The organism is Aureimonas sp. D3, from assembly GCF_001463805.1.
GTDB lineage: Bacteria > Pseudomonadota > Alphaproteobacteria > Rhizobiales > Rhizobiaceae > Aureimonas > Aureimonas ureilytica_A.
In genome coordinates this window covers 1-50903 of record NZ_BBWM01000017.1, presented here as the reverse complement: position 1 = coordinate 50903, position 50903 = coordinate 1, and the positions used below count along the sequence as shown (strand labels likewise).

General features: G+C 66.3%; 42 protein-coding genes. 23 read left to right on the top strand and 19 right to left on the bottom strand.

Annotated elements, in window-relative coordinates; genetic code table 11:
- A partial coding sequence (hutF, locus tag AUL36_RS05235; protein ID WP_062218706.1) for a formimidoylglutamate deiminase occupies positions 1-1155 on the bottom strand: 1155 nt, incomplete at its 3' end.
- Positions 1156-1266: 111 nt separating this feature from the next.
- On the opposite strand from hutF, the gene hutC reads away from it, so the two are divergent.
- Entirely contained in the window at positions 1267-2019 is a 753-nt protein-coding gene (gene hutC, locus AUL36_RS05230) for a histidine utilization repressor (protein ID WP_082655589.1), read from the top strand.
- Between the two features lie 186 nt (positions 2020-2205).
- Here hutC and AUL36_RS05225 read toward each other — a convergent pair whose 3' ends face one another.
- The gene (locus AUL36_RS05225) at positions 2206-2520 is read right to left on the bottom strand and encodes a WGR domain-containing protein (protein WP_082655588.1); all 315 of its coding nucleotides are present in this window, start codon (positions 2518-2520) and stop codon (positions 2206-2208) included.
- A 161-nt stretch (positions 2521-2681) separates the two neighbouring features.
- Here AUL36_RS05225 and AUL36_RS05220 point away from each other — a divergent pair, with 161 nt between their 5' ends.
- The 5 genes from AUL36_RS05220 to AUL36_RS05200 all read left to right on the top strand — a co-directional run bounded on the left by AUL36_RS05220 (position 2682) and on the right by AUL36_RS05200 (position 6790).
- Positions 2682-3290, top strand: a complete 609-nt coding sequence (locus tag AUL36_RS05220; RefSeq protein WP_062218689.1) for a hypothetical protein — start codon at positions 2682-2684, stop codon at positions 3288-3290.
- Positions 3277-3645 (top strand): winged helix-turn-helix domain-containing protein, encoded by a 369-nt coding sequence (locus AUL36_RS05215; RefSeq protein WP_062218687.1) that lies wholly within the window; start codon positions 3277-3279, stop codon positions 3643-3645. Before AUL36_RS05220 ends, AUL36_RS05215 begins: the two co-directional genes overlap by 14 nt.
- Positions 3646-3679: 34 nt before the next feature.
- The gene (locus AUL36_RS05210) at positions 3680-4378 is read left to right on the top strand and encodes a di-trans,poly-cis-decaprenylcistransferase (RefSeq protein WP_062218685.1); all 699 of its coding nucleotides are present in this window, start codon (positions 3680-3682) and stop codon (positions 4376-4378) included.
- Complete coding sequence (locus AUL36_RS05205) at positions 4375-6288, top strand: linalool dehydratase/isomerase domain-containing protein (protein ID WP_156418268.1); 1914 nt, start codon at positions 4375-4377, stop codon at positions 6286-6288. The genes AUL36_RS05210 and AUL36_RS05205 overlap by 4 nt, the downstream gene beginning before the upstream one ends.
- A 112-nt stretch (positions 6289-6400) precedes the next feature.
- A complete protein-coding gene (locus AUL36_RS05200; RefSeq protein ID WP_156418267.1) occupies positions 6401-6790 on the top strand; it encodes a diacylglycerol kinase family protein in 390 nt (129 codons plus the stop codon).
- A 46-nt stretch (positions 6791-6836) separates the two neighbouring features.
- On the opposite strand, the gene AUL36_RS05195 is transcribed toward AUL36_RS05200, so the two are convergent.
- A complete protein-coding gene (locus AUL36_RS05195) occupies positions 6837-7928 on the bottom strand; it encodes an NADH:flavin oxidoreductase/NADH oxidase (RefSeq protein ID WP_062218700.1) in 1092 nt (363 codons plus the stop codon).
- A gap of 103 nt (positions 7929-8031) precedes the next feature.
- Between AUL36_RS05195 and AUL36_RS05190 the strand changes: the two genes are divergently transcribed.
- Positions 8032-8352, top strand: coding sequence for an ArsR/SmtB family transcription factor (locus AUL36_RS05190; RefSeq protein ID WP_058601425.1), 321 nt, complete (start codon positions 8032-8034; stop codon positions 8350-8352).
- A 3-nt stretch (positions 8353-8355) separates the two neighbouring features.
- Here the strand turns inward: AUL36_RS05190 and AUL36_RS05185 are convergent, their stop codons facing one another.
- The 4 genes from AUL36_RS05185 to AUL36_RS05170 are packed head-to-tail and all read right to left on the bottom strand — an operon-like array spanning position 8356 to position 12132.
- Positions 8356-9420: an ABC transporter ATP-binding protein gene (locus tag AUL36_RS05185; RefSeq protein ID WP_062218681.1), complete on the bottom strand. Its 1065-nt coding sequence runs from the start codon at positions 9418-9420 to the stop codon at positions 8356-8358.
- Complete coding sequence (locus AUL36_RS05180; RefSeq protein ID WP_062218679.1) at positions 9407-10186, bottom strand: ABC transporter permease; 780 nt, start codon at positions 10184-10186, stop codon at positions 9407-9409. The genes AUL36_RS05185 and AUL36_RS05180 overlap by 14 nt, the downstream gene beginning before the upstream one ends.
- A 1-nt stretch (position 10187) precedes the next feature.
- Positions 10188-11102, bottom strand: coding sequence for an ABC transporter permease (locus AUL36_RS05175; protein ID WP_244497040.1), 915 nt, complete (start codon positions 11100-11102; stop codon positions 10188-10190).
- Positions 11092-12132: an ABC transporter substrate-binding protein gene (locus tag AUL36_RS05170; protein ID WP_062218677.1), complete on the bottom strand. Its 1041-nt coding sequence runs from the start codon at positions 12130-12132 to the stop codon at positions 11092-11094. The genes AUL36_RS05175 and AUL36_RS05170 overlap by 11 nt, the downstream gene beginning before the upstream one ends.
- Before the next feature lie 297 nt (positions 12133-12429).
- On the opposite strand from AUL36_RS05170, the gene AUL36_RS05165 reads away from it, so the two are divergent.
- Complete coding sequence (locus tag AUL36_RS05165; protein WP_082655586.1) at positions 12430-14748, top strand: MGH1-like glycoside hydrolase domain-containing protein; 2319 nt, start codon at positions 12430-12432, stop codon at positions 14746-14748.
- Positions 14749-14803: 55 nt separating this feature from the next.
- Here AUL36_RS05165 and AUL36_RS05160 read toward each other — a convergent pair whose 3' ends face one another.
- Entirely contained in the window at positions 14804-15466 is a 663-nt protein-coding gene (locus AUL36_RS05160) for a TetR family transcriptional regulator (RefSeq protein WP_062218675.1), read from the bottom strand.
- 319 nt (positions 15467-15785) lie between these two features.
- Between AUL36_RS05160 and AUL36_RS05155 the strand changes: the two genes are divergently transcribed.
- On the top strand, positions 15786-18020 hold the full coding sequence (locus AUL36_RS05155; protein ID WP_062218673.1) for a putative bifunctional diguanylate cyclase/phosphodiesterase: 2235 nt from the start codon (positions 15786-15788) through the stop codon (positions 18018-18020).
- Between the two features lie 768 nt (positions 18021-18788).
- Here the strand turns inward: AUL36_RS05155 and AUL36_RS05150 are convergent.
- Positions 18789-19790, bottom strand: a complete 1002-nt coding sequence (locus tag AUL36_RS05150; RefSeq protein WP_062218671.1) for an SDR family oxidoreductase — start codon at positions 19788-19790, stop codon at positions 18789-18791.
- A 361-nt stretch (positions 19791-20151) separates the two neighbouring features.
- Between AUL36_RS05150 and repA the strand changes: the two genes are divergently transcribed.
- From repA to AUL36_RS05125, 6 genes are all read left to right on the top strand, one after another.
- A complete protein-coding gene (repA, locus tag AUL36_RS05145) occupies positions 20152-21360 on the top strand; it encodes a plasmid partitioning protein RepA (RefSeq protein ID WP_058633972.1) in 1209 nt (402 codons plus the stop codon).
- Positions 21357-22388, top strand: a complete 1032-nt coding sequence (gene repB, locus AUL36_RS05140) for a plasmid partitioning protein RepB (protein ID WP_062218669.1) — start codon at positions 21357-21359, stop codon at positions 22386-22388. Before repA ends, repB begins: the two co-directional genes overlap by 4 nt.
- A 32-nt stretch (positions 22389-22420) precedes the next feature.
- On the top strand, positions 22421-22552 hold the full coding sequence (locus tag AUL36_RS24810) for a hypothetical protein (protein ID WP_280137976.1): 132 nt from the start codon (positions 22421-22423) through the stop codon (positions 22550-22552).
- A gap of 245 nt (positions 22553-22797) precedes the next feature.
- The gene (locus tag AUL36_RS05135) at positions 22798-23559 is read left to right on the top strand and encodes a helix-turn-helix domain-containing protein (protein WP_156418265.1); all 762 of its coding nucleotides are present in this window, start codon (positions 22798-22800) and stop codon (positions 23557-23559) included.
- Between the two features lie 429 nt (positions 23560-23988).
- Positions 23989-24198, top strand: coding sequence for a hypothetical protein (locus AUL36_RS05130; RefSeq protein ID WP_058601434.1), 210 nt, complete (start codon positions 23989-23991; stop codon positions 24196-24198).
- Positions 24195-24455: a hypothetical protein gene (locus tag AUL36_RS05125; protein WP_062218665.1), complete on the top strand. Its 261-nt coding sequence runs from the start codon at positions 24195-24197 to the stop codon at positions 24453-24455. Before AUL36_RS05130 ends, AUL36_RS05125 begins: the two co-directional genes overlap by 4 nt.
- 471 nt (positions 24456-24926) lie before the next feature.
- On the opposite strand, the gene AUL36_RS05115 is transcribed toward AUL36_RS05125, so the two are convergent.
- The 5 genes from AUL36_RS05115 to AUL36_RS05095 all read right to left on the bottom strand — a co-directional run bounded on the left by AUL36_RS05115 (position 24927) and on the right by AUL36_RS05095 (position 30195).
- Positions 24927-25943, bottom strand: a complete 1017-nt coding sequence (locus AUL36_RS05115) for a carbohydrate kinase family protein (RefSeq protein ID WP_062218661.1) — start codon at positions 25941-25943, stop codon at positions 24927-24929.
- 6 nt (positions 25944-25949) lie between these two features.
- Positions 25950-26954: a hypothetical protein gene (locus AUL36_RS05110; RefSeq protein ID WP_058633978.1), complete on the bottom strand. Its 1005-nt coding sequence runs from the start codon at positions 26952-26954 to the stop codon at positions 25950-25952.
- 39 nt (positions 26955-26993) lie between these two features.
- On the bottom strand, positions 26994-27773 hold the full coding sequence (locus AUL36_RS05105; protein WP_062218659.1) for an ATP-binding cassette domain-containing protein: 780 nt from the start codon (positions 27771-27773) through the stop codon (positions 26994-26996).
- Positions 27770-28828, bottom strand: a complete 1059-nt coding sequence (locus tag AUL36_RS05100; RefSeq protein ID WP_062218657.1) for an ABC transporter permease — start codon at positions 28826-28828, stop codon at positions 27770-27772. The genes AUL36_RS05105 and AUL36_RS05100 overlap by 4 nt, the downstream gene beginning before the upstream one ends.
- 365 nt (positions 28829-29193) lie before the next feature.
- Positions 29194-30195 (bottom strand): sugar ABC transporter substrate-binding protein, encoded by a 1002-nt coding sequence (locus AUL36_RS05095; RefSeq protein ID WP_062218696.1) that lies wholly within the window; start codon positions 30193-30195, stop codon positions 29194-29196.
- Between the two features lie 544 nt (positions 30196-30739).
- Here AUL36_RS05095 and AUL36_RS05090 point away from each other — a divergent pair.
- Positions 30740-31975 carry an ROK family transcriptional regulator gene (locus AUL36_RS05090; protein WP_156418264.1) on the top strand — a complete coding sequence of 412 codons (1236 nt, stop codon included), beginning with the start codon at positions 30740-30742 and terminating at the stop codon, positions 31973-31975.
- A gap of 80 nt (positions 31976-32055) precedes the next feature.
- On the opposite strand, the gene AUL36_RS05085 is transcribed toward AUL36_RS05090, so the two are convergent.
- From AUL36_RS05085 to AUL36_RS05075, 3 genes are all read right to left on the bottom strand, one after another.
- Complete coding sequence (locus tag AUL36_RS05085; RefSeq protein WP_082655582.1) at positions 32056-32847, bottom strand: inositol monophosphatase family protein; 792 nt, start codon at positions 32845-32847, stop codon at positions 32056-32058.
- Positions 32848-32897: 50 nt separating this feature from the next.
- Positions 32898-33797: an ROK family protein gene (locus AUL36_RS05080; RefSeq protein WP_062218655.1), complete on the bottom strand. Its 900-nt coding sequence runs from the start codon at positions 33795-33797 to the stop codon at positions 32898-32900.
- Between the two features lie 261 nt (positions 33798-34058).
- A complete protein-coding gene (locus AUL36_RS05075) occupies positions 34059-35249 on the bottom strand; it encodes a serine hydrolase domain-containing protein (RefSeq protein WP_082655591.1) in 1191 nt (396 codons plus the stop codon).
- Between the two features lie 284 nt (positions 35250-35533).
- Here AUL36_RS05075 and AUL36_RS05070 point away from each other — a divergent pair, with 284 nt between their 5' ends.
- On the top strand, positions 35534-36535 hold the full coding sequence (locus AUL36_RS05070) for an AraC family transcriptional regulator (protein ID WP_062218654.1): 1002 nt from the start codon (positions 35534-35536) through the stop codon (positions 36533-36535).
- An 11-nt stretch (positions 36536-36546) separates the two neighbouring features.
- Here AUL36_RS05070 and AUL36_RS05065 read toward each other — a convergent pair whose 3' ends face one another.
- Positions 36547-37302: a DeoR/GlpR family DNA-binding transcription regulator gene (locus AUL36_RS05065; protein ID WP_062218652.1), complete on the bottom strand. Its 756-nt coding sequence runs from the start codon at positions 37300-37302 to the stop codon at positions 36547-36549.
- A gap of 113 nt (positions 37303-37415) precedes the next feature.
- Here AUL36_RS05065 and AUL36_RS05060 point away from each other — a divergent pair, with 113 nt between their 5' ends.
- Complete coding sequence (locus AUL36_RS05060; RefSeq protein ID WP_062218650.1) at positions 37416-38015, top strand: NUDIX domain-containing protein; 600 nt, start codon at positions 37416-37418, stop codon at positions 38013-38015.
- Positions 38016-38085: 70 nt separating this feature from the next.
- Here AUL36_RS05060 and AUL36_RS05055 read toward each other — a convergent pair whose 3' ends face one another.
- On the bottom strand, positions 38086-39420 hold the full coding sequence (locus AUL36_RS05055) for an NAD(P)/FAD-dependent oxidoreductase (RefSeq protein WP_062218648.1): 1335 nt from the start codon (positions 39418-39420) through the stop codon (positions 38086-38088).
- 479 nt (positions 39421-39899) lie between these two features.
- Here AUL36_RS05055 and AUL36_RS05050 point away from each other — a divergent pair, with 479 nt between their 5' ends.
- The 5 genes from AUL36_RS05050 to AUL36_RS05030 all read left to right on the top strand — a co-directional run bounded on the left by AUL36_RS05050 (position 39900) and on the right by AUL36_RS05030 (position 50833).
- Positions 39900-42242 (top strand): bifunctional diguanylate cyclase/phosphodiesterase, encoded by a 2343-nt coding sequence (locus tag AUL36_RS05050; RefSeq protein ID WP_210168844.1) that lies wholly within the window; start codon positions 39900-39902, stop codon positions 42240-42242.
- 812 nt (positions 42243-43054) lie between these two features.
- Positions 43055-46174 (top strand): flagellin N-terminal helical domain-containing protein, encoded by a 3120-nt coding sequence (locus AUL36_RS24535; protein WP_244497039.1) that lies wholly within the window; start codon positions 43055-43057, stop codon positions 46172-46174.
- Positions 46175-46582: 408 nt separating this feature from the next.
- On the top strand, positions 46583-47488 hold the full coding sequence (locus AUL36_RS05040; RefSeq protein WP_244497038.1) for a helix-turn-helix domain-containing protein: 906 nt from the start codon (positions 46583-46585) through the stop codon (positions 47486-47488).
- Positions 47485-48474: a hypothetical protein gene (locus tag AUL36_RS05035; protein WP_062218639.1), complete on the top strand. Its 990-nt coding sequence runs from the start codon at positions 47485-47487 to the stop codon at positions 48472-48474. Before AUL36_RS05040 ends, AUL36_RS05035 begins: the two co-directional genes overlap by 4 nt.
- Before the next feature lie 256 nt (positions 48475-48730).
- Positions 48731-50833 carry a methyl-accepting chemotaxis protein gene (locus tag AUL36_RS05030; RefSeq protein WP_082655578.1) on the top strand — a complete coding sequence of 701 codons (2103 nt, stop codon included), beginning with the start codon at positions 48731-48733 and terminating at the stop codon, positions 50831-50833.
- Positions 50834-50903 lie beyond the last annotated feature (70 nt).

Sequence of the window (50903 nt, the reverse complement as noted above, 5' to 3'; positions counted from 1 at the left end):
AACGCAGAGCCCGTGTTCGGCCAGACCGCAGGCTTGCGCCCCGCCCGCCAGCGCCGCGTCGAACAAGGTGCGCCCGGCCGAGGAGCCCGGCCCCGCCACGAGGCGGTTGCGGCGTCGATCGCGCAGGCGCTGTCCATATTCCAGAAGGCGAAGTTCTTCCGCGACGCTGGTGGCCACATGGCTGTCGGTGCCGATGCCGAGCCGGCCGCCGGCGGCCCGGAAGGCGGTCGCGGGAAAAATGCCGTCGCCGAGATTGGCTTCGGTCGCCGGGCACAGGCCCGCCACCGCGCCGGAGGCGGCCAAGCGCTGCGTCTCATCCGGTGTCATATGCGTGGCGTGGATGGCGCACCAGCGCTCGTTCACGTCCACCTCATCCAGCAGCCATTCCACCGGCCGCCGACCGCTCCAGGCGAGGCAATCCTCGACCTCGCGCTCCTGTTCAGCGACGTGAATGTGGATCGGCCCGCCCGTCGTCTCCGCCGCCAGGATCGCGGCGATCTCGCCGGGGGCTGCGGCGCGCAGCGAATGGAGCGCCAGCCCCAATGTCGCGCCCGCCTCGCGGCAGGCCGGGGCGAGCCGGTCGAGAAGCGCCAGAAACCCGTCGACATCATGCAGAAACGGCCGTTGCCCCTCGCCCGGCTCCGCGCCGCCGAAATTCGAATGGGCGTAGAAGACCGGCAGATGTGTGAGGCCGATGCCGGCCGTGGCCGCCGCAGCGAGGATGCGATGCGAGGTTTCGGCGGGGTCGGCATAGGCCACGCCGCCCGCGCCATGGTGGAGGTAATGGAACTCCGCGACACGCGAGAAGCCGCCCTTCAGCATCTCGACATAGAGCTTGGCCGCGATCGCCTCGATATCCTCCGGGCGCATCAGCGCGACCGTGCGATACATCTGCGTGCGCCAAGTCCAGAAGCTGTCGTCGCCCGGCCCCGCCCGCTCGGCCAGCCCCGCCATGGCGCGCTGGAAGGCGTGCGAATGAAGGTTCGACAGCGTGGGCACCACCGGCCCGGCCAGTCGCTCGCCCGTCGCCGACACCGACCCGGACGTCACCGCCGCGATGCGTCCGTCGGCCCCGATATCGATCGCGACGTTGCGCGCCCAGCCATCGGACAGAAGCGCCATCGGACAAAGGAAACGCGAGGTGGGTGATCGCATGACAGGTCCAAGATCGGGTAGGTTGCCTATACAAGATTGCCGATTTTTGGGTCGGCTGCAAGTCGGCTCTGGCGAAACGGTGCGAACTTGTCTTTATATTCGAGGGACGTGATGCCAAGGGAGGGTTCGAGCCTGTCGATCGAAGACGCCAGCGAGGGCCGGTCGGAGCCGCAGCGCCCGCTCTACGAGACGCTGAAGGACCATGTGCGCGGCCGGGTGGAGTCGGGCGAATGGCCGGCGGGCCACCGCGTGCCCTCGGAAAACGAGTTCGTGGAGATGCTGGGCGTCAGCCGGATGACGGTGAACCGCGCCCTTCGGGAACTCGCGACCGAGGGTCTCCTGCTGCGCATCCAGGGCAAGGGCTCCTTCGTCGCGCCCAAGAAGCGCAGCTCGCTGTTTCAGGGCGTTCCCAATATCGCGGACGAGATCGGCGCGCGGGGCGGCGCGCATTCGGCTCAGATCATCCTCCTGCAGGAGGAAGTCTGCGGACCGGAACTGGCCGAAACGCTGGAGGTCGAGACCGGAACGCGGGTGGCGCATTCGGTGATCGTCCACCGCGAGGACGAATTGCCGATCCAGATCGAGGACCGCTTCGTTCATCTGCGCTTTGCGCCGGATTATGGCGCGCAGGATTTCACCCTCGTCACGCCCAACAGCTATCTCTCGGCCGTCGCGCCCATCGTGCGGGCCGAGCAGGTCATCGAGGCGATCAGCGCCACGCCTTGGGAGTGCAAGCTTCTCGCCATCGCCAAGTCGGAGCCCTGCCTTCTCGTGCGCCGTCGCACCTGGTGCGAGTCCGGCGTCGTCTCCACCGTGCGCCTTCTCTATCCCGGCAGCCGCTACCGGCTGGAAACGGGAGGATAGCGGTCTTCGGTCCAAGCCGGACGCGGCCTCCCACTGGAAATCCGCAAGACGACACGAGTGCGACAGCCCTCCACATCGTCCAAAGATAAGCCCAGGGCAGTTGCACCCAACCTACCAAACCGGGCCGCAGTTCGAGGTCAGTGCCAAAAGCTCCACCGAAGCTCGTCCCTCCGGGCGACGATCCGTTTATCTTATGGCGGACGCGCATTGCGTCCCGCCCGGCATCCGCTCAGGCGCCGCGCAACGCATCGACGGGCTGCCCAAGGTGGCATAGCCGCGCTGACGCTTCTGGCGCAGGAGGTCGAGGAACAGGAGCACGGCGGCACCTTCGGTTTCGCAAGGATGCGTCATGGAGCGCCCGTGCGTGCCGATCCGCCCCCATCGGCGCACGAGGCAGATTTCCCCGAACAGGCTCGGCTCGATCGACAGGCTGTAGAAGCGGGCCATGTTCCGGTCCGCATCCCTGCGTTCGATATAGAGGCGGTAGCGATGCGTGATCATGCGGGCGATTCTCCCGCACGGCGCGCCGGCCGGCCAATTCATTTTCGGAATCGATGGCGTCTGAGGGATTCACGGCTCTGATGGGGTTTTCCCGCGCGAGCCGGCTTGCAATTTCTCGGCATCACAGTATACTTTGCGATGTAAAGTTCCTGGAGTTTGGGATGCGCGAGCTGAACGAGGCCCTGGCCGACATCGAGGCGATCCGCCGCCGCATGGCGGCTGGAACCGAGTTCCGGGGCTTCGGCCCGACAGCACTGGCCGCCACGGCCGGGATCGCGCTCGCGACGGCCGGGCTTCAGCTCCTGGTTCCGCCTGCCACCGCCCTTGCCTTCTTTGTCGGGTGGATCCTCGCCGCCGTTCTTTGCGTGGTGCTGATCGCGGTGGAGATGGTGCTGCGCACCGGCCGCGCCCATGGCGGCCTGGCCGACGCGATGCTGCATCAGGCGATCCAGCACTTTCTGCCGGCCGGCTTTGCGGGGGCGGCCTTCGCCGCCATCATCGCCCGCTTCTCGCCCGATCAAGCTTGGCTGATCCCCGGTCTGTGGCAGGTTCTGGTCGGGCTCGGCCTGTTTGCCGCCGCTCCGTCCCTGCCGAGGGGCGCGATGCTGGCAGCGGCTTGGTACTTCGTCTGCGGCTTTGCGGTGATGATGATGCTGGCCGGCCAATCCACGATCTCGCCCTGGGCCATGGCCCTGCCCTTCGCCATCGGCCAGACCATTCTGGCCCTCGTCATCCATCGCGCTTCGGGGTCTGGCCATGCCGGGCTCTGAGACGTCCGCCCCCTTCGCCTATGACGGGCTCGACCGCGTGATTCATGAAAAGGCGCGCCTCGGCGTCATGACCTCGCTCGCCGGGCAGCCCAAGGGTCTCGGCTTTGCCGATCTCAAGCGCCTCTGCGGCCTGACGGACGGCAATCTCAGCCGCCATCTCCAGGTTCTGGAAGAGGCCGGCTTCGTGCGCATCGACAAGAGCTTCAGCGGCAAGCGGCCGGTGACGACTTGCTTTCTGACCGAGAAGGGCCGCGAAAGCTTTCTCGACTATCTCGCCATTCTGGAACAGGTGGTGCGCGACGCCGCCAGCGCGTCGAAGCGCGGCCAGACAGACCTCTCCCCCAAACCCGCCTGAACCCTCCCCTTTTTATTTAACCGGAGACTTTGCAATGCAAAGCGCTTTTCATCACGGAATGCACCTCGGTCTGATCATGGACGGCAACGGGCGCTGGGCCACGCAGCGCGGCCTGTCGCGCAGCCAGGGTCACCGCGCCGGCGTGCGCGCGATCCGGCCGATCGCGGAAGCGGCAAAGGACATGGGCGTCGGCACGCTGACGCTCTACGCCTTTTCGGGCGACAATTGGCAGCGCCCGGCGCCAGAAGTCGCAGTTCTCATGTCGCTCATGAAATCCTATCTCGCGGAGGAGATCGAGGCGCTCGCCGCGTCCGGCGTGCGGCTCTCGGTGATCGGCCGGCGCGACCGCCTCTCCGCCTCGCTGCGCCGCGCGATCGCAACCGCCGAAGCCCGCTCCGCCAAAGCCAGCGCACTGCATCTTCGCATCGCCTTCGATTATTCGGCGCGCGACGCCATCCTCCAGGCGGCGCGACAGGCGACGTCCGAGACGACGCGCGAGGATTTTGCGGCGCTGGTGTCATCGGGTGCGCCGGATGTCGATTTGATCGTGCGCACGGGCGGCGACCAGCGGCTCAGCGACTTTCTCCTGTTCGAGAGCGCCTATGCCGAACTCCTCTTCACGCCCCGGCTCTGGCCGGACTTCCAGCCGGAGCATCTGAAGGAGGCGCTGCGCGACTTCGCCACCCGCCAACGCCGCTTCGGCGCGCTGCCCGCCGAGGCCGTGGCGGCGTGAGCCAGGTGTCGATCGCAAGGCGGGTCGGCCTTTTAGGGACTCTGCCTCGGCTGGGTCCACGCGGGCCGGTGTCGCGCCGCCGCATCGGGCGCTCGCTTCTGGTGATCGGCGCGCTGTGGGTGGGCGCGGGCCTTCTCTCGGCGACAGATGCGCAGGCGCTGCAAGCCTTCGGGCTCGGTCTGGCGTTTCCGGGCGGCGGCTTCAGCCTGTGCGGCGGGCTCGGCTCGCAGATCGACACCACGGCGCTCGGGATAGGCGGTGCGGTCGCGGCGGCCTTCGGTCTCGCCATGTTTCTCTGGTTCGCCACCGGGAATCTCATGGCCCCGCCCCTGGTCTGGCTCGCCTCGGCGATCGGCGCGGCCGCCTATGCCGTTACGCATGGATGCCTGTCGGCGGAGAGCGCATGGCTTCCGGCGCTCGGTCTGGCGTCAGGGATCGCTCTGGCGGGGCTGGGCTTCTCGTATCGCCGCCCATATGCGGTCCCGCCCGCGCCGATTCCGCCGGCGAAGCGCTGGCACGCCACGCCCGCCGCGCCCGAACCCGCGCTCCCACCGGATCTGTCCGACAGCGATCTCGCCCGGCTGCGCTTCCTGCTCGACCGCGCCTTGCAGCCTTTGGCGCGCTTCGACGGGTTCGAGCGGCTCGACCCGTTTCAGTCCGCCGCCCTGCGCTATCAACTGCAGTTCGCCGGCTATGCGCTCGCCATGGTCCAGCGGCACCGGCTGCCGGCGCTCGGGGCCTATCTCACACAGGCGCAGGTGAACCTGATCGAAAAGGCGCGCGATCACCGCGTTTGGCGCTATTGGGCGCTCGAGAGCCTCTGGGGGCGCGGGCGGCCCGACCCCAACCCGTTCTCGTCGGACAATGTCATGTATACGGGCTTTTGCGGCGCGCAGATCGCGCTGTTTCAGGCGGCATCCGGCGATCGGCGCTATAGGGTGCCGGGGGCCTTTTCGCTCCGGCACCCGTCCGGTGCGGTCTTCGAGGCGGACCTGCCCGCGCTGGCGGGACGTCTCGCCCGGCAACATCAGGCCTCGCCCTTCGGCCTCATCGCCTGCGAACCGAACTGGCTCTTTCCGGTCTGCAACAGCCTGTCCTATCTGGCGCTCGCCGCGCAGGACGCGCAGGCTGGAACAGGCGTCTGGCAGGGCATGGCGGAGCGTCAGCGGGCTCTGCTCCTCGATGAGTTCCGCGATGCGTCCGGGCGCTTCGTCACCTGCCGCTCCCGCCTGACGGGCTTTGCCATGCCGCCGATCGGCGGGGTGCTGACGCAGCTTCTGCCGAGCTTTTTCCTCAACGCCACGCTGCCCGATGTCGCGCGGGAGAACTGGAGCCGCCTGCGCGGCGATCTCCTGCACGCCGATGGGCGCGCGCGGCTGGATCGCCTCTGGCCCATCGATGTCGGCAATTATCGCTTCACACGGATTGCGGGCCTCTGCGGCGCGGCCGCGACCGCTGTGGAGATGGGCGATGGAGAGGTGGCGGCGGCGATGCTGGATGCGCTGGAGGTCGGCCATCCCATGCGGATCGTGGGCGGCGTCGGGCATCGACCGCACGCCTCGATCTGGTCCCACGCCTTCGAGATCATGGCGCGGTGCGGCCGGTCCGATGGCCTGCACGATCTGGCGCTCCACCCGGCCGCGCCTGATACCGCGCCCCATATCGCGTCCTGCCCCTATCCGGCCGCGATGGTCGCGAAGGCCGTGGCGCGGGACGGCGGGCTGGACATGGTGCTGGTTCGCTCTGGCGGACGCGATCCGGTGTCGATCGGCTTGGGCGGTCTTCGCCCGTCGCGCGCCTACCGCCGCTCGGACAACTGTTCCATTTTCATGAGCGCGCCGGACGGAACGGCGCGGCTCGACCTCACACTCGAAGCGCGCCAGCGCATCGCCATACGCGAGGCCGTGTGATGACCTGCTGCATCCTCGCCGGCCTGCTTCTCGGCAGTGCGCTCAGCCTGGCGCGCGCCCTTCGCGGCCTCTTCTCGCACCGCGCCGACCCTCTGGACTGGAGACTGGACCCATGACGCCTGCCATCGATGCGCCCTTCCCCTCGCCCTCCTATCTCATGCGGCGGCTGCGAAGCTTCGGCCATGCGCTTTCGGGCATCGGCCATATGCTGGCGACGCAGCCCCACGCGCGGATCCATCTCGCGGCCGTCGCCGGTGTGATCGCCGCCGGCTGGGCGCTGCGGATCGACGCGGGAGACTGGATGGCGCTCGCGCTCGCCTGCGGCCTGGTTCTGGCGCTGGAGGCGGTGAACACGGCGATGGAGCATCTCTGCGATGTCGTCTGCCCCACATGGAGCGAGGACGTGCGCCGGGCGAAGGATGTCGCGGCGGGCGCGGTGCTGCTGGCGGCCGGAGCGGCCTTGATCGTCGGGTTTCTGGTCGTGTTCAAACACCTCAGTTGAGGCGGAACGGCCGGGCGGGCTTTAAGCGCCGCCCGGCCGAAGATCCTCAAGCCGCGCGGTAGCGCTCCAGCCAATGGGCGTAGGGTGCGGGCAGCGTCCAGGCGCCCTTCTCGACACCGAGCTCCAGCGCGGCGCGGTAGGGCCAGTGCGGGTCGGCCAGAAGCGGGCGGCCGAGCGAGACGAGATCGACCTTCTCCTCCGCCACCAGCGCCTCGGCCTGCGCCGCGCCGCTGACGAACCAGCTCGTGGTGACCGGCAGGTCGGCTTCGCGGCGCACGCGCGCGGCGATATCGGTCATGAAAGCCGGGCCCCAGGGCACGTTCGCCGTCGGCGTCGAGAAGCCGATGCTGACATCGATCAGATCCAGCCCGCCCGCCTTGAAGCGGCGGATCATCTCGATGCCCTCTTCCAGATCGTTCGAACCGTCGAATTCGGTGACGCCGAAGCGTGCGGTCAGCGGCAGGTTCTCCGGCCAGACCTCGCGCACGGCGGCGAGCGTTTCCAGAAGAAAGCGCGCCCGGCCCTCGAAGTCGCCGCCATAGGCGTCCTCGCGCTGGTTCGACCATGTGGAGAAGAAGCTCTGCGCGAGATAGCCATGGGCGAAATGCAGCTCCAGCCATTCGAAGCCGGCGGCCAGCGCCCGGCGAGCCGTGGCGACGAAGTCGGCCTTGACGCGCTCGATGTCGGACAGCGCCATCGCGCGCGGCACCTTCGGAAGGTTCGCGCCGAAGGCAACGGCCGAGGGCGCGATCGTCTCCCAACCGCGCGGGTCGCCCGCCGCGATGTGATCGTCGCCCTCCCACGGGCGGTTGGCGCTCGCCTTGCGGCCGGCATGGGCGATCTGGATGCCCGGCACCGCGCCCGCCGCCTTGATGGAAGCGACGGCCTTGGCCCAGGCCTCGCCCTGCTCGTCGGTCCACAGGCCGGCGCAGCCCGGCGTGATGCGCCCTTCCGGCGCGACGGCGGTGGCTTCCGCGATCACCAGACCCGAGCCGCCGCGCGCCAGACCCGCCAGATGGACATGGTGCCAGTCGTTGATGAGGCCTTCATCGGCCGAATATTGGCACATGGGCGAGACGACGATGCGGTTGCGAAGCTCCACGTCTTTGAGGCGGAAGGGCGTGAACAATGACGACATGCTGATGTCCTTGAGCGGGCGCGGCGAGATCACCGCGCGTCCATTCGATAGTTCGAAAATAGTCGAACGTTGAGCCTTCGGCAAGGGCGTGCTAGGATCGGGCGTGCGTGCCATCCATCATCCCGACATCAAGGACGTCGTTCTGAGCCGAGTGCTGTATGCGCTGAGCGATCCCGTGCGGCTCGGCGTCGTGCGCCAGCTGGCGCAGGAGGGCGAGGCGACGTGCTCGGCGCTCGATGGCGGCCGGCCAAAATCCAGCATGTCGCATCATTTCCGCGTCCTGCGGGAGGCTGGCCTCGTGCGCACCCGCACGGACGGGCCGGCCCATATGAACGAGTTGCGCCGCCAGGACATCGAGGCGCGCTTTCCCGGCCTTCTCCAGGCCGTGCTCTCGGCTCCGCCGGAAGCCGGCGAAGAGGGCTGACCGTCAGCCCTCGGCCAAGGGCACGCTATGGCGGGGCGACCAGGAGAGCGTAACGGCATCGCCCGGTGCGTGCGGACGCGCGTCGCGGTTCTGTGCGAAGATGCGGAACCGCAGACCGCCGTCGGCTTCCGCCTCATAGGTCAGCGCCGTGCCGGCATAGATCGCCGAGGTGATCGTGCCGCGAAGCTGGTTGAGAACTTCGCCGTCCGCCTCGATCTTGTCGATCAGATCAATCTTTTCCGGCCGGATCGCGAGCGTCACGGGCTGGCCGGGCGCGGGCAGCGGCAAGGCGCTGGCGAGGGGCACGCCGTTCGCCAGCACCACGCCGCCCTCGGCGACCGTGCCCTGCACGATGTTCGTGTCCCCCAGAAACTCGGCGGCAAAGCGCGTGGTCGGGCGCTCGTACACGTCCGCTGGCGCGCCCATCTGCACGATCCGGCCGCAATCGAGGATCGCCACCTTGTCGGACAGGCTCAGCGCCTCTTCCTGATCATGCGTGACGAAGATCGTCGTCAGCCCGCTTTCGCGCTGGATGCGCAGAAGCTCGACCTGCATTTCCTGTCGCAGGCGACGGTCGAGCGCGGAGAGCGGCTCGTCGAGCAAGAGAACGCTCGGCCGGGTGACGATGGCGCGGGCGAGCGCCACGCGCTGCTGCTGGCCGCCCGAAAGCTGCTTGGGCTTGCGATCGCCGAAGCCTGCAAGGCGCACCATCTCCAGCGCCCGCGCGACTTCGCGTCGCGCCTGATCGCCCCTGACGCCGCGCTGCGCCAAGCCGAAGCCGACATTGCCCGCGACGCTCATATGCGGAAACAGGGCGTAGGATTGAAACACCATGCCGATATGGCGCGCCCAGACGGGCACATCCGTCACATCCCGCCCGCCGATCGCGACCGTGCCGCGATCGGGCGCGACGAAGCCGGCGATGATGCGCAGAAGCGTCGTCTTGCCCGAGCCGGACGGGCCGAGCAGGCTGGTGAAGGAGCCCTCGGTGAAATGCGTGGTGATATCGGACAGGACGTTGGCCGCCCCGAAGCTCTTCGCCACATGGGAGACGTCAACGGCTGTCACGGCGGGCTCCAGGTCTGGCGAAGAGGGCAAAGAGAAGGAAGAGCGTGATCGAACCGCCGAGAAGGATGGTGCAGATCGCGTTGATCTCGGGCGTGAAGCCCTTGCGGATCGCCGAATAGATCTCGACCGGCAGGGTCGAGAAGCCGGGCGTCGCCAGGAAATAGGACACGACGAACTGATCCAGCGAGACGGCGAAGGCGAAGAGCGCCGCGCCCAGAATGCTCGGCAGAAGCAGCGGCAGCGTCACGCGCAGGAAGGCCGAGACCGGGCGCGCGCCCAAGCTCATGGCCGCCTCCTCCAGATCGGTGCGGATCGTGGCGAGGCCGGTGCCGACCACCAGCACGACATAGGGAATGGCGAGCGCGACATGGCCGATCAGGATGGCATGGAAGCCGCGCCCGATGCCGGTCCAGAAGAAGAAGACTAACATGGCCGTGCCCGTGATCAGCCAGGGAATGGCGATCGGCGGCAGAAGCAGGAGGCGCAGCCAAGTCTTGGCCCGGAACTCGCGCCGCGACAGGGCGACGGCGGCGAGCGTGCCGAGGCTGGTGGCGATAAGGGAGGTGATCAGCGCGATAAAGACGCTGTTCCAGCTGGAGCGCAGGAGCTTGGCGTTCTCGCCGAGCGCCTCGTACCAATGGGTCGTGAAGCGGAAGGGCAAGGCGTAGAGCGGGGACTCGTTGAAGCCCATCGCCACCAGAACCGCGATGGGCAGATAGAGAAACACGAGCACGGCGACGAGATAGGTGCGGGCGGCGAACTTCATGTCAAAGGGCCGCGTTGCGCTTGAGGACGCCGGAGAAGGTCGCGAAAATGCCCAGCACCACGGCGAGAATGGTGAAGGACAAAGCCGCGCCGAGCGGCCAGTTGAAGGCCTGCGTGAACTGCTCCTCGATCACCGTGCCGAGCGTCACGCCCTTGGTGCCCCCCAGGATGCGCGGCTCCATGAAGGCGCCGATGACGGGTACGAAGATCAGGATGGAGCCTGAAATCAGGCCGGGCGCGGCCAGCGGCACCAGGATCTTGAACAGCACTGTCCACCAGCGCGCGCCCAGGCTTTCGGCCGCTTCCAGAAGCGCGTCGTCGATCGAGACCAGCGCGACGTAGCAGGTCAGCACCATATAGGGCAGATAGCCGTGGACGAGGCCGAGCACGATGGCCGGCAGCGAATAGAGAAAACCGACCGAGGGCGCGTCCGCCCAGAGCGCGCGGATGGCCGTGTCGAGAAAGCCGCCCTCCCGGATCACCATGGTCCAGGAGAAGACGCGCACGAGCCCGTTGGTCCAGAAGGGCAGGATCACGAGGATCAGTAGCACCTCCCGTACGCGGCCGGCGGTCGCGCGCACGAGGGCCAGCGCGGCGAGAAAGCCCAGAATCGCGCAGATCGCCGTCGTCCAGAGCCCGATCAGGAGCGATGTCCAGGCAACGCCCAGGAGATAGGGCTGATCGATGAAGGCGCGGTAGTTCTTGAGCGTGAAGACCACTTGCCTTTTGCCCATCGGCGTGCCGCTCAGAAAACTGAACACCAGCATGGCGCCGAGCGGCAGCAGCACGGCGAGCGTCAGCCAGGCATAGGTCGGCAGGAGAAGGGCGACCGTCGCCACCCAATCCGGCCAGCGCCCCCCGGCGCGCCGAGCCGCGCCATCGACGCGGTTCGGCACGGCGCTGGCCTCATCGGGCATAGGACGCCTTCACCTCCTGCCAGAGATTGTTGAAGGCCTCGCGCCGCTCGTCCGGCTGCGGCGCCATGATCGTCATGGTCTCCAGATATTTCGGATCGTGAACCCGGGGGTTGAGATCGTCCGCCGGCAGCTTGTCCATCGCCGCCGCATTGGCCGAAGCGGGCGCGCCGACCTTGGTCGCCCATTCGAAATAGAATTCGGGGTCGATCATGTAGTTGATGAAGGCCCGGGCATTCTCCTTGTTCTCGCTGGTGGTGGGGATCGCCAGCGTGTCGAGCCAGCCGACCGCCCCCTCCTTGGGCACCACGAAATCCACCGGCAGCTTGAAATTGCGGCGCGAGCGGACCGACGCGCCGGACCAGTAAACCGACAGGTCGAACTCGCCCGCCGCAAAGGTCTTGTTCCACTGGTCCTCGCTGGTCCAGATCGTCTTGACGTTGGGCTTCAGACTTTTGAGCCAGTCGGTGACGGCTTTCAAATCCTTGGGGTCGTTCATGTCCTGGCCGGTCATGAAAGCCCCGACCGCCACGTTGGTGACCGCATCGTCGAACAGCGCGACCTTGCCGGCATAGGCGGGGTCGGCCAGCGCGCCGTAGCTATCCGGCTTCGGGCGGCCCTCGCGCACCGCCAGCGCGTTCATGCCCCAGACCCAGGGAACGCCGTAATGCTTCCCGTCGACCGTGAAATTCGGGTGGTCGGCGAGCTTGGCCGGCACGCCCGCGACATTCGGAATGGTGGCATAATCGATCGCGTCCAAGAGATCGTCCGCCACGGCCTGGCGCGTGCGCGCCGTGTTGACCACGACCACATCATAGGCACCGGGATTGGTCCTGAGCTTGGTCAGCATCTCGGACTCGGCGTTGTAATAGTCGTGGACGACCTCGATGCCGGTCTTCTGCTTGAAGGCCTCGACCGCCCATTTCTCGTCCGTGCCGTAGCCCTGCCAGTTGAGAACGGTCACGGTTCCCGCCGCGCGCGCGGGGCGCAGGCCGAGGCCCAGCCCGGTGGCGGCCACTGCGCCAGCGCCCATCAGGGTCAGAACATCGCGTCTGTTAGGCTGCATATGTGTCACTCCCGGTTGGTGGCAGGCGAGATACGAGGCAAGCGACGGAGCGCTCGGGCGACGAATCTCCCTCGCCGCGACCGGCCCCCAAGCCGCTGCGTCAGAAGTGGGAGCAGTCTCGCGCCCCGATGTCCAGATGGCACAGCGCATCGCGAGCCCCGCCGCGCATGTCATTTCCCATTTGCGCGAAGCGGCCTTGCATGGGACGAGAGCGCGGATGCCCTTGCGGCATCCTCCTGATCGACCGAGTTCGGACCGCCGCCCATGTTCCTCGACAAGAATGCTCCCATCGCCAGCGCCTGGAACACCTGGTCGGATCGGCCGGGCGAGTTCACCTTTCTGCCGCTCGGCGTGCGCCTCGCGCCGGTTCTCTATTCGGGCAAGGCGGAGCGCGCGACGACGATCCGCGCGCCGGATGAAATCCGCTTCGGCCATCATGGGCTCGCCGGAGAGCGCGTGGACTTCGAAACGCGCTTTGCCGAGACACGCCTCGCCTTCACCTACGAGAAGCCCGACCCCTTCACCCTTCGCGGCGAATGGGCGGTGCGCGAGGCCGGCGAATGGGGCCTGCGCCATTGGGTGACGCTCTGCCTCTCGGCCGAGAATGGTAGCCCGGTCCAGTACGACGCGCGCACCGGCATCGCGGTGGTGGAGGTCGATTTCCGCTTCGTGGCGCTGGCGGCCAGCGACCTTCCGGTGCTCGGCACGGGCCACGAAAGCGTCGCCGCGCTGGTGGAAGATTTCGACCGCAACGGCTATTTCGACAAATCGAGCCGGGCGGACAAGGCCCCGCTCATGGCGCTGCGCTTCAACCTCGAAATGACGCCGCGCCTTCGCTTCGCGGTCGCCGTCGCCGACAGCCGCGACCTCGCCATCGCCCACGCACAAGCGGCGCTAGCGCAAGAGATAGGCCAAGCGCCGGCGCTCCACACCGGCCGCCATGCCGGCGCGCTGGATGCGGTGCGCGACGTGATCGGCTGGAACACGGTCTATGATCCGCTGAACCGCCGGCCCGTGACGGCCGCCAGCCGCATCTGGGGCCTTGGCGACGCGGTCTGGTTCAACGACCAGTGCTTTGCCGGGCTGATGGCCGGGCTGATCGACCCCGCGCTGGGTCGGCACAATTTCGAGGTGGCGATGACGAGCGCGACCCCGCAAGGCAATATCGCCTGTCTCGTCAACCCGAAGGACGCCTGGGTCGATCGCACGCAGGCCCCGCATGGGGCCTTCATGGCCTGGATGATGTACCAGCGCAGCGGCGACCGCGCCTTTCTGGCCGATGTGTTCGAGCCGCTGGTGCGCAACCAGCTCTGGTGGCGCAACCACCGCGACCCCGACGGGCGCGGCCTCGTCTCCTGCGGCACGTCGGATTGGGGCGACGGCATGTATCGCGGCACCGCCTTCGGCGCGCGCAACGAAACCGGCATGGACAATTCGCCGACCCATGACGAAGCGCGCTACGATCCGGAAACGCGCACGCTCTCGCTTCTCGATGTCGGGCTGAATTCGGCGCTGGCGCTCGACGCCGAAATGCTGGCGCGCATCGCCGCCGAGTTGGGCCAAGCCAAAGAGGCGACGAGCTTCGCGGTGCTCGCCGAGACGACGCGCGCGCTGATCCGCACCGAGCTTTGGGACGAGACGCGCGGCCTCTTTGCCAACCGACAGCGCGATGGCGGCTTCGTGCGCAGCGTCTCTCCGACGAGTTTCTTCCCGCTTCTGTGCGGCGCGGCCGATGGCTCGCAGGTCGAGCGCCTGCTCGCCCATCTGGCCGATCCCGACATGTTCGGCGGCCCCCTCCCCTTGCCCAATGTCTCGCGCGACGATCCGGCCTATCCCGAGCAGATCTATTGGCGCGGGCGCATCTGGCCGAACGTCAATTACCTCGTCTGGCAAGCGCTGCGCCGCAGCCAATGCCATGCGCAAGCCTCGGAGCTGGCCGAGCGCAGCTACGCCCTGTTCGAGCAGTCCTGGACCGAGCGTCGCTGGTGCGGCGAGAATTACGGAGCCGAGACCGGCGAGATCGACGACATGCCGGGCAACGACCCGTTCTATACCTGGGGCGCGATGCTGCCGCTGATGGCGGTGGGCGAGATCATGGACGTCAATCCCTGGGACGGCTGGGAACTGGTGAACGACGGGCAACCCGTCCACCTCGGCCCGCTCGCCAGCCCCGCCGGGCCGGTCAGCGTCGAGGTGGCGGAGGGTCGGCTCGCCCTTCGAGCCTCGGGCGGCGCGCTCCTCTTCGCGACGGATTATCCGGGGCGCCTTGCCCATGTTGCCGTCGAGGACACCGTGATCTCCGTCACCTTCGCGCAGGGCTCGACGACGCCCGTCACCTTCCGCCTCGGCCGCGAGGCTTCCGCCCGCCTCGTGCTCGCTCGCCTCGGCGATCAGGAGATCGAAGCATGGCTGGAAGACGGATGCGCGGTCGCGGAGTTCGCCAGCGTCGAGGCCGGCGCGCGGCTCGACTGGCATCTCACCCCCGCGAGCTATTCCTGGCCGCGCCCTGGCCCCGCCGAACCCGCGCGCGCACCCGCGCCGGAAGCCGTCCGGGTGCGGTCCTGGCGGCCTCCGACGCGGTAGGTCTCGGCCGCACCGCGGATGTAGCTCTTCGACCGATCGGCGCGTCCGCTCGAAATCAGCGGATGCGCAACGCGCCGAGCACGGCGTCGGCGATCATGCCCTTGTGCCGGGCGCGGCGCGTGGGCTCCGACAGATTCACGTCGAAAATGGCCCCGAACGTGTGCTGGTTCGAGACGCGAAAGAAACAGAACGCGCTGATCATCAGATGCACGTCGATCGGGTCGAGATCGGCGCGAAAAAGACCCGCCGCCCGGCCCCGCTCCAGAATGGCGCCGAGCATTCCCGTCACACGCTCGTTGATCTGCCGGATGGCCGGCACGTCCACGATATGTTCGGCCCGGTGAATGTTCTCGATGGTGACGAGACGGATGAAGTCGCCATGCGCGTCGTCATTCTCGAAGGTCCGGTCGATCAGGGCGCGCAGCGCGCTTTCGGGGTCCAAACCGGCCAGGTCCAGTTCCGCTTCCAGAGCGCGGACCTCGCCATAGGCCTTTTCCAGAACGGCGAGATAGAGGCCCTCCTTGGAGCCGAAATAATAATAGATCATCCGCTTGGAGGTGCGCGTGCGCTCGGCGATCGCGTCCACCCGCGCGCCGGTCAGCCCGTTGGCGGCAAATTCCGCCATGGCGACCTCGATCAGCTCCGCCTTGGTTCGCTCGGGATCGTTGGTGCGCGTACGCTCGAGGCCGGAGCGGCGCGGCGGCTTCTCAGCATCCATGACAATGCCCCGTTCGGCGCTGGCGACCCAGTGCTCTTCCCCCAATCGAACCGGATCGTTCAATCATGTTTAGGCCGACGCGGAAAGCCTCGAATGCCCCTCTCCTATCCATAAGTCTTCGTAACAAACGATAGGAAAAACCGGATATGATCGTAAGTTTTGCATAGACACTTATTTCGCAGACTTGCGAACAACTCTCGATCCAGTTTGCCTGGCGAGATTTTTTCAAGTCTAATGAGCGATGATGCCGCAGGGACGCATGAGCGCCATCAACCTCATCATGGGAGTGGTGATCGATGCATAGGGCGGGATCAGCGGCGTGACGTTCAAGAGCGGCAATCCGGAGGTATTCCGGCTTCTCGGCGAACATGCCGGCGTCGGCCTTTGGGATTGCCTCGTCGTCGACGGCGATCCGCTCGGGCCCGACTCGTTCTGGAGCTGGTCCTCGGAATATCGACGCCTGACGGGCGTCACGATGGACGAGATGCCGGACGGGGTTCGCCCGCGCGGCCATCGATATCATCCAGACGACGCTGAGGCCGCGACGGCCGCCTTCCTGAACGCCGTCGCCGATTCCGGGACGATTTCCCGTTACGATATAAACTTTCGGATGTTGCATGGCGACGGAGCCTATCGCTGGTTCCGTGCGATCGGCAACGTCACCCATGACGCGGCCGGCATCGCAACCCGAATCTGCGGGGTGCTGATCGATGTTCATGAAAGTGAAACGGCAGCGGAACTCCAGCGGCACGCGAACCGCGAGGTGGAGCGGCTGGCGCAGGCCCATGCCGCCAGCCAAGAGCGCTTCCGCCAGATCGCCGCCACCTCGCCGGACGCCATCGTCTGCACAGACAAAAACGGGATCATCACCTTCTGGAACGACGCGGCCACACGCGGCATCGGCTTCACCGCGAGGGAGATGATCGCGCGAAATATCCTGACCCTCGTTCCTCCCGACATGAGAAGCGCGAGCCATCATCTCCGCCGCCAGCTCATGGAGTCCGGCAAGGTGCACGAACTCGACGCCCTGCATCGGGACGGGCGGCGGATCAGTATCGATATCTCCCTTTCGACCTGGTTCGAAGACGGCGAGCCCTGTTTCGGCTTCATCGGCCGCGATGCGTCCGAACGTAAAGCCAAAGAAGCCCTTCTAGCCGATCTCGCTCGCCGCGATCCTCTGACGGAGCTGCCCAATCGCGCGGCGCTCGACTATTGGATCGAGGCCCGTCTGGCGGAAGGCTCGCCCTTCTGCGTGTTGATGGTCGATCTCGACGGCTTCAAGGAGGTCAATGACACGTTCGGCCATGAGGCCGGGGACGCGGCGCTGAAAATCGCCGCGGAGCGAATGGCCGCCTGTTTGAGGGATGGCGACCTGCTGGCACGCTTCGGCGGCGACGAATTCGGCATCGTTCTGACCGATGGCGACGAAAGCCGCGCCGCGTCGGTCGCGGGAGCGGTGATCCGAACGGTGTCGCTCCCGATGGAGATCGAGACCATGCAGGTTGCGATCGGCGCAAGCGTCGGCATCGCCGTCGCGCCCAGGGACGGACGCCACGCAGCCGCGCTTCTATCGGCGGCCGATGTGGCGCTCTACGCCTCCAAGAAAGGCGGACGAGGATGTTTCCATCGCTTCACGCCGCAGCTTCGACAGAGGGCCGTCTTCAACGACGCCATCCAATGCCAATTGCGCCGCGCTGTCTCGAATGGCGAATTCGAGCTTTTCTATCAGCCGCAATATCACATATGCGATCACCGGATGATCGGCGCCGAGGCGCTTTTGCGCTGGCGCCATCCCCGCGAAGGACTGATTGCGCCCGACAGCTTTCTGCCGAGCCTGGAGCGAAGCGTGTTCGTCTCGCATGTCGGGGATATCGTGCTGGAAAAGGCTTGTCGGCAGGCTGCGAACTGGCGCGGGCTCGCGCCCGACTTCCGTATGGCGGTCAACCTGTTCGCTGTGCAGCTGCGCGATCGGACCTTTCCCGGGCGGGTGAGCGCCATCTTGGCCTGGCATGGCTTGCCCGCCGCCGCGCTCGAGCTGGAGCTGCCCGAAACGCTGCGCCTCCACATGACCGCCGATATGACCGCCGTGCTGTCCGAGTTGACGGAGATGGGCGTCGGGATCGCGCTGGATGATTTTGGCACCGGCCACGCCTCCCTTTCGCATCTTCAGCATATTCCGCTGACGCGGCTCAAGATCGACCGCTCCTTCGTGCAGGGCATGATGAGTTCCACGGTGGACGCGGCGGCAGTGGAAGCCATTCTCCTGATCGGCCGACGTCTGGGCGCGAGCGTCGTCGCCGAAGGAATCGAAACGCAAGAGCAGGAAGAACAGCTTTTGATGGATGGCTGTTCGGTCGGCCAAGGCTATCTTTTCGGCCGTCCGATGCCCGCCTCGGACTTCGCGGCCCGTTTTCTGTCGCAGAGCCGGGGACATAGCCCTTCGGATCGGCCGACCGAGTCTATCCTCGGTGCTGAGAACCACGCCGCTCGCCCGGGCAGCGGGCAGCTGCCTTCCTCCTGTCCTGCCCTCGACGCGCGCTCGCTTTTCCAATGAGACAGGCTGCAGACGGGTGAACCGTCCGAAATCGCATCGCCCCACGCTCTCTGGCAGTGCGGGGCGAAGGCAAGGGCTCCACCGACTCGCCGAGCTTTCCAAGCGAGCCCGGACTTTTCGTACGACTCGGCGTCGGACGGTGAGCGCGCCTCGTCAGGGCAGAGGGTGGATTGCGGTTTCCGCCTAACCGGTGGCGTCGCGTCGTTTGGGAAATCCGAGACGTTCATCCCCGATGCCCTCGCCGCATACGAAAACTAGCGAGGCCGACGCACACGACCTCGGCCTTGCATGACCGGCATCATGCGGATCTGACAGGCGCTTAAAAGTTCTCTTTCCCAGTGGCCCGCAGGGGAGGAATGCCGTGATAGAAGCCGGTTGACGCGCGTTTAAAAGAGCAGTTCGAACCGATGGACGGCTTCGCTTTGCCGCGATGAAGGCGCTCAGAGGGGCACTCTTCTCCATGGCCTATCCCCTCCCCCGTGATCTCGACCCCGTCCGCCCTCCCTTTCGGAACGCTCGGCGTTTCATTGATCTCGGCACCGCGGCAAAGACGACGCCGATCTCCAGCCCCGCGCCACTGGTCATCCCCAACTCCGCCGGCCTCTCACACCAGAAGCCCGCAGCGGTTGCGACTTCGAGACGCGCAAGTCGGTTCGGCGGATCATTTCGCCCTGCGCCGCCGCACCCGCCCAGCGCAGCGGCGAGAGCCGGACGCGCCCTCAACCGAACCACCCCCCCCGCTTGCGGCGCAGCGGGCCGACCGTCCGCTCAGAAACGCGAGCGATGGGACAGCCGTGCTAAAGCCGTACGCGCGGCGGCACCGGCCAGAAACAGACCGGCGAGCGCCCCGACCTTCAGAGCGTCGACTTGGCTGCGCGTCAGAAACTCGTGGCGGACACGGTGCGCACGTTCGGTGCTCGGACCATCGATCCGCGCCGGCCCGCTTCCCGGCTCAACCAAATTGCCGTCACACGGCGCCATGGGCTCGCCCAACTGCGCCTGCCGCATTCCGGCGACCTTTCGATCCGCGAAGCCGGGCGCCAGGCGCTGAGCCAACGCCATCATCCACGTGGAGCGGCCGACCCAGATCTCTCGCTGAGGGTTGCAGACGGCCGAGTAGACCGCCTCGGCGCAGAGGCGCGGATCGAACAGCGGATCGGGGATAACCTGCGCGCGGCCCGTCTTGTTGCGCGCCCAGGTCGGCTGGGGCGTGTTGACGCCGGGAAGATAGATGACACTGAGCGTTACGGGAGACCGCTCCGCGATGAGTTCGGCGCGCAGCGAATCCGTGAAGCCCCCGACGCCCGCCTTCGCCCCGCAATAGGCGGCCTGCAAGGGCGCGGACCGAAGGGCCAGACCGGAGGAGACCTGCACGATGGCCCCCCGCCGCGCGGGACGCATGACCCGAAGGGCAGCCAGCGTTCCGTGGATCTGCGAAAGATAGGTGGTGGCGGTCACCCGCGCATATTCGTCCGGCGTGATGTCCCAGGCCGGCGCGACGACGGTGGACATGGCATTGTTGACCCAAGCGTCGATCCCGCCGAACTGCGAAACGATCCGATCGGCCGCCGCATCGACAGCTGCGGCATCGGCCACATCCGCCGGCAGGATCAGGACCGTGCCGCCCTGCGCTTCCAGCTGCCGCTTCGCGTCGGCCAGTCGCTCGGCGCCACGGGCGATGAGTGCGACCCGCCAACCCGCCCGCACGAAGCGTTCGGCAATCGCCAGCCCGATCCCGGCGCTTGCGCCCGTGACAACCGCAGTCTTCATTTCGCATTTCCTTCGCGACGATGCCTTAGCGCGCTGAATGCGCGGCGCGGCGCTCCGTTGCGTGACGATGGCGATATCGAGCTCCCGCGATATGGCGCCCGATTCCCTTGACCGACATGGTTGTCAGATGACAACGCGCCAACGATTCTTTTCTGTTGAGTCGCGGGGTTAGGAGAAGAGGAGAGTTCTCTGGAGGGCATAAATCCGTGTCATCGACGACACGAAGCCCCGTGATTTTGCTGGATTTTCCGCTGTCAAGCCCATCCACAGGGGTGACTTGCGACTCGGAATGAAACATGAGCAAATGCCAGACGGAAAAGTGCCGTCTGACGCCGGTATTCCGTCTGAGATCGAGAGAACCATGAAGCCCGCCCGGCCTGCTCCTGTACCGCCGTCCAGCGCGACGCAGCGAATCACTGATCACGCCGAGCTTCTTTCGGCGCAGTTGCGCTCGATGCGAGATGCCATGTTTCCGCCGACAGCGCAGAAGAGTTTGCGCTCTTTCACATCTGGAGAAGTCGCCAAATTCGTCGGCGTGTCAGACGGTTACCTTCGTCAGCTCTCGCTCGATGGGCTCGGACCTGTCCCCAACTTATCCCCGGGTGGCCGGCGCTCTTATAGTCTCGCTCAGATGAACGAGCTTCGAACCTTCCTCTCCCAACATCGCCCCAAGGAAGCCCTCGGCTTCCTGCCGCGCCGTCGCGCGGGCGAGAAGCTGCAGGTCCTGGCCGTCGCCAACTTCAAGGGCGGCTCGGCCAAGACCACGACCTCGCTTTATCTTGCGCAATATCTGGCGCTTGCGGGTTACCGGGTTCTGGCTGTCGATCTCGATCCGCAGGCGTCCCTCTCCGCCATGTTCGGATATCAGCCCGAATTCGACATCGGGGAGAACGAAACGCTCTACGGCGCGATCCGCTACGACGACGAGCGCCGTCCGCTGACGGACATCATCCGCCGCACCTATTTCGACGGGATCGATCTCGTGCCCGGCAATCTCGAACTCATGGAGTTCGAGCACGAGACGCCGCGCGCGATGATGCGCGGCGATCGCGGACGCGACATGTTCTTTCGGCGGGTGTCCGGCGTCATCAACGAGGTCGAGGCCGACTATGATGTCGTGGTTATCGACTGCCCGCCGCAGCTCGGCTTTCTCACCGTCGGCGCGCTGAACGCAGCCACGGGGCTTCTGGTGACCATCCATCCGCAAATGGTGGACGTGGCCTCCATGAGCCAGTTCCTTCTGATGACGGCGGATCTGATGAGCGTGGTCGAAGATGCCGGCGGGCGGCTCGATCTCGACTTCGTTCGCTATGTCGTGACTCGGCACGATCCGAACGACGTGCCGGAATCGCAGATCGTGGCGCTGCTGCGCGGTCTCTTCCGAGAGGACGTGCTCGCCGCGACCGCATGGAAATCCACGGCCATCGCCAATGCCGGCCTCACCAAGCAATCGCTCTACGAGCTGGATCGCGGCTCCGTCGGCCGCGCCGCCTATGACCGCGCGCTGGAGAGCGTCAACGCGGTGAACGCCGAAGTCGAATCCTTGATCCAGGGAGCCTGGGGTCGATGAACAAACGCTCCAAATCGATCGCCTCGATCTTCGCCACGCGGCCGGACGCGGCCCCGTTGTCATCTGACAACGAAACGCGTCTGCCGCGCGTCTCGTCCGGCTCGGTGCGCTCCATGAAGGAGAGCTTCAGCCAGATCGAGCGCGAGAACGAGACGCTGCGCCAGAGCCTGTCGGAGGGCGCGCGCATCGTCGAGATCGATCCGTTCCTGATCGATCCCTCGCCCTATGCCGATCGCTATCCGGACGACGAGAACGCGGAATCCTTCGAGGCGCTCGTAACCTCGATGGCGGAGAACGGGCAGGAAGTGCCGGTGCTTCTGCGCACCCATCCGCTCGATGCCTCGCGCTTCCAGACGGCCTTCGGCCATCGCCGCGTTCGCGCCGCGCGCACGCTCAATCGCCCAGTGCGCGCCATCGTGCGTGAGATGGACGACGAGGCGCTGGCGCTGGCGCAGGGCATCGAAAACTCGGCGCGTCAGGATCTGACTTTCATTGAGCGGGCGGTGTTTGCCGCGCGGCTGGAGGAGGCCGGGCAAAGCCGGGCGGTGATCGGCCGGGCGCTCAGCGTCGACAAGGCCGAAGTGTCCAAGCTGATTGCCGTCGCGCGCTCCGTGCCCGAACCGATGTTGCGCCAGATCGGCCGCGCGCCCAAGGTTGGGCGCACGCGCTGGCAGGCGCTGGTCGAAGCGCTGAACGGGGAGGGGGCGATCCAGCGGGTCCAACGCCTGCTGTTCGATCCATCGCCTGGCCTCTCGTCCGACGAGCGCTTTGCCGCGGTGCTGGAAGCGGCCAAACGACGGCCGACGCCCGCCCCGGTGGAGCGCAGCATCATCGCCCATTCCGGGCGCCGGCTGGCCCAGCTTTCGGCCAAGGAGCGCGACACCAAGCTGGTGATCGATCGCGATCTCGGCCTCGGCTTTGCGGATTTCATCGCTCGCCATCTGCCCGATCTGTTCGATGCCTATGAGCGCGAGCAGGGCAATAGCGAGGCTTCGGCAGAAGCCGGCCCCTCGGAGGATCGGTCGTGACGCGGCGGCGCGGGGAGCGGAAGGGCAAGGTGATGTCATCTGCCAACGCGCCCCTGCGCCGCGCGGCGACGGATTCCAGCAAGGGCTGGGCTGACACAGGAATTGCGGCGGGGAGCGTGATGCGCGCCCGGCCGCATCGGATCGTCAACGAGGAGACGCCATAGGCAAAGAAAAAGGCCCCGAAGCGGGAGCCGCCGGAGCCTTCATCTGTATTCGTCGCTGTTTGCAGGTTTAGCTCTCTCCGATCTCATCGTCAAGCAGAAACGCGGCTTCCCGCCACGGGCTCGCTTTGCCTCGCGCAAGGAGAGAGACCATGTCGGAGGAACATTCCCGCACGCCCCTGAGCGTGCGAGGGTCGGCGCTTGCCCTTTTCAAAGGTCGAGCTGTCGAAACGATGGCGCTTGGCCCGATGAATGCATTCGAGGACGGGGAGGGCGCCGCGCTCCATCCCGACTTCCTCGCTCGTGCTGCGGTCTGGCGCGACCATAAGGCTGGCCTGATCTCGCTGGGTGAAGCACGCCGACGCTCGGAACTGATCGGGGCGGAACCGCCGCCACAGCGCCTTGCGACGTCAGCCAAGGCCCGCATTCAACACGCCCGCGCAAAGCCTGCGGCCGCGCCTCGCCATGCGCGCTCGGCGCCACGCGAAAGCCGGCAGTATTCCGGCGCGATGGCGACGACCGCCGCGCGCGACGACCGGCTGACGCCCCATGCCAAGGCCTTTCTCCAAGTGCTGCGCGCGCGCTGCGGCAAGTCGCGACAGACAGCCATTACCAAGGGAACGATGGGCGCGGTTATGGCCCGCTCCGCTCGCACGATCCGGCGCTACCTCGCCGACCTCGTGCGCTTCGGCTATATCCAGCTCGCCGTGCGACGCAACGCGCGTGGGCTGCATCTCGGCCTGACCGTCACGCTGACCGATCTCGTGATGCCCTTCTACGAAGACGCCAAGGGCCTCGCGCGCTGGCTCGCTGAGACGCCATCCGCCGCCGCTCTGCCGTTCAAGGCCGTGCTTTCGCCCGCTCAGACAGGGGTGACAGTCCTGTCATCCAATAACCAATCTCCAATGAATCTTTCTCTCATCCTCAGCCAAGGCAGCAAACCGACGGGCCTGTTGGCCAAAGAAGGGCTTGGGAGAGAAGGAAGAAAGGCGATCTTGCTGGCCAGATAAGCGGTTCATACGTCGCCATATGGCAGACGACGCCAGGGAAGAGGCATGATGCCTCATCTCATCGATGACTCACGTATTGCCAAAGCTGAGAGAAAAATCGAGCAAACAGGCAGTCATGCTCGCTTTTACGAGATGACGCCTTGCTGAAGCCTGAAAGCTCTCTATGTTGTAAGTTGAGGGAGCCGCATAAGCCTTCACGATCGATCCGCCAAGCTTTCAACGGCCGGGACGATTTCAAGCTCCAGAACCCGCACAGTCTTCGTTCCCGACCTCATGCTCCGGCCGTCACAGGCTAGGTCGATGCTTGTTGTCTTGCCGCCGTGATGTCTTCTTAAACATCGAACCCCTTCGCCGTCGAGCAATCGAGGTCGAGAACGGCAGCAGCGATTAAAAAAATGTCGCAGTGCGGGCCTTCAGAAAGACCTTCCCATGACCACATCCAACACAGCCCGCGCCAAGGCCAACAGCTTCTTCAAGCAGGGCAGCGCAAAACAGCCGGGGGCCACGACGTTCGAGTCCGTCACGCAGGCTGCCCAGGCGACACGGACCAAGGCCGCTCTTCTGCGCGAAGCCCGCCGCGAGCGCGACGATCAGGCCGCCATTCGCCTTCCCGATCTCACGCAGGCGACAAAGCGATGAGCGCGCCCTCGCTGCCCATCGATTTCGGGCTGCAGGCCGATGTCTTCTGGTCGCAGTCGGGACGCCGCCTCGCGCCGAAAGGGGCCATTCGCTATCGCCGCTTCGCTTCGTTGACCGAGGCCGTGCGCTTCGTCGTCCTGGATACCAGCGAGAAGCGCTTCCACTGCGCGATCGACACGCCGGATCATCGCTACGATGGGGCGGAGATCGACGCTCTCTATCGCAGCGCCGGATTTCCCAAGACGCAGGTTTTATGAGGATGGCCGGTCGCTGCCATACGGCTGCGCGAGCCTTCTGGAGCGGCTTGTTCTCAGCCGCGAGAAAGCCCGTCCCTCAGCCTTCGCTCTATGAGGTGAGACACGAGGGTGAGAAGAGCTGGGCCATTATCCTCTCATCCACTGGAAACATTCTGGTGGTGAACCGCAGACGCATGACGCAGATGCGCCGCGAAGACGCCGAACGGATGGTCGCGGTTCTCGACGGGGCCGATGGGGCGGATATGCTGGCGGTTGGGCCCTGACCGAGGCGTCGTCCTCAGCCCTCTCTGTGAATGGCCCTCGTTTCGGCGGGTAGGGGGATCACCGTCCCAGGAGAAGCAGGCGGCTAAAAAATTAAATTACAACAGACACTTACGGGAAATCAGACGCGCAAACGCCAAGCCCCGGCGGCAAACCGCAACGGCCCGACATTCGCGCGTGAGATAAGAGAGAAACGTCCGTGAGCTAAAGTCAGCTTCGCCAGCCCCAACGGTCGGCGAGGTCGAGGCAGGCGCGCCAGGATTCGACCGTGGCGGTGGTGCCGACATCGCGCAGCGAGGCGGCGGCCGTGGCATGGGCGAGGCGCAAGGCGTCGCCGACATCCCAGCCCTCGTGCAGCGCATAGACGAAGCCGGCGGCAAAGGCGTCGCCCGCCCCGTTCGCGCCCTTCACCTCCGATTGCGGCACGGAGACGGAGGGCCGGTGCGTGACCCCGCCGTTCCGCTCGAAGGCCAGCGCGCCGAGCGGGAAATGGATGGCGAGGGTCTGCATTGAGCCCTGTTCCATGACCCGCGCGCCCGCCGCCCGGCAGGCCTCGACATCCGTCGCGCCCTGCCGCGTCGTCACCGTTCCGGTGATCGCGCCGACCTCGAAATCATTGATCACGAGAAGGTCGAGCGCGCCGAGGCAAGGCTCGACAATGGCGCGCAGGCGCTCGGGCGCGATCTGGAGAAGCTCCAGATTGGTCTGGAGCCCAGCACGCCGCGCGGCCTTCAGCACATGGAGCCAGCCATTGGCCTCGCCCGCCCACGGCCCGTCCATCTTCGCGTGGATGCCGGGCAGGCCGAGATGCAGGATGCGCGCGGTGGAGGCGGAGAAGTCGAAATGCTCCGGCGAGAGCAAGGCGCTCGTGCCCTGATGGAAGAGATGCGTGCGCCGCCCGGTGGAGCGCACGCTGTAGGCGTCGGTGAAGTTGGTGCGCCCGCCCGGCACGACATGGAAGCCGGCAATGCCGATGCCCGCCTCCAGCGCCTGTCGGCGCAGGATCTCGCCATTCTCGTCATCCCCCACCACGCCGATCGTATCGACGGGCATGGCGGGGTCGAGGCGGCGAATGTCGATGCCGAAATTGCAGGCCGACCCGCCGCCTTCCACGTTTTCGGACAGGATCTCTACGACCATGTCCTCTTCCGGCCAGCGCTCGACCAGCTTGTTATGGTCGGCGCACCAGGTTCCGGCCGTCAGAAATCCTCGTCTTGCCGCCTCCATAAGAACTCAGGCTCCCATCTTGAGCGAGGGGTCGGTGACTTCCAGATCGTCTTCCAGAGACTTCTTGGAGCGGATGCCCTTCTTCTGGAGGGCGTCGTGATAGCGCTTGGTGGCCTCCTCGGAGGAGACGTCCTCTTCGATCACCAGGCGCATATGGCGCACGATCTCTTCGCAATCCTCGGCGAAAAAGATCTTGCGGCCGAAGAGCGCGACGCGCGCGCCGTATTTCTCGGCCTGCTTGACCATTTCCAGCGTGTCGCGTGTCGTAGACGAGGCCCCGCCCAGAATGCCGACGATGAGATTGCCGGGGTCGTAGGAGGCCAACTCTTCCGTGGCGCGCGGCCCGTTATAGACGACCTTCAGGAATTCCGGCCGGTCGATCGAGGAGACGCCGGCGAGGCACCGGGCGATCGCGTCATTGTTGTAGGTCGCGAAGTCAGAGCCGGAGGTCTTCACCTCGAATTGCGGATTGAAGACTTCGAGAAAGTGGCGCACACCCGCCGCCTGCGCTTCGTCGCGGAACTGGGCATAAGCGTCCAGCGAGCGGCGGTCCTGATCGAGATCGTTGAAGAAGGTGAGGGCGTAGAGGCCGAGATCGGCGACGGGTTTCACCCGGTCGAGCCGCGCGGTGCGGAAGGGCACGGTCGGCAGGTGCTTGTAGTTCGCCCCGCGCCAGTGCCAGATGTCGCTGCCATCGTTGAGGCGCACGGCGGCGGTCACGTCCGAGCCGTTATAGACGCCCTTCCTCGTCAGATATTCGGCCGAGGACAGCGAGGTCAGCATGATGTCGATGAGGCCGGAGGCAAGCATGCGCTCCATGCCGTCGCGATAGACCTGGAGCGGACGCATCCGCCCGGTCGGCTGCCCGTTGGCGTCGAGTTCCGGCCCGGCCGTGCCGGTGCCGAGCGCCATGTCGCCATCCTTGGCGTCGGCGATGATGAAGTCCTTCGGGGTGTAGGTTCCCTGGCGAACGCGGGTGAGCTTTTCGTCCATGCGCTTGGCGGCGAACATCGGAATGCCTTTCTGAGGAGGAGAGGGACGTGGGGGCCGTCAGGCGGCCAGGGCGTCCGTGGGAGGGGTGGCCGCGCCGGTCATGAAGGCGACGACGTCGGACATGGTGAAATCTTTGGGCCGGACCACGGCGAGGCGGCGGCCGAGACGGTGGATGTGGATGCGATCGGCCACTTCGAAGATGTGCGGCATGTTGTGGGACACGAGCACGACCGGCAGGCCGCGCCGCTTCACATCCAGAATGAGATCGAGAACCCGGCGGCTTTCCTTGACGCCGAGCGCGGCGGTCGGCTCGTCCATGATCACGACGCGGCCTCCGAAGGCGCAGGCCCGCGCCACGGCCACGCCCTGCCGCTGGCCGCCCGACAGGGTCTCGACCTTCTGATGAATGTCCTGAACCGTGGTAAGGCCGAGGCCGGCGAGCTGGCGGCGGGCCTCGGCTTCCATATGGGCGAGGTCGAGATGGCCGAAGAGGCGGCCAGCGAGGCCCTTCTGGCACACTTCGCGCCCCAGAAACAAGTTTTCCGCGATGGAGAGGGCAGGGGAGAGGGCGAGGTTCTGGAACACGCTTTCGATGCCGGCGCGCCGCGCGTCCATCGGCGTGCGGAAGCCGACCGGCTCGCCGTCGATCAGGATACGACCCGTGTCGGGCCGCACCGCGCCGGCCAGCGCGCGGATCATGGTGGATTTGCCCGCGCCATTGTCGCCGATCACGGCGAGGATCTCGTCCGGCTTCAGATCGAAATCCACCCCGTCCATGGCCACGACCCGGCCATAGCGCTTGCGCAAGCCCTGCGCTTCGAGGACGAAGCGGCTCATGCCGAGACCCTCCGGATCCACTGGTCGAGACCGACCGCGACGATGATGAGAAGGCCGACGGTGAATTCCTGCCAGAGCGCGTCGAGCCCCGCGAGCGCCAGACCGTTGCGGAACACGCCGACGATCAGCGCGCCGACCAGCGTGCCGACGATGGAGCCGCGCCCGCCGAAAAGCGACGTCCCCCCGATCACGACGGCGGTGATGGAGTCGAGATTGGCCGAGCCGCCCGAGGTCGGGCTGATGGCTCCGATGCGCCCGATCAGCACCCAGGCGCCGAGCGCGCAGATGAGGCCCGAGATCGCATAGACCGAGAGAAGCGTGCGCTTGGCGTCGATGCCGGCCAGACGCGCGGCTTCCGGATCGTCTCCCACGGCATAGACATGGCGGCCGAAAGCGGTGCGGTTCAGCATGTACCAGACGGCGGCCGCGATCACGAGCATGAGCACCGTGCCAACGGTGAAGCGCGCGCCGGCCACGGTCACGGCCGCGCCCGTCCATTGCAGGAGCGGCGCTTCGCTCGCCACGACCTGCGAGCGGATGGTCTGGCTGCCGGAGACGTAAAGGAACAGCGCGCCGAAGACGCTCCAGGTGCCGAGCGTCACGATGAAGGGCGGCAGGCGCAGATAGGTGACGAGCACGCCGTTGATCGCCCCGCAGCCGAAACCGACGAGCAGCGCCGCCGCGAAGGCGGCCTCCTGCGGCATCCCGAACGAGACGGCCAGATGCCCCATGACGATGGTGCACAGGATCATGATCGCGCCGACAGACAGGTCGATGCCCGCCGTCAGGATCACCAGCGTCTGCGCGATGCCGAGAACCGCGATGATCGTCACCTGCTGGAGGATCAGCGACAGGTTGAAAGGCTGGAAGAAGCGCGAGCCCACGATCAGGCTGAAGACGACAAGCCCGACGCCCAGCACCACGAAGGGCACGATGGTCGGGTAGCGATGCAGGAGATGTTGCAGCCGGCGGAGCGGCGTGCGGCCCGCCTCCTCGAACTGCGCGAAGCCCTCGCTCGCGGCGGCGGGCGCGGGGGAACCCTCGGAAGCACTCATTGGGAAGCACTCATTCGCTCGGGTCTCCTGACGGAGGGGAGGGGAAAGGGCCGGGCGGCACGGGGGCCGCCCGGCGGCCGACGCGTGGGCCTTGGACGCTGGGAGCCGGGCAAGGCGCGCCGGCGAGAGAAGAAAACGGCGTGAGGCGGTGGCGGCTGCGGCGGACTGGCGGTCGGCTCGGCGTCGGACCTTGCGATCTGACCGCCTCGCGAGCGACGGTCGAAACCTCGCCGGGGCCGTCTCTCGGCGTGTTGGCCGCAGGGCGGACGGGCGAGCCTGGCGCCTCGTCGCCCGCCGGGGCCGTTACCGAGCGCTCCTTGCGCGATGCACAGGCAGCGCTCGGGTCGGACGGCGTTACGACGCTCTCAGCCCCAGCACTTCTTCAAGGCTTCGGCGGAGGTGATCGAGTCGAGACCCTGCACCGGCTTGTCGGTGACGAGCGTCACGCCCGTGTTGAAGAAGTCGAGGCCCGGCGTCGGCGCGGGCTTCGTGCCGGACTTCTTGAACTCCACGATCGCCTCGACGCCCTTGGAGGCCATGAGGAGCGGATATTGCATGGAGGTCGCGCCGATGACGCCGGCCTTGACGTTCTCGACGCCGGGGCAGCCGCCATCGACCGAGGTGATGAGGACGCCGCCTTCCTTGCCTGCCGCCTTCAGCGCCTCATAGGCGCCGGCGGCCGTCGGCTCGTTGATCGTGTAGACGACGGAGAGGTCCGGGTCCTTCTGGAGCAGCGTCTCCATGCCCGTGCGCCCGCCCTCTTCGGAGCCGTTGCCCCAGTAATGGCCGACAATGCGCTTGTCGTCCTCGTCGAGATAGCGGCTGGGGTCCTTCACGTCGATGCCGAAGCCCTTCATGAAGCCCTGGTCGCGCGCCACGTCGACGGTCGGCTGGCTCTCGATCGCGTCGAGGAACGCGACCTGCGCGCTCTTGGGGTCTTTCACGGTCTTGGCCGCCCATTGGCCGATCAGCTCGCCGGCCTTCACATTGTCGGTGGCGAAGGTCGCGTCGGCGGCATTGGCGGGGTCGAGCGGGGTGTCGAGCGCGATCACCAGGATGCCGGCCTTGCGCGCCTGCTCCACCACGGGAACGATGGCTTTCGTGTCGCTGGCGGCGAGCAGAATGCCGCTGACGCCCGACGAGATCAGGTTCTCGATGGCCGTGACCTGCGTGTCGTTGTCGCCGTCGAACTTGCCGGCGAAGCTTTGCAGCTCGACGCCGAGTTCCTTGGCTTTCGCTTCCGCGCCCTCCTTCATCTTGGCGAAGAAGGGGTTGGCGTCGGTCTTGGTGACGATGCCGATCTTGATCGGGTCCGCCGCGCTGGCGCCCACGGTCAGGCCGAGACCGATCAGGGCCGCGCCGGCCATGAGACCGACGAGACGGCGCGCGCGCGAATGGTTCGATGAAAAGCTCAAGTCTTCCTCCCCAGGATGACGGACGCGCGCCAGCGCCGAGAGGCCCGCATGGGCGCGTCCCCGGCCTGCCCCTGACCGGCGGGCAGGCATGCCGTCTGCGATGTCGGGGCTTGGCCCGCGCTTGTGTTCGCGCGGGGACAGGCCCTGTCTCTGTGATGTCGCCGCACGGCCGCGAGGCGAGGCGAACCCGCCGCGTTCGGACATGCTGATGGGGTGGGGCATCCGCCATCGTGGCGGGCGCCCGGCCGTTGGTCCTCCGGCGGCGAGGGGCTCGCCGCTATGCTCCGGCGCTCTTGTCGGGCCGGTTCGCGCTGCCGCCGTCCGAAGACGCCGGCTGGTATAACAAGATGTTAGGATCGGTTGCCGAACGATTGCAAGCGTCTTTTGTCTAGATTCAGACAAAAGCATGTTGCGCCGCACTGGCTGACGGATTGTCACTGGCGCGACGCCGCCTCCGATTGCATAGTCGAGGGCCTCAACGGCGCATGGCCCTGTTTTGGAAAGACGGATTCTGAGCCTCGCAGCCCCACTGTCCGACACATCGCTCGCCAGTCTCAGCGCCTGCGGCTCGGTTCTCAGGACGGTCGCGGCGGCCGGGGAGGGGATCTCGCGCGCGGCCTTGGCCGAGGCGACGAACCTTTCTCGCATGACCCTGGCGCAGCGCCTGTCGGCGCTTCAGGCCGCCGGCCTCGTGCGCGAGGAGGGAAGCGCCGTTCCGAGCGGCGGGCGGCCGACGCGGCTGCTCGGCCTCGACCCCGGTGCGGGCGTGCTCCTCACCGCCGACATGGGCGAGACGCATATGCGCCTCGCCGTCACCGACCTTTCTCCCGCCGTTCTGATCCAGGAGCTGGTGCCCTTCCGCATCGCGGACGGGCCGGAGGCGGCGATGGAGCGGCTCGCCATGGGCTTCGGCCGGCTTCTGGCCGATCTCGGCGGGCGGCGCTTCGTCGCCGCGGTCGGCCTCAGCCTGCCCGCGCCGGTGGATCATCGCCTCGGGCGCGTCTATGGCCCCTCGATCCTCACCGGCTGGGACGATTTCCCTTTGGGAGACTGGCTGCGTGTGCGCTACGACGCGCCGGTGGCGGCCGAGAACGACGTCAACCTTCTGGCCATCTTCGAGCATCGCCGGCTGCCCGAACGGCCGGACGATTTCCTCTTCGTGAAGATGGGCACGGGCATCGGCTCGGGGATTGTCGCCAATGGCCGGCTTCAGCGCGGCGCGCGCGGCGCGTCGGGCGATATCGGCCATATGCAGTTTCTGGAGCCCGGCGCGCCGCTCTGCCGCTGCGGAAAGATCGGCTGTTTCGAGGCGCGCGCCGCCGGCTGGGCCCTGGCGCGCGACTTGCGCGCCCAAGGGCTGGAGGCGCGCGACGCGCGCGACGTGATCGCCCATGTCGAGGCCGGGCGGCCGGAGGCTCTCGCGCTGGTGGAGGCGGCGGGGGCCGCAGCCGGCGAGGCGCTCGGCCATGTCGTCGCGGTGCTGAACCCCGAACGCATCGTCATCGGCGGCACACTGGCGCGGGCGGGTGAAGTTCTTCTGCGGCCGATCCGCGAGACGGTGGCCCGGCGCTGCCTGCCGCTCGCCGTGCGCGATCTCACCATCACGGCGGCGCTGCCCGAGCCCGAAGCCTCGCTGATCGGCGCGGCACATTGCGCGCGCGAGCTGGCGCTGAGTTCTGCCGGGGTCGACCCGTTCCTCGCCCGCTATCGGCAATGGCTGGAAGCGGCCTGACACGTTTCCCCAGAACGATTTCGTTTCCAGCGAATCGGGTTGGCCGCTGACAACTCGATTCGCCGAAACGGGCCGCGCGCTCAATCCTGAAAGAACAACGCCTCCAGCGCGGGATAGAGTTCGGGCGAGGCGACGACGAGCGCGTTGCCGTTCCAGAGGCCGTCATCGGCCAGGAAGTCGTTCGACTGGCCACCCGCCGCCTCGATGACCGCCAGCGCGCCCAGGCAATCCCAGGAATTGATGTGCCGCTCGACATAGCCAACGAGCAGACCCGCCGCGAGATAGGCGAGCGAGAGCGCGCCCGAGCCGTCGCGGTAGAACATGCCGCCGGCCTTCAAGAGACGCTCGAAGGCGGGCAGGAAGGTTTCGGGCGGAAGGCGGGTGGAATAGCCGGCGGCGACCAGTCCTTCCTTCACCGAGCCCGCGCTTTTGACGCGGATCGGGCGGCCGTTGAGCTGGGCCTCATGGCCCTCGCCGCCGGTGAACAGTTCGTCGCGCGCCGGGGCGTAGACGAAGCCCATGCGGTTCTTGCCCCCTTGCACGAAGGCGATGGAGACGCACCAGCTCGACATGCCGCTCACGAAAGGCTGCGTGCCGTCGATCGGGTCCACCACCCAGATGCCCTGATCCCCGGCGAACTCCGTGCGCCCGGTTTCCTCGCCGAGGAACGCGTCCTGCGGAAAGGCGTCTGCGATGCGCTCGCGGATCATGGTTTCGACGCCGACATCGGCCTCGCTCGCCATATCCTGCAAGCCCTTGGAGCGGATGGTGAGGCTTTCGAGCCGGCGGAAATAGTCGAGCGCGAGCGCGCCGGCCTCGCGCACCAGAGCTTCGGCGAAGACAAAGCGCGCGTCGAGTTCGGAAGGCGTCATGAAGATTGTGTCCGTTGCGGGAGGATGAGGAGAACGAGACGAAGCGGCGCTCAGCCGTCCTTCCAGAGCCAGGCGGCACCGCGTACGCCGCTGGCATCGCCGTGCCGCGATGGGACGACCGGCGTATGGAAGACGGTGGAGAACGTATAGCGCGCGATCATGGGCGGCAGCTCGTCATAAAGCTCGGGCACGTTGGACATGCCCCCGCCCATGACGAAAATATCGGGGTCGAGCGCGTTGACGACGACGGACAAGCCGCGCGCCACGCGGTCCACATAGCGGGTCCAGAGCAGGCCGGCGAGCCGGTCTCCGCCGCGCTTCATCGCCATGATCTCGGCGGCCTTGCGCTCGGTGCCCGTATGGAGAGCGAACTCCGCCTCGAAGGCGCGGCCCGAGACCCAGGTTTCCAGGCAGCCATGCTTGCCGCAATAGCAGGGGCGGCCGGGAAGCTCGGACTGGTTCGGGAAGGGCAGGGGGTTGTGACCCCATTCGCCGCCCGAATTGTTCGGCCCGTGATGGGCGCGCCCGCCGACCGCGATGCCCGCGCCCGCGCCGCTGCCCAGGATCACCGCGAAGACGACATTGTGCCCCGCGCCCGCGCCGTCCACCGCTTCGGACGCGGCCAAGCAGTCGGCGTCGTTCTCGACGCGCACCTCGCGCCCCAGCCGCTCGGTCAGGTCCTTTTCCACCGGGCGGCCGAGCAGCCAGGTGGAACTCGCGCCCTTGCCGAGGCGTGATTTCGGCTCCAGCGAGCCGGGAATGCCGATGCCGATCGTGCCGCGCTGGCCCGTCTTCTCTTCCATGGCGGCGATGATCGCGCCGATCATGTCGATGCAGCCGAGATAATCATGGCGCGGCGTGTCGCGCCGCTCGCGCGCCAGCTCGGTGCCATCGGGCAGGAGAGCGACGCCCTCGATCTTCGTGCCGCCCCAGTCGATGCCGATCAACATGCGCCTGCCCCACCTCCCCGGTTCGAGCCGGCTCCCGCTGATCGGCCGCACCCTCCTCCCGAAGGCGCTCGCCGGGGAACCCGATTCGCCGGGCGAAGCCTAAGCGAGGCATGGCCGCGCGCAAAGCGCCAAACGCGAAGCGTCCAACGGAAAGCGCGCGAGGCCAATGCCCGCGCACGGGATCTCCAGAGCGGTGATGCGAAACGGGGAACCGGATGCCGTCCGGTGGGGACGGACGGCATCCGGGGGGATACGGAGGCCTCAGGCGGCGCGCGAAGCGCGCATGCGATAGACCTCCGATTCGAGTTCGAGATAGAAGCCCACCGAGGCGGGATCGGCGAAGGGCAGGATCTGCGTCGCCCAGAAGCCGCCGATGCCGTTCTTCCGGTCGATCCAGTAATAGAGATTGGCAAGACCCGCCCAGGCGAGCGAGCCGGCGGGGCGTCCGGTCGGGGCGTCCTCGTCGTTGATCATGAAGGTGAGGGCCCAGGATTTCGGCATTCCGGGAAAGAACTCGGCGTCGTTCGACAGGCTCGGGATCACGCCCGGGAGCGCCTTGATCTTCATGTCGCCGAGCCCGTTGCGCTCGGCCATGGCGACCGTCTCGGGTTTCAGGACGCGCCCATGCGGGCCGTCGCCGTCGTTCAGCCACATGCGGATGAACTTGGCGTAGTCGAGCGCGGTCGAATACAGGCCGTGGCCGCCCATGTGGACTTCCGGGTCCTGCGGCAACTCGAAATCGCCGAGCGGCGTCAGCACGCCCGAACTGTCGCGCTGGTGCATGGTCACGCGGCGCTCGCGCATGGCGGGCGTCATGGTGAAGGCCGTATCCTCCATGCCGAGCCGTTCGAAGATGCGCGTCTTCATGGCGTCGCCGAGGCGATAGCCGGTGATGCCTTCGATCACCTGCCCCGCCCAGTCGATATTGGTGCCGTATTCCCAAGCCTCGCCGGGGTCGAACAGAAGCGGCGTGCGCAGCGAAGCGAAGGAGGAGGTGATGACGCTGGGTTGGCCCTGTTCCCTGGCGAGGCGGTGATAGGTCTCGTTGAAGAAGTCGTAGGCGAAGCCCGCCGTGTGAAGCAGGAGCATCCTCGTCGTGATGTCGCGCTTGGGCGCGCGCAGACGGGGCGTGCCGTCGGCCTCGAACCCGTCGATCACCTGAAGCTCGCCGATGGCGGGCGCATAGGTCCTGGCCGGGGCGTCGAGGTCGAGCCGTCCCTCTTCCACGAGCTGAAGCGCCACCGTGCCGGTGATCGCCTTGGTGGTCGAGAAGATCGCGAAGACGCTGTCGGGCGTCATGTCGGCCTCGCCGCCCAGCGCCCGCTTGCCCGCCGCGCCCTGAAACAGATTGCCCGCGCGATCGGTCACGACGGCAGCAACGCCCGGCACGCCCGGCTTGGAGGCGACGGCACTGGTGAGCACGGTCCCAACGGCTTTCTGCAATTCGGTCATGATCATTCTCCCTTCATGCCGATCGTCGAGGACCATTGCCCGACGCCCGCTCGGCGTCCTGGAAAACGGCTTCGACAGAGCGCTTACGCTTACGTCAGTCGTGGGCACCGCTCTGTCGGAAACCGGCAGATCCTGTCGATGATCGGCAGAAGATGCCTCTCCGGCCGATCATCCGGACAACCCTGCCGGTTTGTTAAATACGCTTTCAAGCCGGAGTTGCCGCAGAACCCGTTCGTCCGTTAGCCTGCAAACGATCGAGGTTCGGATTGGAGAAAGGACAGTCCATGTTGCGCGATGCCCTTCTGTTCGACGCGCATGGGCGGGCGATCCGCCAGCACCATAAGGTCTTCTCGAAGGACTGGGACGAGATCGGCGAGTGGTCGCGGCGGGTCTATATGCCCTACGACGTCTCGCCCACCGGAAAGCTGATCCGCCCCCAATCCACCATGCATTCGGCCATGGTCGGCCGCATCATCGTCACGCGCTTCGCCTATGGTATTCCCGTCGGGATCCGTGACTGGTCGCAGGAGGCCGGCAACGCGGTGGTGCTGACCACGATCGGCGGCAATGCCAGCCATCGGCTGGACGATGGCGGCGCGGTGAACACGGGCTATGGCGAAAGCTTCGTGGTGGATTGCAGCCGCACCGACTATCACGTCGATTTCGACCCCGCCCATCTCCAGCTCAACCTCACCATTCCGCACGCCGTTCTGGAACAGGTCTGCCACGACTGGTTCGGCTTCGTCCCGGGCGATGCGCTGTGGCGCTTCAAATGCGGGCTGGGCGGGCAGGGGTCGAGCTGGCTGATATTGATGGACTATGTGATGCGCTGCATCGCCGAAGCGCCGGACCGTCTGGCGCATGATCGCGTGGGGCGCCACCTCGAACAAACGATCTGCGTCCATCTTCTCAATGAATGGGCGTCGCGCGCCGGGCTCGACCTGTCCGACCCCCGCCATGCGCTGGCGCCCCGCGTGGTGCGGGCGGCCGAAGCCTATATGTCCGAGCACGCGGCCGACCTTCCGACCATGGCCGAGGTCGCGCGCGCTGCCGGCACCAGTCTGCGAAGCCTGACGGAAGCCTTTCGCCGGTTTCGCGGAACGACGCCCAGCCAGTTCCTGCGCGAGCAGCGGCTCCAGCGCGTCCGGCGCGATCTCGAAACCGCCCTGCCGGGTCAGACCGTGGCCGAGATCGCCGCCGCCTGGGGCTATATCAACAAGGGCGACTTCGCGCGCGCCTATCGCCAGCGCTTCGGCGAAACACCCTCCACCACGCTGCGGCGCTGACGGGATCAACGTCAGGCGGTCACAATCTCCAGCCCGGCGGCGCGCAAGGGGGCGAGTTTCTCATCGCAGACGCTCGCCTGCGTGACGAGGCTTGTGATCTCATGGATCGGCACGATGCGATAGGGCGAGGCCGCGCCGAGCTTTTCCCCCGTGGCGAGCACGATCGTCTCGGCCGATTGGCGCGCGATCAGCCGCTTGATCGATGCTTCTTCGCTGTCGCCCGTGGTCGCGCCCGCCTCAGGGTGCAGGCCCGTGACGCCCATGACATAGACATCGGCGCGAATGCGGGAGATGGCCTCGGCGCAGGTCGCGCCGACCGCGACGATCGAATGCTTGAACAAGCGTCCGCCGATCAGCTCGACCTCCACGAGCGGATGCTGAACCAGCTCGACCGCGATGCTCGGGCTATGGGTGACGATCGTGGCGCTGAGATCGCGCGGCAAGTGGCGCGCCAGCTGCACATTCGTCGTGCCGCCATCCAGAAACACGATCTGCCCCGGCCGGATCAGAGCGGCCGCCGCGCGCGCCAGCGCCAGCTTGGCGGCCGAGCCGCTTTCCTCGCGCCGGGCGAAATCGGCGACGGCCGGCGAGGCCGGCAACGCCCCGCCATGCACGCGCTGCAACAGTCCCTCGCTCGCCAGTTCGCGCAGGTCGCGCCGGATCGTGTCCTCCGACAGGCCGAGTTCCTGCGCGAGGCTCTTGGCCACCACACGCCCGTCCCGCAGCAAAACCGTCTGGATCAGCGCCTTGCGTTCGCTCGTCAGCATCGCATCCGCTCGTTGCACGAAGTTTCTTGACTCTGCACGATATTGCACGAAACATCGCGCCATTCCAGAGGGCGAGGCGTCCCGCTTTCGCTCCAGCCGGAGACCCAAGCCCCATGAGCATCGCCCATCGTGTCCGCGTGGAGGACGTCACGCTCCTGTCGGACGACTGGTTCGTTCTGAAGAAAACCGTCCTGTCCTACCAGCGCGGCGACGGCAGCTGGCAGCGCATGGCGCGCGAGACCTACGACCGGGGCAATGGCGCGACGATCCTTCTCTACGACCCGGAGCGGCGCACCGTGATCCTCGTCCGGCAGTTCCGCTACCCAGCCTTCGTCAACGGGCACGACGATTTCCTGATCGAGACTCCCGCCGGGCTTCTGGATCAGGCCTCGCCGGAAGAGCGTATCCGCGCTGAGACCGAGGAGGAAACGGGGTTTCGGGTGCGCGATGTCAGAGAGGTCTTCGACGCCTTCATGAGCCCCGGCTCGGTGACGGAGCGCCTGCATTTCTTCGTGGCGCGCTACGAGGCAGGCGACCGCGCGTCCGAAGGCGGCGGCCTCCTGGAGGAGGGCGAGGATATCGACGTTCTGGAACTCACCATCGAGGAGGCGATGGGCCTGATCGCGGCGGGCGCGATCCGCGACGGCAAGACGATCATGCTCCTGCAATATGCCGCGCTGAACCTTTTTTCCGCCACGGCGCGGGCCGCGTAATAGCGGGTGGTCACGGGCGGCCCTGGCTCGCCCGTGTCCCTTGGTTTTGGGTGCGCGATCGAAGCGACGCCTACATCATCTCCGGCCGCTTCACCGCCGAACCGTCGGAAAAGCGGTTGAAGCGGTAGGCGTCGATCTCGATGAAGGGCTTGTCGTTCGTCACCATCTCGCTGGCGAGCCGCCCCGCGCCGGGTCCGAGGGCGAAGCCATGGCCGCTGAAGCCGGTGGCGATGGTGAGGCCCCGGATCGCGTCCGAGTTGGAGACGACGGGCACGAGATCGGGCGAAGTGTCGATGAGGCCCGCCCAGGCCGAGGCGACGCCGACGCCCTGCACCGAGGGGAAGTCGGCCACGAAAGCCCGGATCGCCTCCTCCACCAGCTGCTTTTGGGGCGCGGGGTCCATGACGCGGGTCTTCTCGAAGGGCGAGATCTTGTCGAAATCCCAGCGGCCCCAGGCATCCGGGCCGTTGAAGAACTGGCGGTTGAGCCGATACTCGATCTTCTTGGCGATCTTGGCCTTCATCATTTCGCGGAATTTCGCGGCGTAGCGAATGCCCTGCGGGGCCAGATTGACGACACCGTGGCCGGGCACGGCGATCGTGTAGCCGCCGTCGAGGCGGCGGCGCAGCGCGTATCCCGCGCCCGTGATGCAGCCGGCATCGGCCACCTCGGGGATCGGCGTCGTCTGGACCGCCGTGCCCTCGATATTGGCGACGGGCAGGTCGATGCCGTGGCGACGCAGAAAGCGCGAACTCCACGCGCCGCCCGCCAGCACCACCGCGTCCGCCTGGATCAGCCCGCGCTCGGTCCAGACGCCCTTGATCTGTCCATTGGCGATATCGAGCCCGCGCACGGCGCAGGATTGATGCAGGAACGCGCCCTTGGCCTTGGCGCCCTCTGCAATCGCCGGTGCAGCCATGCCGGGCTCGGCGCGACCGTCCGTATCGGTCCAGATGCCGCCGATCCAGGCGTTGGTGCTGCCCTTCATGCGCTCGCGCACCTCGGCCTGGCTCAGCATCCGGTTGGTGAAGCCGAGGCCCTTGGCGTCCGCGCTCCACTTTTCCCAGCGGGCGTATTCGTTCGGGTCCTTGGTGGCGTAGAGCGAGCCGGTGCGGCGGAAGCCGAGATCCGCCCCGATCTCCTCGCCCAACTCGCCCCAGCGCCGGAGGCTGTACATGGCCAGCGGCAATTCGTGCAGGGCGCGGTTCTGCTGGCGCACCCAGCCCCAGTTGCGCCCCGACTGCTCGCCGGCCACCATGCCCTTTTCCAGAAGCGCGACCGAGATTCCCTTGCGCGCCAGTTCATAGGCGGTGGACGCGCCGACAATGCCCGCGCCGATCACCACGACATCGACGCGAGCGGGAAACTCTGCGCTGTTGTGAACCCGTTGAACGTCAATCGGCATGGCTGGTTCTTTCGATCGTCATGGCTATCGCGGCAGCCGCAATGCGGATGGCTCAGTTTGGCCCGCCCATGCCGCTGGATGAGGCCGAATGCTTCTCGAGAACGGCAGGAAATGCCGAAGCGGGGCGTCTAGCTGGCGTCTCGCCCCGCGGCCCCTCGGGGAACGCGCCACGCAAGACCCGCCCACGCGCTTGCCGGGCCTGCGGGCGGACGATCGCAGGGCCTGCGTTCTCCCGAAACAAGTCGCCTTGCGACATGCGACAAAATACAGCGCCGACTGTCCCCCGATGGTTTGCTCAATGCAGCAAACTTTAAGCTCTGCGTTACGGCTCACCCAATATATCGTCGGCAAACTGTTCGCAGGCGGCAAAACCGCCGACGACTCGAGATTCCAAACTCAACCCGGAATGTTCAAGAGCTGATCGCAGCATGATGACCGTCATCGGATGTATATACTATCAGCATAACCTTTGGTTGGTGTTGATAGCTGCTGTCATCTGCGGCTCCGGCTCCTGGGCCATGGTGCGTCTGTTCCTGCGCGCGGCCACGGCGCGATCGATGGAGAAGGTCGCCTGGATCATGCTGGCCGCCTTCGTGACCGGCGCGTCCATCTGGTGCACGCATTTCGTCGCGATGCTCGGCTACGAGCCCAGGCTGCCGATCAGCTTCGACCCGGTTCTCACCATGGTGTCCCTTCTGATCGCCATGGCGGGCTCGGCCCTCGGCTTCCTCGCGGCGACGGGGCGGGGCGGGGCCGCGCCGGCCTTCGGCGGGGCGATCGTCGGCCTGTCGATCGTCGTGATGCACTATATCGGGATGCTCGCCTACCGGGTTCAGGGGATCGTGACCTGGGACCGATCCTTCATGATCGCTTCGATTATCCTGGCCTGCGTCCTGGCAGCTGCGGCGCTCGATACGGCGCGCCGGCTGGAGCGCGAGAGCATGGGGTCGCATGGGGCGACCGCCCTGTTCTTCCTCTCCATCATCAGCCTGCATTTCACCGGGATGACAGCGTTCCAGGTGACGCCCATGCTGGTGGACGGTTCCTTCTCCGATCCCGACGCCATGCGCGCGCTGGCCGTTTCGGTCGCCAGCGTCGGTCTCATCATCGTCTGTTCCGGCTTTGCCTGCAGCTTCATCGACACCAAGGCGCGCGCCACGGCCGCCGATGCGCTCGCCAATATGTCGAACGGGCTCGCCATGCTCTCGCCCGGCGGCGTCCTGACGCTGGTCAACGAGCGCGTCGGGCAGCTCTTCGGCCTGACGCCAGGAGCGCTCAAGACCGGCATGTCGCTGCGCGACTTCCTCTCCACGATCGGAGAGCGCAGCGGCTGGGACGAGGAGCGCCTCGCACGCGTCATCGAGAACCATCATGCCTGGATGCGCAAGGACACGGTGACGCGCCTCGAACAGAATCTGGCGAGCGGCGTCGTGCTTAGCATCGTTTGCCAACCCGTGCCGCGCGGCGGGGCGATCCTGACCTACGAAGACGTGACGCAGATGCGCAACGGGCAGAAGACCATCGCCCATATGGCCTTCCACGACGCGCTGACCGGCCTCAAGAACCGGCGCATGTTCGCCGAAAGCGTCGTGGACTTCTTGGAGCGTGGGGAGGTCACCATGCTTTCGATCGACCTCGATCGTTTCAAGAAGGTGAACGATCTGCTGGGCCATACGGTCGGAGACGAGCTCCTGCACAAGCTGTCGGCCCGGCTGGAATCCTGCCTGCGGCCCGACGAACTGGCCTTCCGGCTGGGCGGGGACGAACTCGCCGTGCTCCTCAGGGCACCATCGGAGCGGATCGCGGCGCTGGCGCAGGACATTATCATCCAGGCGGCGCTTCCCTTCGACATCGCGGGCCATGCCGTCACGGTCGGCTGCACGATCGGCATCGCGACGGCCGCGCCGGGCGACGATGCGATGGTCCTCCAGCAGAAGGCCGATCTCGCGCTCTACTCCGCCAAGACGGCGGGCCGCAACCGCTTCGAAGTCTATCAGGACGGAATGCGCGAGCAGGAGGTCGACAAGCGGGCGCTGGAACAGGACCTGTCGCTCGCCGTCTCGCTCGGTCAGTTCGAGCTCTGGTATCAGCCGCTCTACAGCCTGCCCGGCCGGATGCTGTGCGGCTTCGAGTCCTTGATCCGCTGGCGTCATCCCGTGCGAGGGCTGGTGCCGCCCGTCGACTTCATTCCGCTCGCCGAGCGCTCCGGGCTGATCGCGGAGATCGGCGCGTGGGTGATCGAGGAGGCGTGCCGGCAGGCCTCGCTCTGGCCGGCCCCGCTTTATGTCTCGGTCAATGTCTCGGCGTTGCAACTGCGCTCCGCCACGCTTCCCGCCGAGTTCGCGCAGGCGCTGGCGCGCCACCGCTTGTCGCCCTCGCGCATCGAGATCGAGATCACCGAAACCGCCATGGTGGAGCATAGCGACCAGATTGCCATGACGCTGACCAGCCTTCGCGCGCTGGGCCTGCGTATCGCCATGGACGATTTCGGCACCGGCTATTCCTCGCTCGCCCATTTGCGCGAGTTCAAGATCGACCGCTTGAAGATCGACCGCAGCTTCGTCGCCGCGTCCGGCGAGGATGCCGGGGAGGATGTGGGCTCCGCGGCCATCGTTCGCGCCGTTCTGTCCATGGCGCGAGAGCTCGGCATCGACACGACGGCCGAGGGCATCGAGGACGAAACGCAGCTCCAGCGCCTGACCGAGCTTGGCTGCGGCACCGCGCAGGGCTATCTCCTCGGCCGGCCCCTGGACGAGCGGGCCGTCGAGGCGCTCCTGCGCGAGCATGTCGAGGCGACAGCGCCCCTGCTGATCGCCGTCTGACCCGCCGCCATATGACCTGCCGATGAACGCGCCTTTCGTCGGGCGTTCTGCTGCGCGGCGCTCATGGCGTGTGGGCCGAGGCCGCTTCCACCAACAAGGCTTCGCGATCTGAATTGCCCGCACGACCCGAGGCGAAGCCTGTCCGCCGGCATGGGACGGGCTGACAGCGACGCCGCCGCGAGGCACCGGCTACCGGCCCAGCAGCCCATCGCGGCGCCGCGCAGGTAGCGCCTCTTCTGTGATCGCCGGATCGTCTTTCGCGTCCAGGCCATTCCCCCTCGCCAGAACACGGAGCCGGACGCTGCGACGTCCTGTGCGCTGATCCGCTTCCAAGGCCCCGCCCAAACGGGGAGCCGGGCCGGGACAGCACAGGCCACTGCGGCTTTGCCCCTCGCATCGCCCAAAGCGGCGACCCCGCCCCCCAGAATCCCGCAGGATCCCGGCCGGCGCGCCGTCACTCCCTCAGTCGGCCCGCCCTTGCGTCCTGTTCCCGGCGCATGGGCGCGGCGCGAAGCGCGCGTCCCTTTCTCCCTCTTGTCCCGTCGTTTGCCGCCGCCCTGAGGCCGGAGCGGCCGTTTACGCGAAAATCAAAGCTTAACAAGGGGTTAAAGTTTCTGTCCCGTGAGACGGCGTGCGAGTTTTCTGAGACGCCATGAGTGTAAATATAAAATTAAAGTCAAGTACAAAATTAGGATTTGAGCAAGTTTCTGAAGTGAATATGGCGTCAGAAGCAGATAAAACCCAAGCAACAGCATGATGCTGCCAAGTATTGCTTCATGTCCTTTCCCTATTCGGAACTTCAGGACATTCTCATGACCAGCGTGAATACCAACATTGCCGCAATGACCGCTCTCCGTAACCTGCAGGCGACGCAGTCCCTGCTGGAGGGAACGCAGAACCGCATCTCGACCGGCTTCAAGATCAACGACGCCAAGGACAACGCCGCCTACTGGTCGATCGCCACGACGCTGCGCTCGGACAACAAGTCGCTCTCGACCGTGAAGGACGCGCTGGGCCTCGGCTCCGCGACCGTCGACACGGCCTATCAGGGCCTCAACAAGGCCAAGGACGTTCTCGACGAGATCAAGTCCAAGCTGACCGCCGCGAGTCAGGACGGTGTGGATCGCTCCAAGATCCAGGCCGAAATCGCCGAGCTTCAGAAGCAGCTGAAGTCGATCGCGGCGTCCTCGACCTTCTCGGGTGAGAACTGGCTGTCGGTTGACTCGGCATCCCCGAGCTACAACGCCAACAAGAGCGTCGTCGCCTCGATGTCGCGCGACCAGAAGGGCGCTGTCACCATCGGCACGATCGATGTAGACACCAGCGCGGTGAAGCTGTTCGACGCGAATGCCAACGCGGACGGTATCGCGGACAGCAGGTTGAGCCTGACGACGGCGACCGGCGCGGCGCTCAATGTCGGCGGTTTCGTTTCAGCAGCCCCTCCGTCGATCGCCGGCCTCGGCTTCACCGGCACCGCGACGGGTTCGGCCGGCACGACGGCCGCAGGCGCCGTAGCGACGCTCGGAACGCTGAATATGGCTGCCGTGACCAAGGGCGACGTGATCACCTTCAGCCTGACGGTTGATGGCACGAATAATACGGTGCGTCTCAAGACCTCCGATCTCGCCGCCGACGGCAGCGATTTCGTCTCCAAGCTTCAGCTTGCCGTTACGTCAGCGGTTGGTGCCGGCAAGGTCACGGTCAGTGCTCCGTCGAATGTCGTCACTCTGACGGCTGGCAGCGTCGGTACGGCCTCCCAGATCACGGTCGGGGCTGTGACCACGGTCAACGGCGACGGCGCCGTCACCGACACGGCCGGCATTCTGACGGCTGGCGCGCTTCCTGCTCCCGCCTTCGGTTCGTCCTTCGGTGCTGTGGCGAAGATGAACACGACAGCCTACACCGCCCCGACCGCAGCGGGCGGTGCCATCGCCTCCACTGCGATCGGCACGGTCACCTCCGTCGGCTCCGACGGAACGATGACCTTCGACATCACGTATAACGGCGTGACGAAGACCGGCATCACGACGGGTACGATCACCAAGGATGCGTCGGCCGCTACTCAGGCTGGCAACATGAAACTCGCCATGCAGACGGCGATCGACACCGCCTTCGCCAACACGGTCTCAACCCAGAACGGCCGGGTGTATACGGCGGGCGATATCACGGTCGGCGGCACCGGCGCTAACCTGACGATCACGACGGCCAACAAGGGTTCGGCCGAAACGGTGAAGATCGGCAACCTGTCCGGCACCGGCGGCTTCGCTGCCGCGAGCAATGCGGTTGCGGGCCTGGCCGTGGCGGGCGTGACGGCGACGGGTACGGGGCAGGGCGCAGGTATCGTCGCGGGCGACACCTACTCCTTCAATGTCCAGTACGGCTCGACGGTCAAACAGATCTCGCACACGTTCGCGGCGTCCGACTTCGTCGTCAGCGGTGGCGTCGCCGGTATCGCATCGGGCTGGACGACCAAGGGGCAGCCGACGGCCGCCGAATGGGCCACCTTCCTGCAGACGAAGATCGACACGGCTTTCACCGGGACAGGCTTCAACGGCAATGATGCCAGTGGCAACCCGATCGGCGCCGTTTATAGCGCCTCCAACCATGACATTACCGTCACGCAGACCGGCGGTATGTTCGAACTCTCGACCCGTAACAAGGGCGCCAATATGGCGGTCGGCATCAGCAGCGTGTCCGGCTCGATCTATGGCGTGACGACCGGAGCGGGCAGCCGGCTGGGTCTCGATGCGAATTCGACATCGTACTACTACGATGCGACCAACACGAAGACGTTGGGCTCCGGCACTGTGGGCTACGGCAAGGACTCGCAGCCGCTGCTCGACATCGGCACGTTCTCCGACACCAACCTGCTGGCGAACGACACGATCTCCTTGTCGGTCAATCTCGGCGGCACGCAGAAGACGATCTCCATCTCGACCGCCGGAATGCTGGCGGCCGGAAACACGAATGCCAACGCGGCGACGTTCCAGACGAAGGTCCAGAACGCTCTCGATAGCGCCTTCGGCACGGGCCCCAACAACACCAAGCTGGTGACGTTCCTCGCGCAGGACTCCAACAACTCCAACCACATGACGATCAAGGCCACGGCGGCCGGCTCCACCAGCTACATCGCCGTGTCGAACGTCACCGCGCAGGATGGAGACAATGTCACGTCCTCCACCGCCGGCCTGACCGCCGGAGCAACGAATACCGGTCTGACGGCCAACGGGACGAATGTCGCGGCCGCGAGCACGGCAGTCCTCGCCAGCACCGGCGCCTTCACGGGGCCGCTGACCTTCGGCGTCAACGACTCCATCACGCTGAACCTCTCGGTCGATGGCAACGCCAAGTCCGTGACGATCGCGCAAAGCGATGTGAAGGCGGCGCTGTCGGGTGCGGCGACCATCAACACGGCGACCGATTACGCCGCCGTGCTGAACGCAGCCTTTACGGCAGGCAATGTCGGCGTCACCGTGACGGCTCCGTCAAACGTCCTGACCTTCACCCGTGCGGGCGGCGCGGGCGCGGGCTCCGTTCAGGTCACGAGCGTCACACCCAGCGGCGGTGCGAGCACCATGTCGGTCGATAAGATCGATGTCTCGGACGCAACGCTCTCGACCTTGAACGTCACCAGCGCCAACCGCAAGGACGTGCTGTCGGCCTATATCTCGCTCGTCAACACGGCGATCAACAAGGTCAGCTCTGCCGCCTCCTCGCTGGGCTCGGTCGCCTCGCGCATTCAGATGCAGCAGTCCTTCGTGAACACGCTGATGGACACGATCGACAAGGGCGTCTCCAACCTGGTGGACGCCGATCTGTCGGAAGAGTCCACCAAGCTCCAGGCTCTGCAGACCAAGTCCCAGCTCGGTATGCAGGCGCTCTCGATCGCCAACCAGTCGGCCCAGAGCATTCTGGCGCTCTTCCGCGGCTAAGCGGTTGAACATCTGAGACCGGGTCGCCGCGGCGTCACGCTGCGGCGGCCCTTTTCGTGATGCGAGTGGGTGATCGAAGCCGCGCCGTTCGGTTCAAACCCGTAACGAGAAGATATGCGCAGTTTTTGTCAACGGACCACCATTGTGCCGTGTGACCCTGCGACTTAAGCCTGGTTAACAGATGATTGTCGTAAGTAAGGCTGAGTAGAAGCGTTCTTCGACAGTATTACGCAACGTAATGTCATTGTGAATGTGGTGGGTCCATTGATCGATTGCGTCGAAATGCACCATAATGGAACGCAACAGGACCGGGATTCGGCAAGGCTTTGGGATGAGTGGCGCACGCATGTTTCGCCTTTCTTTGATCTGGCGGAGCGGGACGAAACCGATCTGTCCCAACCTGTCGCGATGAAGACCTTCAATCTCGGCGCGTTGCTGGTGGGAGATGTCGTGGCGCCGGCACAGGATCTGGTACGTGAGGCGCGCAAATCCGCCCGGCAGGGCGTCGACCACTTGCTCATCCAGTTCTACACCAAAGGCCGCAGCCGCATCGAAACGCGCCAGGAGCGGCTGGCCACAGGCGGCGGCGCGGTGATCTACGATCTGTCGCAGCCTGTCACGGTGCGCTCCGACCAGGCGGTGGACGCGGTGAACATCCTCTTGCCGCGCGCGCTTCTTTCCAGCGAGCCCCTGCGCGTCGAGGCCCTGCATGGCCAAGTGGCGGATTTCCGCGCGGACGCGGCCGGACAGATCGCCTTCACCACAATCCAGGGTATCATGAGCTGCGCCGATCGCCTGACGCCGCAACACCTGCCGGCGCTGACGGCGGCGGCCGCGCGACTTTGCTCCGGCTTCCTGAGCGGCGCGCAGGCGCAGGGCGAGGAGGTGGAGTGGCGCGCGCGGCTCGAAATCCGCCATTTCATCCGCAGCCATCTGCACAACCCCGACCTAGGCGTCGAGCTTCTGCAACGCCGCTTCGGCCTGTCGCGCGCCGCGCTCTACCGGGAATTCGCGGGGGAGGGCGGGGTGCAGACCTTCATCCGTGAGCGGCGTCTGGCCGCCGCGCTGCGTCTGCTGACGCGCCCGAGCGCCCGAGGGGGCCGCCCGCGCGTGTCGAGCGTCGCCTATGCCACGGGCTTCATCGAAGACAAGAGCTTCAGCCGCGCGTTCAAAACCAAGTTCGGCTTTCTGCCGAGCGAGGTCCGCGCGGGCGAAATGCCTGCGATGGCGGGCGACGACAAGGCGGGCCGGCTTCTGGCCTGGCTGCGCGATCTCACCGGCGAGCCGGCGCCGGAGGCGAGACTGGCCGGATGAAGAAGTTTCATCATGACGACCTGACAGCAACTGACGCCTCGCAGGGTCCGTGCGAACCGGCCGATCGCGATCGCGCGGCTTTGGCCTCGACCTCCGACACCACTGACGACGAAACGATCCCGCTTCGCTCGGCCGAGGAGGTGTTGCACCATCCCTTGTTTCCGGAGGTGCGCGCGGCTCTCAACCGTGGAACGCTCGACCTCTACACGACGCAGAACTTTCCCGGCGGTTTCGCGGTGGATGCCTGGAGGGTCATTCTGCTCGGGCAGATCATGGGACTGGACGGCGACGATATCGAAGGGGGAACCGCCGCGACACCGACCGAACTGAAGCAGCGCATGGCCACGTACGGTCTCTACAGCGCGCGCCAGATCGACGCCTATCTCAGCCGTCTCATTCAGACAGGCCATCTGGAGGTCGTGGTTCATCCGCGCGATAGACGCGTGCGGCTTCTGCGTCCCTTGCCGCCGCTCGTGTATTGGCACTGGTGCTTCGTGAAGCTGTATTGCGACGCGTGTCATGCGCTCTTTCCCAAAGAAAATTTCGACCTGATCCTTCGTCGCGAGGACAAGTTCCTCCCTTTCGTAGCCCGTGTCGGCGCGGGCAAGATCGCCATGGCGACGGCTATGGAACTCTTGATGCGCGACCCTGACCTTGCGGCCTTCTTCGGTCGCGGCGGCGCCACGCTCGTACTGCACGCGGCGATGCATGAGACCTCGGCCGATCCCACGCGCCCTTTGCGCGAATCCGACCTGGTCTCCTACGCCGAGATGTTCGGCCGCTCGCGCTCGCATATGCGCAATCTGATCGCCCTCGCCATCGAGAGGGGCTTTTTCGAAGAGGTCGGCCGTCGTCCGCAGACGCTGCGCGTCACGCCCCGGCTCATCGAAACGCTCAGTCGTTACCTCGCCGATACGATCCGCTCTAGCGAGCGAACCTATCGCCGCGCCGAGCGGGCCTACGGTGAAAGCTCAGCGCCTCGATAAGTCATGTATAGCTTACGAATTAGCTTAGCGGGCAAGAAACGATACACGTCTTGATCGGTCACGTTCCTGTGAGAAAAGTTTCTTTACTTTCGAAGGATGGTCAGGAATCGCGGAAACAGGCCGCGCGGGTCGTGTGACGCACCGGTATGGTGTCTTGGACAAACTGAAAATTCACGACGCGAGGCTGTTTGTTCGTTAATCTTAAACTGATCGATGATGAAATGTTCGAAAGGTTGCCGTAGGGGAGCATCGGAACATGCGACTGTCGATCAGATTGAAACTCACAGTCGCGTTCGCGGGAATTCTGGGGGTCATGGGCGCGTCGGGCTATTATGCCGTTCGCAGCCTGCAATCGACCAACGAGAACATGAAGTCCTTCGTCGCCCGTCCCTTCACGCAGACCAAGCGGGTCAGCGATGCGGCGCGTGGGATGCAGGATCTCGGGCGCACCATCAATCGGATGCTCGCCTCCACCAACGACGCGGAAATGGCCAAGCTTCGCGAGGATATCGAGGCCGGCGTCGTGCGCGAGCTTCAGGTCATGGCGCAGTATCGCGCGGGCCTCGCCCCCGATATGACCGAAGCCCTCGCCGCGGTGGACAAGATCGTCGCCGCGATCGACGTGTGGCACGGCATGGCCGTCAAGACGATGGACCTCGTCCAGCAGAACACGACCACGCGCGCCAACGAGCTTTACTCGCACGACGCCGTTCCACTGATCGACGAAATGACCGACGACTTCACCAAGGTGCGTGAAGCGTTGGGCGCGTCCGGCGTTTCGGGTCCGCTGCGAGACACCGCCTCAACTGTGCGGCTCGCCCTGCCGCAGATGATGTATCGACTGATGGCGGCAACAGCCGAGTCGGATCAAGCGCGGTCGATGGAATTGCTCAAGGTCTTCGAGCAACGCAAGTCGGTTCTCGATCAAGGCATGACGGCTTATCGGGATGTCGCGGCCGGCACGTCCATGGCCGAGGCGGTGAACGAGCAGTTCGAGGACTGGACGCGCCTCAAGCCGATCGTCGATAAGATTGCGACGCTCGGCACCACGAACGCGGCTGAGACGGCCAACAAAAACTATTCCGCTGAAGGGCGGCCCTATCTTCTCGATCTGATCCGGCAACTCGACGAGCTGATCGCGGCCGAAACGCGTGTGGCGGAAGGGCTGGCGGGCAGCACCCAGGCCGAATACGAATCCACGCGCGACCGGATGATGATCCTCGTCGTGCTGGCGGTTCTGGCGGGTGCGTTCGCGGCCTTCTGGCTGGCGCGCTCCATCGCGCGAGGTCTCGATCTCGCCCAGCACCACGCCCGCAGGATCGGCGAGGGCGATATTTCCCAGCCCATTCTGGTGGCGCGCAACGACGAGATCGGCGATCTCCTCACCACGCTCTCCCAGATGCAGTCCAAGCTGAACGACACGATCGCCTCGATCCGCGATTCCTCCGCGCAGGTCGCCTCGGGTTCCTCACAATCGGCCGCGACGGCCGAGCAGCTCTCCTCGGGCGCGACGGAGCAGGCTGCGGCGTCCGAGCAGGCGTCCGCCGCGATCGAACAGATGGCGGCCAATGTCCGGCAGAATTCAGAGAACGCCAACACGACCGAGAAGATCGCCGCCCAAGCCTCCGCCAACGCGCAGAAGAGCGGCAAGGCGGTCGGGGCCTCCGTCGAGGCCATGCGCACGATCGCCGAGAAGATCGCGGTGATCCAGGAAATCGCGCGCCAGACCGATCTTCTGGCGCTGAACGCGGCGATCGAGGCCGCCCGCGCCGGGCATCATGGCAAGGGCTTCGCGGTGGTCGCCTCCGAGGTGCGCAAGCTCGCCGAGCGCTCTCAGGTCGCCGCGCAGGAAATCGGCGAATTGTCGGCCGAGACCTTGCTGACCTCCGAAGAAGCGGGCCGGATGCTGGATGCGCTCGTGCCCGACATCGAGCGCACGGCGGAACTGATCACCGAGATTTCGGCGGCCTGCCGCGAACAGTCCATCGGTGTCGAGCAGATCAATCAGGCCATCCAGCAGCTCGATCAGGTCACGCAGTCCAACGCCGGCGCGGCCAACGAGATGGCGGCGACCGCCAGCCAGCTTTCGGCCGAGGCGATGCGGCTGGACGAGAACGCGCGCTTCTTCAAACTACAGGGCCGCGCGGGCGCCGCCCCGGTGCCCAAGCAGGCGCGCGAGGCGACGATTGCCGAGTTGCGCTCCATGGTGAAGGATTTCGGCGACACCTACAGCCAGCGCCCGGCCTCCGCCGCTCCGGCCCGCGCGCCCGCGTCAAACCCGGCGCCCGCTCCCGCGCGCCCGGCAGCGAGTGGCCTCGACCTCGATCTCGACGGCGGTTTCGAACGCCTGAGCGCCTGATCCCGCGTCGCAGCGATCTGACATAGGGCGCGGTGGGCTCGCAGTTCGGCGGGCCCCTTTCGCATGGGCG

Bases quoted from the DNA above. Each gene is read 5' to 3' on its own strand.
- hutC (WP_082655589.1), top strand. From the start codon at position 1,267: ATGCCAAGGGAGGGTTCGAGCCTGTCGATCGAAGACGCCAGCGAGGGC.
- AUL36_RS05225 (WP_082655588.1), bottom strand. From the start codon at position 2,520: ATGATCACGCATCGCTACCGCCTCTATATCGAACGCAGGGATGCGGAC.
- AUL36_RS05220 (WP_062218689.1), top strand. From the start codon at position 2,682: ATGCGCGAGCTGAACGAGGCCCTGGCCGACATCGAGGCGATCCGCCGC.
- AUL36_RS05215 (WP_062218687.1), top strand. From the start codon at position 3,277: ATGCCGGGCTCTGAGACGTCCGCCCCCTTCGCCTATGACGGGCTCGAC.
- AUL36_RS05210 (WP_062218685.1), top strand. From the start codon at position 3,680: ATGCAAAGCGCTTTTCATCACGGAATGCACCTCGGTCTGATCATGGAC.
- AUL36_RS05200 (WP_156418267.1), top strand. From the start codon at position 6,401: ATGACGCCTGCCATCGATGCGCCCTTCCCCTCGCCCTCCTATCTCATG.
- AUL36_RS05195 (WP_062218700.1), bottom strand. From the start codon at position 7,928: ATGTCGTCATTGTTCACGCCCTTCCGCCTCAAAGACGTGGAGCTTCGC.
- AUL36_RS05180 (WP_062218679.1), bottom strand. From the start codon at position 10,186: ATGAAGTTCGCCGCCCGCACCTATCTCGTCGCCGTGCTCGTGTTTCTC.
- AUL36_RS05175 (WP_244497040.1), bottom strand. From the start codon at position 11,102: ATGCCCGATGAGGCCAGCGCCGTGCCGAACCGCGTCGATGGCGCGGCT.
- AUL36_RS05170 (WP_062218677.1), bottom strand. From the start codon at position 12,132: ATGGGCGCTGGCGCAGTGGCCGCCACCGGGCTGGGCCTCGGCCTGCGC.
- AUL36_RS05165 (WP_082655586.1), top strand. From the start codon at position 12,430: ATGTTCCTCGACAAGAATGCTCCCATCGCCAGCGCCTGGAACACCTGG.
- AUL36_RS05160 (WP_062218675.1), bottom strand. From the start codon at position 15,466: ATGGATGCTGAGAAGCCGCCGCGCCGCTCCGGCCTCGAGCGTACGCGC.
- AUL36_RS05150 (WP_062218671.1), bottom strand. From the start codon at position 19,790: ATGAAGACTGCGGTTGTCACGGGCGCAAGCGCCGGGATCGGGCTGGCG.
- repA (WP_058633972.1), top strand. From the start codon at position 20,152: ATGAAGCCCGCCCGGCCTGCTCCTGTACCGCCGTCCAGCGCGACGCAG.
- repB (WP_062218669.1), top strand. From the start codon at position 21,357: ATGAACAAACGCTCCAAATCGATCGCCTCGATCTTCGCCACGCGGCCG.
- AUL36_RS24810 (WP_280137976.1), top strand. From the start codon at position 22,421: ATGTCATCTGCCAACGCGCCCCTGCGCCGCGCGGCGACGGATTCCAGC.
- AUL36_RS05135 (WP_156418265.1), top strand. From the start codon at position 22,798: ATGAATGCATTCGAGGACGGGGAGGGCGCCGCGCTCCATCCCGACTTC.
- AUL36_RS05130 (WP_058601434.1), top strand. From the start codon at position 23,989: ATGACCACATCCAACACAGCCCGCGCCAAGGCCAACAGCTTCTTCAAG.
- AUL36_RS05125 (WP_062218665.1), top strand. From the start codon at position 24,195: ATGAGCGCGCCCTCGCTGCCCATCGATTTCGGGCTGCAGGCCGATGTC.
- AUL36_RS05115 (WP_062218661.1), bottom strand. From the start codon at position 25,943: ATGGAGGCGGCAAGACGAGGATTTCTGACGGCCGGAACCTGGTGCGCC.
- AUL36_RS05110 (WP_058633978.1), bottom strand. From the start codon at position 26,954: ATGTTCGCCGCCAAGCGCATGGACGAAAAGCTCACCCGCGTTCGCCAG.
- AUL36_RS05105 (WP_062218659.1), bottom strand. From the start codon at position 27,773: ATGAGCCGCTTCGTCCTCGAAGCGCAGGGCTTGCGCAAGCGCTATGGC.
- AUL36_RS05100 (WP_062218657.1), bottom strand. From the start codon at position 28,828: ATGAGTGCTTCCGAGGGTTCCCCCGCGCCCGCCGCCGCGAGCGAGGGC.
- AUL36_RS05095 (WP_062218696.1), bottom strand. From the start codon at position 30,195: ATGGCCGGCGCGGCCCTGATCGGTCTCGGCCTGACCGTGGGCGCCAGC.
- AUL36_RS05085 (WP_082655582.1), bottom strand. From the start codon at position 32,847: ATGACGCCTTCCGAACTCGACGCGCGCTTTGTCTTCGCCGAAGCTCTG.
- AUL36_RS05080 (WP_062218655.1), bottom strand. From the start codon at position 33,797: ATGTTGATCGGCATCGACTGGGGCGGCACGAAGATCGAGGGCGTCGCT.
- AUL36_RS05075 (WP_082655591.1), bottom strand. From the start codon at position 35,249: ATGACCGAATTGCAGAAAGCCGTTGGGACCGTGCTCACCAGTGCCGTC.
- AUL36_RS05070 (WP_062218654.1), top strand. From the start codon at position 35,534: ATGTTGCGCGATGCCCTTCTGTTCGACGCGCATGGGCGGGCGATCCGC.
- AUL36_RS05065 (WP_062218652.1), bottom strand. From the start codon at position 37,302: ATGCTGACGAGCGAACGCAAGGCGCTGATCCAGACGGTTTTGCTGCGG.
- AUL36_RS05060 (WP_062218650.1), top strand. From the start codon at position 37,416: ATGAGCATCGCCCATCGTGTCCGCGTGGAGGACGTCACGCTCCTGTCG.
- AUL36_RS05055 (WP_062218648.1), bottom strand. From the start codon at position 39,420: ATGCCGATTGACGTTCAACGGGTTCACAACAGCGCAGAGTTTCCCGCT.
- AUL36_RS24535 (WP_244497039.1), top strand. From the start codon at position 43,055: ATGACCAGCGTGAATACCAACATTGCCGCAATGACCGCTCTCCGTAAC.
- AUL36_RS05040 (WP_244497038.1), top strand. From the start codon at position 46,583: ATGAAGACCTTCAATCTCGGCGCGTTGCTGGTGGGAGATGTCGTGGCG.
- AUL36_RS05035 (WP_062218639.1), top strand. From the start codon at position 47,485: ATGAAGAAGTTTCATCATGACGACCTGACAGCAACTGACGCCTCGCAG.
- AUL36_RS05030 (WP_082655578.1), top strand. From the start codon at position 48,731: ATGCGACTGTCGATCAGATTGAAACTCACAGTCGCGTTCGCGGGAATT.